The sequence below is a fragment of the cyanobacterium endosymbiont of Rhopalodia gibberula genome, assembly GCF_003574135.1.
In the GTDB taxonomy this organism is placed as follows: Bacteria; Cyanobacteriota; Cyanobacteriia; order Cyanobacteriales; family Microcystaceae; genus Rippkaea.
In genome coordinates, this window is the sequence record NZ_AP018341.1 from 2,883,572 (window position 1) to 2,941,242 (window position 57,671).

General features: G+C 34.4%; 38 protein-coding genes, 3 pseudogenes and 1 riboswitch (1 of these 42 cut by a window edge). Of the genes and pseudogenes, 21 read left to right on the forward strand and 20 right to left on the reverse strand.

Annotation, left to right across the window (positions count from 1 at the left end; all coding sequences use genetic code 11):
* Positions 1–148: 148 nt before the first annotated feature.
* Together RGRSB_RS09385 and RGRSB_RS09390 are read left to right on the forward strand one after the other, a co-directional pair.
* On the forward strand, positions 149–2,674 hold the full coding sequence (locus RGRSB_RS09385) for a mannose-1-phosphate guanyltransferase (protein WP_119261037.1): 2,526 nt from the start codon (positions 149–151) through the stop codon (positions 2,672–2,674).
* Between the two features lie 28 nt (positions 2,675–2,702).
* Positions 2,703–3,191, forward strand: a complete 489-nt coding sequence (locus tag RGRSB_RS09390; protein ID WP_420822995.1) for a single-stranded DNA-binding protein — start codon at positions 2,703–2,705, stop codon at positions 3,189–3,191.
* A gap of 408 nt (positions 3,192–3,599) precedes the next feature.
* On the opposite strand, the gene RGRSB_RS10255 is transcribed toward RGRSB_RS09390, so the two are convergent.
* Complete coding sequence (locus RGRSB_RS10255; RefSeq protein WP_172582094.1) at positions 3,600–3,761, reverse strand: hypothetical protein; 162 nt, start codon at positions 3,759–3,761, stop codon at positions 3,600–3,602.
* Between the two features lie 35 nt (positions 3,762–3,796).
* Positions 3,797–3,861: riboswitch (Glutamine riboswitch) on the reverse strand.
* Positions 3,862–4,162: 301 nt separating this feature from the next.
* A pseudogene (locus tag RGRSB_RS10660) lies at positions 4,163–4,579 on the reverse strand (DedA family protein); the annotation flags it as partial.
* Positions 4,580–4,966: 387 nt separating this feature from the next.
* On the opposite strand from RGRSB_RS10660, the gene RGRSB_RS09400 reads away from it, so the two are divergent.
* The 3 genes and pseudogenes from RGRSB_RS09400 (at position 4,967) to dnaB (ending at position 11,179) form a co-directional block, all read left to right on the forward strand.
* The gene (locus RGRSB_RS09400) at positions 4,967–5,329 is read left to right on the forward strand and encodes a hypothetical protein (protein ID WP_232014519.1); all 363 of its coding nucleotides are present in this window, start codon (positions 4,967–4,969) and stop codon (positions 5,327–5,329) included.
* A 368-nt stretch (positions 5,330–5,697) separates the two neighbouring features.
* Positions 5,698–6,786, forward strand: a pseudogene (locus RGRSB_RS09405) (transaldolase); the annotation flags it as partial.
* A 1,570-nt stretch (positions 6,787–8,356) separates the two neighbouring features.
* Positions 8,357–11,179 (forward strand): replicative DNA helicase, encoded by a 2,823-nt coding sequence (gene dnaB / locus RGRSB_RS09410; protein WP_119260823.1) that lies wholly within the window; start codon positions 8,357–8,359, stop codon positions 11,177–11,179.
* Positions 11,180–12,977: 1,798 nt separating this feature from the next.
* On the opposite strand, the gene RGRSB_RS09415 is transcribed toward dnaB, so the two are convergent.
* The 3 genes from RGRSB_RS09415 to RGRSB_RS10275 form a co-directional block, all read right to left on the reverse strand.
* On the reverse strand, positions 12,978–13,205 hold the full coding sequence (locus tag RGRSB_RS09415) for a hypothetical protein (RefSeq protein WP_119260824.1): 228 nt from the start codon (positions 13,203–13,205) through the stop codon (positions 12,978–12,980).
* 6 nt (positions 13,206–13,211) lie between these two features.
* Positions 13,212–13,361, reverse strand: a complete 150-nt coding sequence (locus RGRSB_RS10270) for a hypothetical protein (RefSeq protein ID WP_172582097.1) — start codon at positions 13,359–13,361, stop codon at positions 13,212–13,214.
* Between the two features lie 152 nt (positions 13,362–13,513).
* On the reverse strand, positions 13,514–13,666 hold the full coding sequence (locus tag RGRSB_RS10275) for a hypothetical protein (protein ID WP_172582098.1): 153 nt from the start codon (positions 13,664–13,666) through the stop codon (positions 13,514–13,516).
* Positions 13,667–13,730: 64 nt separating this feature from the next.
* Between RGRSB_RS10275 and RGRSB_RS10280 the strand changes: the two genes are divergently transcribed.
* On the forward strand, positions 13,731–13,892 hold the full coding sequence (locus tag RGRSB_RS10280) for a hypothetical protein (RefSeq protein ID WP_172582099.1): 162 nt from the start codon (positions 13,731–13,733) through the stop codon (positions 13,890–13,892).
* 948 nt (positions 13,893–14,840) lie between these two features.
* On the opposite strand, the gene RGRSB_RS09420 is transcribed toward RGRSB_RS10280, so the two are convergent.
* From RGRSB_RS09420 to groL, 3 genes are all read right to left on the reverse strand, one after another.
* Positions 14,841–16,058 (reverse strand): ABC transporter permease, encoded by a 1,218-nt coding sequence (locus tag RGRSB_RS09420; protein WP_119260825.1) that lies wholly within the window; start codon positions 16,056–16,058, stop codon positions 14,841–14,843.
* A 149-nt stretch (positions 16,059–16,207) separates the two neighbouring features.
* Positions 16,208–17,659, reverse strand: coding sequence for an efflux RND transporter periplasmic adaptor subunit (locus RGRSB_RS09425; protein WP_119261040.1), 1,452 nt, complete (start codon positions 17,657–17,659; stop codon positions 16,208–16,210).
* Between the two features lie 280 nt (positions 17,660–17,939).
* Positions 17,940–19,625: a chaperonin GroEL gene (gene groL / locus RGRSB_RS09430; RefSeq protein WP_119260826.1), complete on the reverse strand. Its 1,686-nt coding sequence runs from the start codon at positions 19,623–19,625 to the stop codon at positions 17,940–17,942.
* A gap of 2,315 nt (positions 19,626–21,940) precedes the next feature.
* On the opposite strand from groL, the gene RGRSB_RS09435 reads away from it, so the two are divergent.
* On the forward strand, positions 21,941–22,432 hold the full coding sequence (locus tag RGRSB_RS09435) for a crossover junction endodeoxyribonuclease RuvC (RefSeq protein WP_119260827.1): 492 nt from the start codon (positions 21,941–21,943) through the stop codon (positions 22,430–22,432).
* Here the strand turns inward: RGRSB_RS09435 and RGRSB_RS09440 are convergent.
* The 3 genes from RGRSB_RS09440 to recA form a co-directional block, all read right to left on the reverse strand.
* The gene (locus RGRSB_RS09440; protein ID WP_119260828.1) at positions 22,425–23,243 is read right to left on the reverse strand and encodes a carbon-nitrogen hydrolase family protein; all 819 of its coding nucleotides are present in this window, start codon (positions 23,241–23,243) and stop codon (positions 22,425–22,427) included. The two genes, RGRSB_RS09435 and RGRSB_RS09440, sit on opposite strands and share 8 nt — an antisense overlap.
* Positions 23,244–23,303: 60 nt before the next feature.
* On the reverse strand, positions 23,304–24,008 hold the full coding sequence (locus RGRSB_RS09445; RefSeq protein WP_119260829.1) for a LapA family protein: 705 nt from the start codon (positions 24,006–24,008) through the stop codon (positions 23,304–23,306).
* A gap of 93 nt (positions 24,009–24,101) precedes the next feature.
* Positions 24,102–25,145, reverse strand: coding sequence for a recombinase RecA (gene recA, locus RGRSB_RS09450; protein WP_119260830.1), 1,044 nt, complete (start codon positions 25,143–25,145; stop codon positions 24,102–24,104).
* Between the two features lie 3,198 nt (positions 25,146–28,343).
* Between recA and RGRSB_RS09455 the strand changes: the two genes are divergently transcribed.
* The 3 genes from RGRSB_RS09455 (at position 28,344) to RGRSB_RS09465 (ending at position 29,641) form a co-directional block, all read left to right on the forward strand.
* The gene (locus RGRSB_RS09455; protein WP_119260831.1) at positions 28,344–28,658 is read left to right on the forward strand and encodes a pentapeptide repeat-containing protein; all 315 of its coding nucleotides are present in this window, start codon (positions 28,344–28,346) and stop codon (positions 28,656–28,658) included.
* A gap of 71 nt (positions 28,659–28,729) precedes the next feature.
* Positions 28,730–28,915 carry a 30S ribosomal protein S21 gene (gene rpsU / locus RGRSB_RS09460; RefSeq protein WP_044106680.1) on the forward strand — a complete coding sequence of 62 codons (186 nt, stop codon included), beginning with the start codon at positions 28,730–28,732 and terminating at the stop codon, positions 28,913–28,915.
* Positions 28,916–29,080: 165 nt separating this feature from the next.
* Positions 29,081–29,641: a shikimate kinase gene (locus tag RGRSB_RS09465; RefSeq protein WP_119261041.1), complete on the forward strand. Its 561-nt coding sequence runs from the start codon at positions 29,081–29,083 to the stop codon at positions 29,639–29,641.
* A 520-nt stretch (positions 29,642–30,161) separates the two neighbouring features.
* On the opposite strand, the gene RGRSB_RS09470 is transcribed toward RGRSB_RS09465, so the two are convergent.
* Both RGRSB_RS09470 and RGRSB_RS09475 read right to left on the reverse strand, forming a co-directional pair.
* Positions 30,162–31,355, reverse strand: coding sequence for an SGNH/GDSL hydrolase family protein (locus RGRSB_RS09470; protein WP_119260832.1), 1,194 nt, complete (start codon positions 31,353–31,355; stop codon positions 30,162–30,164).
* A 23-nt stretch (positions 31,356–31,378) separates the two neighbouring features.
* Positions 31,379–32,656, reverse strand: a complete 1,278-nt coding sequence (locus RGRSB_RS09475) for an ABC transporter ATP-binding protein (RefSeq protein WP_119260833.1) — start codon at positions 32,654–32,656, stop codon at positions 31,379–31,381.
* A gap of 1,396 nt (positions 32,657–34,052) precedes the next feature.
* Here RGRSB_RS09475 and ndhL point away from each other — a divergent pair.
* The 5 genes from ndhL (at position 34,053) to RGRSB_RS09500 (ending at position 39,426) form a co-directional block, all read left to right on the forward strand.
* Positions 34,053–34,292 carry an NAD(P)H-quinone oxidoreductase subunit L gene (gene ndhL / locus RGRSB_RS09480; RefSeq protein WP_172582121.1) on the forward strand — a complete coding sequence of 80 codons (240 nt, stop codon included), beginning with the start codon at positions 34,053–34,055 and terminating at the stop codon, positions 34,290–34,292.
* Between the two features lie 38 nt (positions 34,293–34,330).
* Positions 34,331–34,645, forward strand: a complete 315-nt coding sequence (locus RGRSB_RS09485; protein WP_119260835.1) for a DUF3007 family protein — start codon at positions 34,331–34,333, stop codon at positions 34,643–34,645.
* Between the two features lie 80 nt (positions 34,646–34,725).
* Positions 34,726–35,520: a tryptophan synthase subunit alpha gene (trpA, locus tag RGRSB_RS09490; RefSeq protein ID WP_119260836.1), complete on the forward strand. Its 795-nt coding sequence runs from the start codon at positions 34,726–34,728 to the stop codon at positions 35,518–35,520.
* Positions 35,521–35,612: 92 nt separating this feature from the next.
* Complete coding sequence (locus tag RGRSB_RS09495) at positions 35,613–36,842, forward strand: lipid-A-disaccharide synthase-related protein (RefSeq protein WP_119260837.1); 1,230 nt, start codon at positions 35,613–35,615, stop codon at positions 36,840–36,842.
* Between the two features lie 841 nt (positions 36,843–37,683).
* Positions 37,684–39,426, forward strand: coding sequence for an ABC transporter ATP-binding protein (locus RGRSB_RS09500; RefSeq protein WP_119261042.1), 1,743 nt, complete (start codon positions 37,684–37,686; stop codon positions 39,424–39,426).
* A 2,596-nt stretch (positions 39,427–42,022) separates the two neighbouring features.
* Here the strand turns inward: RGRSB_RS09500 and RGRSB_RS09505 are convergent.
* The 4 genes from RGRSB_RS09505 to RGRSB_RS09520 form a co-directional block, all read right to left on the reverse strand.
* Positions 42,023–43,159 (reverse strand): DegT/DnrJ/EryC1/StrS family aminotransferase, encoded by a 1,137-nt coding sequence (locus RGRSB_RS09505; RefSeq protein ID WP_119260838.1) that lies wholly within the window; start codon positions 43,157–43,159, stop codon positions 42,023–42,025.
* A gap of 667 nt (positions 43,160–43,826) precedes the next feature.
* Positions 43,827–44,978 (reverse strand): 5-(carboxyamino)imidazole ribonucleotide synthase, encoded by a 1,152-nt coding sequence (locus tag RGRSB_RS09510; RefSeq protein ID WP_119261043.1) that lies wholly within the window; start codon positions 44,976–44,978, stop codon positions 43,827–43,829.
* A gap of 19 nt (positions 44,979–44,997) precedes the next feature.
* Positions 44,998–45,501 carry a pentapeptide repeat-containing protein gene (locus tag RGRSB_RS09515; RefSeq protein WP_119260839.1) on the reverse strand — a complete coding sequence of 168 codons (504 nt, stop codon included), beginning with the start codon at positions 45,499–45,501 and terminating at the stop codon, positions 44,998–45,000.
* Positions 45,502–45,645: 144 nt separating this feature from the next.
* Complete coding sequence (locus RGRSB_RS09520) at positions 45,646–47,049, reverse strand: DUF3370 domain-containing protein (protein WP_119260840.1); 1,404 nt, start codon at positions 47,047–47,049, stop codon at positions 45,646–45,648.
* A gap of 849 nt (positions 47,050–47,898) precedes the next feature.
* On the opposite strand from RGRSB_RS09520, the gene RGRSB_RS09525 reads away from it, so the two are divergent.
* Complete coding sequence (locus RGRSB_RS09525; RefSeq protein ID WP_119261044.1) at positions 47,899–49,065, forward strand: FtsW/RodA/SpoVE family cell cycle protein; 1,167 nt, start codon at positions 47,899–47,901, stop codon at positions 49,063–49,065.
* Between the two features lie 1,686 nt (positions 49,066–50,751).
* Positions 50,752–51,714: a ribonuclease Z gene (locus tag RGRSB_RS09530; protein ID WP_119260841.1), complete on the forward strand. Its 963-nt coding sequence runs from the start codon at positions 50,752–50,754 to the stop codon at positions 51,712–51,714.
* A gap of 115 nt (positions 51,715–51,829) precedes the next feature.
* Here RGRSB_RS09530 and RGRSB_RS09535 read toward each other — a convergent pair whose 3' ends face one another.
* Both RGRSB_RS09535 and RGRSB_RS09540 read right to left on the reverse strand, forming a co-directional pair.
* Entirely contained in the window at positions 51,830–52,126 is a 297-nt protein-coding gene (locus tag RGRSB_RS09535) for a type II toxin-antitoxin system RelE/ParE family toxin (protein WP_119260842.1), read from the reverse strand.
* Complete coding sequence (locus RGRSB_RS09540; RefSeq protein ID WP_119260843.1) at positions 52,111–52,299, reverse strand: hypothetical protein; 189 nt, start codon at positions 52,297–52,299, stop codon at positions 52,111–52,113. Before RGRSB_RS09540 ends, RGRSB_RS09535 begins: the two co-directional genes overlap by 16 nt.
* 229 nt (positions 52,300–52,528) lie before the next feature.
* Between RGRSB_RS09540 and trpC the strand changes: the two genes are divergently transcribed.
* The 4 genes and pseudogenes from trpC to RGRSB_RS11230 form a co-directional block, all read left to right on the forward strand.
* Positions 52,529–53,410: an indole-3-glycerol phosphate synthase TrpC gene (gene trpC, locus RGRSB_RS09545; protein WP_119260844.1), complete on the forward strand. Its 882-nt coding sequence runs from the start codon at positions 52,529–52,531 to the stop codon at positions 53,408–53,410.
* A gap of 187 nt (positions 53,411–53,597) precedes the next feature.
* The gene (locus tag RGRSB_RS09550; protein WP_232014620.1) at positions 53,598–53,750 is read left to right on the forward strand and encodes a DUF5340 family protein; all 153 of its coding nucleotides are present in this window, start codon (positions 53,598–53,600) and stop codon (positions 53,748–53,750) included.
* Positions 53,751–53,998: 248 nt separating this feature from the next.
* Positions 53,999–55,147, forward strand: coding sequence for a pyridoxal-phosphate-dependent aminotransferase family protein (locus RGRSB_RS09555; RefSeq protein ID WP_119260845.1), 1,149 nt, complete (start codon positions 53,999–54,001; stop codon positions 55,145–55,147).
* A 1,095-nt stretch (positions 55,148–56,242) separates the two neighbouring features.
* Positions 56,243–56,368 (forward strand): annotated as a pseudogene (locus RGRSB_RS11230) (IS630 family transposase); the annotation flags it as partial.
* Positions 56,369–56,678: 310 nt separating this feature from the next.
* Here RGRSB_RS11230 and RGRSB_RS09565 read toward each other — a convergent pair.
* On the reverse strand, positions 56,679–57,671 hold the 3' portion of the coding sequence (locus tag RGRSB_RS09565) for a quinone-dependent dihydroorotate dehydrogenase (RefSeq protein ID WP_119260847.1). 156 nt of this gene lie beyond the right edge of the window; the window shows 993 of its 1,149 coding nt (coding positions 157–1,149); its start codon lies off the right edge, out of view; its stop codon occupies positions 56,679–56,681.

A 57,671-nucleotide genomic window follows, 5' to 3' on the forward strand; every position in this document is an offset into this window, starting at 1 on the left:
TACATAGGCTTTCACAGGGTAATGAATTCGATGATTGAACAAAGAGTGAGACGATAACCAGATAAGATTGAAACAGACTCAACAGTTAAGATATTTGCGACCATTGAGTTGAGTGACTCTAAAAAAACAATACGGAGAAGGAGGACTTATGCGTGCAGTGCTAATGGCTGGGGGATCAGGAACTCGGTTACGACCCCTAACTTGCGATCTGCCTAAGCCAATGGTTCCCATCCTAAATCGACCCATTGCCGAACATATCATTAATTTATTAAAACGCAATAACATTCGAGAAGTCATTGCCACGCTCTACTATCTCCCGGATGTAATGCGGGACTACTTCCAAGATGGCAGTGATTTTGGGGTAGAAATGACCTACGCGGTAGAAGATGATCAACCACTAGGAACAGCGGGTTGTGTCAAAAATATTGAAGAACTCCTTGATGATACTTTTGTAGTGATTAGTGGAGATAGTATCACAGATTTTGATCTCCAAAAGGCGATAACTTTTCATAAACAAAAAAAATCTAAAGCCACCCTAGTCCTGACCCGCGTTCCTAACCCCGTTGAATTTGGAGTAGTCATTATCGATAAAGACCAACGAATTAACCGTTTTTTAGAAAAACCTTCCACTAGCGAAATTTTCTCGGATACCGTCAACACTGGAACCTATATCCTAGAACCTGAAGTTCTACAATACCTTCCTGATAATGAAGAATCGGACTTTTCTAAAGATCTCTTTCCGCTTCTCCTCGAAAAAAGTGAACCCATATACGGGTTTATCGCCGAGGGATACTGGTGTGATGTTGGAAATTTAGAAACTTATCGGCAAGCTCAATATGATGCTCTAGAAGGAAAAGTGATTTTAGATTTTGCCTATGAAGAGACATCCCCTGGATTTTGGTTAGGACAAAATACTCATATTGACCCCACGGCCAAAATTACTTCCCCCGTCCTTATCGGTCACAATTGTCGCATTGGTCCGGAGGTCGTTATAGAAAAAGGAAGTGTGATCGGCGATAATGTCACCGTTGGCGCAGGGGCAGACCTAAAACGTCCCATTTTGTGGAATGGAGTTACCATTGGAGACGAATCTTATCTAGCTGCCTGTGTCATTGCCAGAGGAACACGGGTTGATCGGCGTGCCCAAATCCTAGAAGGGGCGGTGGTGGGTGCCTTGTCCACGATTGGAGAAGAAGCCCAGATTAGCTCAAGTGTTCGTGTTTGGCCTAGCAAACGCATCGAATCGGGAGCTATCTTGAATATCAATTTGATTTGGGGCAATATAGCCCATCGCAATTTATTTGGTCAAAGAGGTGTAACAGGACTAGCCAACATCGATATTACCCCTGAATTTGCTGTTAAATTAGGGGCAGCCTACGGTTCAACCTTAAAACTTGGTTCTCAGGTCGTCGTCTCCCGTGACCAGCGTAGTGTCTCTCGTATGGTTAGCCGTTCTTTGATTGCTGGTTTGATGTCTGTGGGTATCGATATTCAAAACCTAGAAGCTACAGCCATTCCCATTACCCGTATTCTCACCCCGAAATTAGGGGTTACTGGCGGAGTTCATCTACGGGCTCATCCAGATCGCCCTGATCATATCCTCATTGAATTTTTTGATGAACAGGGGATTAATATCTCTAAATCTAAGGAAAAGAAAATTGAAGGAGCTTATCTTAAAGAAGACCTACGACGGGTAGGAATCTCGGAGATTGGTGATATGTCTTACCCCGCTCAAATTATTGAAAACTATCGCAACACTTTTGAAACCCAACTCAATGTAGAGGCACTTCGCCATAGTGGATCGAAAGTTGTTATTGACTATGTTTACGGGGTTTCAGGAGCTATTCTACCCCAACTATTGACGAAGTTTGGCTGTGATGCAGTGGTTTTGAATGCCAGTTTACGACAAACCTCGGTCTCTAACGAAGAACGAGAAGCCTTGTTACACCAACTAGGCCAAGTGGTGGAAGCAGTTACAGCTAATTTAGGAGTTCAGGTAACTGCCAATGGGGAGCAGTTTATCCTGGTGGATGAGTCAGGATTACCCATTCGCGGAGAACTGCTTACAGCATTGATGGTGAATACTATTTTTACTGCCTCTCCTCGTAGTACTGTGGTGGTCCCGGTAGAAGCATCTAGTGCCGTCGAACAAATTGCCCGCCGCCATGATGGTAAAGTGATTCGCACTAAAGCCAACCCCACCGCTTTGATGGAAGCGTCTCAAACTAACCCTAATGTGTCTTTGGGGGGAAGTGGGGATATGGGCTTTATTTTTCCTCAACTACACCCAGGATTTGATGCAATGTTCGGTATTGCTAAATTAATAGAAATGTTGACCATTCAAGAGCGATCACTAGTACAAATTCGAGCTGAATTACCACGAGTATGCCATAAATCCTATTCAGTTCGCTGTCCTTGGAAAGTTAAAGGATCTTTGATGCGTTATCTAGTGGAAAATCACTCTCCAGAACAGCTAGAATTGATTGACGGAGTAAAAGTTATTAATCCTCAAAACGATAATTGGGTTCTTATTCTACCGGATGCAGAAGAACCTGTAGTTCACATTTTTGCTAATAGTGATGATCGTGAATGGGTAGATACGTCTATCAAAGATTACCGTCAAAAAGTTCAAAATTTTGTTGAGCAAGAACAAGGAGAAACAGTCAGTATGTAACAAATAAAAATAAGTTCAATAAAAATTCATGCTGATGATTAACGATAGTTTAGGAGTTGATTCGATGAATAGTTGTGTTTTAATGATTAAAGTAATCCGTCCCCCAGAATTACGTTATACTCAAGACGATAAAACCCCGATTGCTCAAATGTTAGCAGAGTTTACAGGGCGACGCCCAGAAGCTTCAACTTCCACCATAAAAGTGATTGGATGGGGTAGTTTAGCGACCCAAATGCAAAATACCTACAAAGAAGGTGATTGCCTGATTATTGAAGGTCGTCTCTCGATGAGTACCCTTGACCGTCCTGAAGGATTTAAGGAAAAACGGGTCGAGTTGGTTGCTTCCCATATTTATCCCTTAGATAGTTATTCCACTTCTCCAAGCCCTTTTACTTCTGAGGATAATGTTGTTTCTAGGGATTCTTCTCAATCTTCTACCTATCCCGAATCGGATCAGCCTTTCCCTACTCCTACCTTAACCCCTCTTCATGGAGAAGAAGATCCAATTCCTTTTTAAGGATTGGCTAACTTCCTCAAGATCATTGAACTTAAGGTGGGCGTTGCCCACCAAGATTGCAACATTCTGATTCTTATAGCAACTCCATACTTTATGAGAACTTGGCGCAAGACTTTCCGATTTGCATGAGGCAGTATTGATGTCTGTCACTAAAGGGCAAAATCACCGTGATAACACTTTTCAGCTTAGAAGTTGCCAAACAACAATATATTACCTTGTTGTTTGGCAACTTCTAAGCTTTACTTAAAAATCCCTAACATATTTGTGCAGTTAATTTGTGTAATGTCTTGTTAATTGTTAATAGTCACAATCTATTTTTTTCTGTCGTGAGCATCTAGAGTAAATTAGTGGGGAGTCATTTGTGAGAATCAACAACTGTCGATTCTCACATTAGCTATGGGTTGACTGTTAAATATCCGTTCCTACTTCGGACGCTAGTCTGTATCGCATAGAAAGTTGGCGATTTTGTTGCTTTCGGCGGTCCTGGCTGATCAGAAAACGCAATTGTTCCGCAACAGACAGCAAGCTATCTTTGGACTTAAAACTAAGACAATTATTATGAGATTTCATGTCGCCTCCTTCAAATTCGTTGAGTTATCGAATGAGGCGCGTTCCTTCAGAAGCTCTCACAACTTCTTACTTCCGTCTACCAAGTAGGCAGATGAACGATTTATCCTATCACTTAATAGCTTACCAAGTTTTTCCGAAAAATGACTAACATAAAGTAGGTTCGAAAGAAACTCATGAAGAGATAGGACAGTAACTTCAAATGTTAAAAACAGAATTTATTAAGGTCTAGTGCTACAAATGTAAAAAGTTATCTCGATACTTACCAAATATTTTGGTAAGTATCGAGATAACTTTCATCAAAGATTTGGAAAAAATAACAGTGCTGTTCCATAATTGAAAGCATCTATTGTGGCAAAGTATTCCCTAATATAATAAGCAGCAGTCGTTTTCTGGAGGCTATAATAAGGCATTTTAGTAATCCCCGTCATGGGTCCATCAAAAATTCGTAACAACGCTATAAAATGTCCAAAAAATACAGCAACCACCGCATTATCACTAAATTGTGTTTCTGCTTCCTCTGATTTTTTTTGAGGAGTTCTAAACAAACGCCTAAATACTGATAAAACTGCCCAACCTCCTAACCGACCAATCCAATAGCCAAAATTATCGCCGAGAACCGCTCCTGCAGTTGCTATGCCTACCATTGTCTAATAATTTAAATTTCCACTTCCAGCTAGGACTCCTCCGATAATGATAATAGTCTCCCCAGGAATGGGAATTCCTGCATTCTCTGAGGTAATACCGATAAACACTGCCCAGTAACCATATTGACGCGCAATTTCTTGTATGTTATCCAGCGACAACAGTCCCACAATCATCTATCTTTAACATTACCAAAGTCAACTCCACATTTAAATATCTTGATGCACTTTCGAAAAAAGTGTCAATTATTTGTACTGAACATTCTTTACGATCCAACCTCAAAGATGGAGTAACAAAAGATTAATGATACAACGTCACATACACTTGAGAAGGCTCATAATCGAGTTGCCTAGTCTCATTCTGTAACTTACGATACGAATAAAAACTTTATAAGGCAATTGCTAGGGAACTTTTATACAAAACAAAGTAGAATACACTGCAATTCCTGACTTTTCACTAAAATTGTTGGATTTTTATAGAAAAGTTCTGTTAGAGAAAGAAAGTAGATGAAAGCTATCAAAAAACTCTATTGGTGTTGCTTTCTGATGGACTGGCTATGATTTTTGGAATGTACTCAGCAACCCATCTCTTCTGTTACTTTATCAGCTCAATTAGCTAACCCTGTAGAAACCTTCGAACTAATGATTCCCCAAAGTGAACTTCCAACAACAGTAATGAATGCAGTCCGTCAGAAAGCGTCGAACCTCATTGAAATAGAAACCTCGATCCTAGAAATCGAAGTGTATGAAGCCAAGACTTGGCCAGATAGTTGTTTAGGACTAGCCAGACCGGATGAATTTTGTACTCAAGCGTTGGTTGAAGGATGGAGGGTCGTCATGACAAATGGTTCCAAAACTTGGGTTTATCGTACTAATGGAGATGGCAGAGTAATTCGTTTAGAATCTCAACCGCGATATTCCTCCTAACGAATCGCGCAAGCGTACGGCGTAAGCTTTTCTACCCCGAAAGTTAAGACTTTATTGCTTCATCGCTCTTTTCTAGATAGACAATGTTGCTTTCATCTACCCTATCTAGATACCTCCACAATGCGGATATCTCCTCTAGTTTCGATGCATCCAACTAGTTTATAATAAAGGCCTCCCGCGCAGAAGCTCAATTATTTCAACAATCATTAGAACTTCCTGAAATTAACTCCTGTAGAAGGGTTGCCCCTGATAAGGTTATAGGAAGTAGAAGGGTTGCCCCTGATAGAGTTATGGCAAATAATACTGTTAACCTTTATTTAGCTTTCACTGGCTAACTTAAAAATCCATTAGGCGTCTCATAAGGAGCAATTATGACTAGTTTACTTGAACAATTACGTGAATTTACTATTGTTGTCGCTGATACAGGAGATATTCAAGCTATTGAAACCTTTACGCCCCGCGATGCTACCACTAACCCTTCATTGATTACGGCGGCAGCTCAAATGCCTCAATATCAGGGAATTGTGGATGATACCCTCAAACAGGCACGGACAGAATTAGGCAAAGATGTGTCAGCTTCTGATGTTGCTACGTTAGCTTTTGATCGCCTAGCAGTTTCCTTTGGTTTGAAAATTCTTAAAATTATTCCTGGACGGGTGTCCACTGAAGTAGATGCTCGTCTATCTTATGATACTGAAGCAACTCTAGAAAAAGCTCGCTATTTAATTTCTGAGTATGAAGCTAATGGAGTCTCACGTGATCGCATCTTGATTAAGATTGCGTCTACTTGGGAAGGAATTAAAGCCGCAGAAATCCTAGAAAAAGAAGGTATTCACTGTAACTTAACCCTGTTGTTTGGAATTCACCAGGCTATTGCTTGTGCAGAAGCAGGTATTACCCTAATTTCTCCCTTTGTGGGACGTATTCTTGACTGGTACAAAAAAGAAACGGGAAAAGAATATGCCCCCACTGAAGATCCCGGGGTACTTTCAGTGACCAAAATCTATAACTATTACAAGAAATTTGGCTACAAAACTGAAGTCATGGGAGCGAGTTTCCGTAATATGGGAGAAATTTCTGAGTTAGCAGGCTGTGATTTATTGACTATTTCTCCCAAACTTTTGGAACAATTACAGTCCACAGAAGCTGAATTGCCTCGAAAACTAAATCCAGAAGTTGCAGCTAAAATGAAGATGGAGAAAATCTCTGTTGATCGAGCTACCTTTGACAAAATGCATCAAGAAAACAAGATGGCTTTTGATAAGCTCGATGAAGGAATTAAGGGTTTTACAGAGGCATTAGAAGCCTTAGAAGAGTTGTTAAAAAAACGCTTAGCCTGTCTTGAAGGTGAATAAAAAGTCTGCCATGCTGCGGTTAATATTTTCTGTAATTTTGACTTAGATGGAGATAGTTTTATTACCCGTGAGAAATGGGCGATAGTCGGCTGTTTGTTTAATTTGAATCTAAGTCTATTTTTGGAGTTCACTCAGTTGGGGTGCGTTACAATCGAAGTAGCGCGCCTTTGTTATTATTAAAATTGCTTCCTAGTTGATTTTAATAAATTAAATTATAGATGATCCAGAATACTAGAAAGCAAAAATTATAATGTAATAATAAACCATATAAATTATTAGTTATAACAAACTTTTTCTTTTTTCAAAGAAAAATCTAAATACTTAAAATAAAATTAATTATGTTGATTAACAGAAAAAAAGGTGTGATTAATTTGATTAGAAAAATTTCAAACAAATCGATTTTATTGATAAAACTAGAGAAATATTTTAAAGTAAAAAACGAATAATATTGAGGAAACTCTATATCTAGAGTTTCCAATTAAAAAGACAGTTTAACAAAGTCATAAAATTTATATATTGTTAGTTACTGAATAGCATGGAATAATTTTTTTAAATAAATTTATAGAAATAATTAATACTGATATTGATATTAAGGATATTTAAAGTTACACTTTAAATAAGTAATAATTTAATTTTTTTTAGTATAAATAACTATTCCAAAGGTTAAATTTTATTAAAAATAATAAATATTATAAATTATGCAACATCTTGAAATTAACTTATCTATATATTAGGTACTAATAATTATTTTATTTTGATTAAAAATTAGGAATTAAGTTTTTTAAAAAGTAAATCAAGTTATACAAACAGCTGTAAATATCTTCCAAAAGAATTTTAAAAGTTGTGTTAAATTAGAAAATATCTAAAGAGATAAAATCAAAAAGATTGGAAGAATCTATTGCAAATTTAAATGCCACACAAAATGCGGCAGGTCTAGGAAAACCAATTTTTTTGGACCTGTTAGATAAAAATTCCAAGTATAATTAAATTTTAAATATAAAAAAATTACTATTACTCATTAGTGCAATATTTACTAGACAATTTATGATTTAATTCTGAAAATTGTATATTTTTGTGCCAAGTCTTTATTAAGAAAAAACGATTTATAGTAGTCAATAAAATATCATAATTATGATTGATTAAATTTTTAAAATTATGATATTATTTAAATAATTAACGGTAAGTAACTACAATTTCTGTATAGATATCTAGGAACTTAACTAACTTCTGATAGACTAGTTTTTTGAAACTTTATTATTTATGAAATTTTCAAAATCAATCTACAATTAATAAACAAAATAAAATATATACAAATATTTTATACAAAGAAATTCTGGCTGTATCGATAATATTTGATTATTATAAGTTTTCGCAAAAAATTACTTATTTTAAATTTATTCTCACTTTTTAAAAAAAAATAAATAATAAAGTAAAATCACCGTATTACTAACTATATATAGTCTATTTTTATCCAGTATTTTACAAAATTTATATAATACAGTTTTCCCGTTAAAAACGAAACCATTATACATAGCAATATCTATGTTAACTTATTTAAGTCTAGCTTAATTTTTTTATGAAAGGTTAATATCATTGGTTAGATGTAGAAAGTAATCGTTATAGTATAATGATTCAGTCTCTTAATACCCCAGATTTATAAAGCCGTAACTTTATGGTTACTAACAATGCCCTACCTCCCCAAAATATTGAAGCAGAAGAATCCATTTTAGGCGGTATTTTACTGGATCGAGATGCTATGGGGCGGATAATAGATTTAATTACCCCAGATGCTTTTTATGTCCCAGTTCATAAAGAAATTTATGAAGCAGCGTTGAAGCTTTACGTTCAAGGAAAACCAGTTGATTTGTTAACGATAAAAAGTTTTCTAGAAGATCATCAACTACTAGAAAAAGTAGGCGGCATTGATAAATTAATGCAATTGTTAGATCGTACAGTTTCGGCAGTCAATATCGACCGTTATGGTGTACTAGTAATGGAGAAATACCTACGCCGTCAATTAATTTCATCCGGACATGAAATAGTAGAATTAGGATTTGAAACCACTAAGGAATTAGACCAAATTTTAGATGAGTCAGAAAAGAAAATTTTTAGGTTAACTCAAAAGCGTCCTCAAGAAGGATTAATTCCTATTGCTGATACCTTAGTACAAACCTACAGCGAGTTAGAAAAACGTCATCAAAAAATATCTTTACCTGGAATTCAAACTGATTTTTATGATTTAGATGCTATGACAGGAGGTTTACAGCGTTCTGATTTAATTATTATTGCGGGACGGCCTTCTATGGGAAAATGTTTAGCAGCTAATTCAGAAATTGTTTTAGCTGACGGTAGTTTAGTAACAATAGAAGAAATTTATCATCGTCGTCAGGGTCAATTGTTAACGTTAAATAAAGATTGGAAGTTTAGGATAACTGATCCATCTAATTTTATAGATGATGGTATAAAACCAGTATTTAGAGTAACTACTAAACTAGGACGTTATATTGAAACAACCTTAACCCATCCTTATTTAACTATTCAAGGATGGCAGCAACTTTCGCAACTAAAACTAGGCGACAAAATTGCTATTCCTCGAAAAATTAATATTTTTGGAACTGGAACACTTCCCAATCACCAAGTTAAATTATTAGCCTATTTAATAGGTGGTGGGTGTTTAACTAAAAATTATCCTTTATTCACCAATAATAATCCTTTACTGCAAGAAGATTTTGTTCAATCTATAACTAATTTTAAAGGAGTAAAAGTAAAGCGCAAAACTTCACGAGAGACAAGAAATTCAACTTTTTATATAATAGAAGATTTAGAATCTACTAGAATTCATCGCACAATCTTTGCAGATTATCTTAAAAAAATAATTGAATCTAATAATTTGTCTGATCAAAAATTAGCCGATTTATTAAAAGTTCATTCTTCTTTGATCTATGATTGGAAGCAGGGAAATTGTGTTCCAGACAAAAAAAATTTTGATAACCTATGTCGAATTTTACAACTTGATTTCCAGAAATTCGCTTATTACAAAATAGCTAGTATTAGCAATGATGGGGAAAATTCGTTAAAGACTTGGTTGCAAAAATTAGGGTTATGGGGTAGAAATGCTTACAATAAAACTATCCCATCAATTATTTTTAAGTTACAGCCCCAACTATTAAGTTTGTTTCTTAATCGCTTGTTTGCTACTGATGGATGGATTTCTGTTTTTAGAAATGGACAAGTTCAACTGGGTTATTGTTCATTAAGTGAAAATTTAGCCCGTAAAATCCAACATTTATTACTAAGGTTTGGTATAGTCACTAGTCTAAAAAAACAATTTTTAAAAAATAAAAGTCACTATAGTATAACCTGGCAAATTAATATAACTGATGCTCAATCAATTAAAATATTTGTTGATAAGATAGGAATTTTTGGACAAGAAAAAGTAATTGACTTAGCTAAAAAAGCTTTATTTAAAAAAATATATCAAGCTAATTGCGACCTTATTTCAATGGAAATTTTGCAACAAATAGCCTTTTCCAAAGAGAACAAAGTCCGGACAGGTCTAGCAAAAATAGCAGGAATTAAAAGCTATGATAATCTTCATTTTCATAGACCAGCATTATCACGAAATGAACTATCGAAATTAGCTTTGACTTTAGATGATTTATCTTTGGAGCGACTAGTAACAAGTGAGGTTTATTGGGACGAAATTACCTCAATTGAATATACTGGTGAACAACAAGTCTATGATTTAACTATTCCTGAGACTCATAATTTTGTTGCTAATGACATTTGTGTACATAATACAGCTTTCGGCTTAGCGATGGCTACTAATATTGCCAAAAATAGTAGGCTACCTATAGCTATCTTTAGTTTAGAAATGTCAAAAGAACAACTTTCTCTAAGATTATTGGCTGCTGAGTCCAAAATTGAAGGGAATCGTTTGCGGACGGGAAGATTTGTCCAAAATGAATATGAACAGCTGAGTTTGGCCCTAGGAAATCTATCAGAAATGCCCATTTACATTGATGATGCTGCTAACATAACCGTAATGCAAATTCGTTCTCAGATAAGACGTTTAAAAACAGAACAAAAGGGAGACTTAGGGTTAGTTTTAATTGATTATTTACAATTAATGGAAGGGGGAGGAAGTGAAAATCGAACTCAAGAATTGTCTAAAATTACCCGTTCTTTAAAAGGGTTAGCCCGCGAGGTAAATGTTCCTGTTGTTGCTTTATCTCAGTTAAGTCGTGCTGTTGAAACAAGAAATAATAAACGTCCTATGATGTCAGATTTAAGAGAAAGCGGGGCAATTGAACAGGATGCTGATTTAATTATGATGTTATATCGTGATGAATATTATAATACTGACACTGTAGATAGGGGAATTGCAGAGATAATTATTACAAAACACCGAAATGGACCAACTGGTCCCATTAAACTTTTATTTCAGCCAGAGTTCACTCAATTTCTCAATATGCAAAATAACTCAAACTACTAATTTTATAGTAACAAATGTTAAGACAGTTTTATAATCAGTCAAGAAGTAATAAAATACTCAAGTGAGTACTGTCAATTATGCTGACACCTTATGGTTATCATTTACTTCAAAAAGTGGTTGAAACAGTAGAAAGAAAACACAACAAAATTGAGGTCTGTTGTCTATTTTAACTTAGTTACAATACTTCTAATTTATGGTTAAAAACGGCAAAACAGGAGCTTACGCAGCAACTACTCATAAATAAGTAGGACATACTTAAAAAAAACATAATTTTAAGTTCTTTGTTTAGCAAAGTGATTCTAAAACTAAAATAGAGATCGCTCGATTATGGGGCAAAGATATCACTTAATGGTGTATAGGTTACACGTACTAAAAATTAAGAATAATATAAAAAAAACTTATTTATTAAGAAATAAATAAACTTAAATGATAAGTGTAGAAAACAGAATAAATTGCTAAAGATAGAAGAATATCTGTATATAAAACTCTATTCTCAAATAGAGTTTTATATACAGAGTTATGGTCCTAAAGGAGAAAGATACTACGCTGTAAAATGTGGAAATACAAAAGAAAAAGCTGGTTAAATTAGTACTTTTTTAAAAAAAATTATTAAATAATAACTGCATAGAATAGATAAAGTGGTCCCCATATATTGGGGTAAGTAAAAATTGCTTTAAATTGCTAAATAGTAACCAGATTTTTTTTAAAAAAAGTAGATTAAATTTAAGTTTTTATGCTATTAAACAAAGTTAAGTTTGCTTAAAAAAATAATGATTCTTGATTTTAGTACCAATTATTCAGTTGACTTCTTAACTCTCATTAATTCTAACTTTGATAAAAGCTTGCAAAATACTAAAAAATTGAGTAGAAATTGCCTAAGACTTTTTTGACTATAAATTTGTTGAATATACCTAATCACTTTAGGACTCGGTAGTCAAATCTAATAATCTAATGAATTCTTTTTAACTTAAGAAATAGACTGATACTAATTTAATCTAAGTTTCTCTCCGTTTAATAAAAAATATAAAAACATCGTTTTTAACAGTGGTTTTCTATATCTAAACTTTTCCATACTTTAAAAAAATAGTCTTATTTTTTTTCTATCTACAGGGTTTTAACTGACTGTTACTCTCTTTTTCTTATTGAGACTTATCAAATTTCAGCTATTTATAGCATCAAACCTATATTCTTAGTCATGATATATATTTTCTAATATCTGAGATAAATATTTACAGCCTAAAATTAGGTTAAGTACTTAAATATTAATTATAGAAGATTAAATAATATCTAACTGTCGATTACCTGAAGATAGTTACGATAACTATTCTCCATTTTAACAATCTCCTCTATCTTATTAGTCTTTCTCCTTTTATTTTTAAGCAATCATTTTATCGTATGTCTAAAAACAAAATATATTTTAGTTCATCTGTTAGTGCGTAACTCCTAAGTTACTTTTTTCGACAAAATACATCCAAAATTTTTTTTATGTGTTTTTTTATAAGTTCATTCAAACCGTAATTTCTTAAAATTATGTTTCTTTAGTTAGACACAATATTTAAGTAAAAAATGGAAGCAATTAAGGCAGTTTTATCCAGTTGCTTAACCTTATTAAATCTGACCAAGAGGGACAAAAGACTTAAAGTCTGTTTGAGGGATTACAATCGAACAAATTAGCTAAATAACACAATACTGTTAGCGCTTTCTGGACTAAAGCAAAACGTTGCTGGAATAACTTATATAATATATTTTGAATAACTACTCTCAAATACTTAGGAATCTAAGCAGTAATAGTGACTAGTTAGTTAAGATAGGTTAGCATTAAACTCCGAGGAAGTTCGGAAGAGGATATTCCTCTTCCGATTATTTCATAAAGTAAAATCGCTACTAAAATGGAGGGGGCTCTATATAAATAGTTATCATAAGTGCTTTTAGCAGCTATATGAGCAAAAGAGCTGATGTACCTTTCTCCTTCACTGCAGTTTTCCGCCTCTCGAATCAGACGAGCAATACCAAAAATGCGAATCATTGCTGTCTATTTTTGAGCCGTCAAATTGAATAAAATATTTCCTAGTTTAATACCACAATAAATTATTTGACGTTGGTGGGCGTGTTCTGAACCTAATAAGACATCAATAATCCAGTTGAAGTGGTGTTGTAAGCCCAGTTTATCTTCTACATTCATTAAACCCTGTAAAGTTCTTCCTTCAAGGTAAACCGTCAGTATATGACGCCCTGTGCTATGGTATTTGACCGTCTAAACAGTACACGATATTAGTCTGGCGTAGACTGAACTAAACAGGAGAATTCTCACAAAAATGTATGGGTAGAAAACCATTAAGCATAGAGATTTTTAAGGGCAATGAATCTTCCTATTTGACGATTAATAGCACCATAAACATGAACAAATTGTCCTTTTCCTATCCGTTTTAAGATATGATCGAGAGAACAATGAAATAAAATAAGTGGCAACCATTCTATGGTTGACACTTGTAATTTTAATCAAGCATAGGCTCTTTCTATTTTTAAATTTTGACCTGTTTAACCCATAACCATGACATTTTTTCGCCAATATGTTGCTCCTTTTCTTATTGTCCTGATATTTTTAGTTGCCCTAGTGTTCGTGAGCATTCGTGCTTTTTTACCTTCGGATATGGCTGTCCCTGCTCCCATTGATGATCTAGTCCTTCTCATAGAAACGGTTGATCTAAAGTAAAGTTTTTTGACTGGGTTATCTACTGACTACCAATCAACAATGGGTTCTCTTAAGGAGAGGTGGTTGTTAGTTTATGTAGTTAACTTACCAGAAATTGTCTCCCCAACAGTCTAAATCTGAGTTATCTAAAAATTGCTGTTAGTCAGTATGTGTACTCCAAAACTACTTCTAGTAGGTCGTGGCGAATAGCTAAGACAATAAATTTTTTAGCCCTGTTGCTTGAATATAGATGAGGAATTGGGTTGATCAAATGAGTGGCAAGATGGACAAATACTCTTAAACTATATCATGTCTAACTATCGCCGTCGTGAACTGTTCAGAGTCTTAATTCAGCAAGTGCAATATTTAATCATTGTTTCTATTTCTTTTTAACTGACTTTATTGCTTTCGATAACATTCTTAATATTTCTATTTAAAAGCTCTTCGAAAACTTTTTTATTAAATTTTTCTGGATATGTTCTTTTTAAAAAAGCTGAACTCTTATTTGAACTTTTTTCATATTGATTAATTTTTATCTGACAAAGATTTATCTTGGGATAAACTGCCTTTTCTGCTCAAGGTAAATATCTGAATAGTTAATCCATTATTTTGATAAATTTCCCTGTTATTTGAATTACAGTAAATGCAAGTTACTGTTGAGTATTTTTTAAAAAATACTCAAACTATTCCTATCTCATTCAAAATCTAATAGAGTCAATAGTAAATTCTTCTATATTTATAATTTTATTGCTCGAACTAAATTGAAAATTTAGGTATAAATTAAGTAAAAATACTGAGCTTAATATAATTTGATTTAAATAAAAAAATACTATTATTTTTTCTATAAAAAAAGTATATTTATAAGCTTATTACTAACAATTAAACTTTGTCTTTATATTTTTTATTGTTACGTAACAGGCTTAGTAAAATCTTATATTTTTTTAGAAATTGCCTAAGTTTCTTGGTATGTCAAAAACTTCTTAAAGCAACAATAGGATCAAGTTTAGCTGCCCGTTGTGCTGGAATTACCCCAAAACCTAAACCAATTCCCCCAGAAATACCTAAAGATAGAAAAATAGTTTCAGAAGCAATGACAGGAGATAAAGGAAAAATCACGCCAACTAACATTAAAATACTAACGCCTAACATAATCCCAATAACTCCTCCAGAAATGGCAATAATGATCGCTTCAATCAAAAACTGAATTAAAATATCTCCATGGGTTGCGCCTAATGCCTTCCGAAGTCCAATTTCTGGGGTGCGTTCGGTCACAGAAACTAACATAATATTCATCACACCAATACCACCAACAATTAAAGAAATACTTGCAATACCCACTAACATAATCATTAATCCTGAAGTAATGACTTCCACAATAGACATCATTTGTTTAGAAGTTCGGACTCCAAAATCATCTTCTGTCGTAATTTTATGTCTCAGGCGTAGTAAATTCTCAATTTGGAATTTAGCGGCGCGAACAGTATCTGTACTCTTCGCCTCTATATGAATTACACTTAAAGCTACCCCATAAGGGGAAGTTTGCCCGACAATTTGGTTGGCCATAGTTGTTAGGGGAATTATAATACTTTCATCCTGGTTAATCCCAAAAAAAGACCCTTTAGGTTCCATCACTCCGACAATTTCAAAACTAATATTGTTAATCCGAATTTTCTCCCCAATGGGATAACGTAAAAGAGATAAATTCTGAGCAATTTCTGAACCAATTACAGCTACTCGTTGATTACGTTTAAGATCAATTTGGTTAATAAACCGTCCTGTTGCCACTGGAAAGTCTCGGACGGATGAATATTCAGGGTTCGTTCCAACAAGGGTGACATTAGTGTTTTGATTTCTATAAGAAATTAACTGACGTTGACTAATTTCTGGGGCGACTGCCTTGATGGTAGATACTTGGGAAGCAATAGCCTGTGCATCTTCCAAAACAAGTGTTTTGGGAACATTAAAGGTTGTTCGACGGCTTTTTTGATTACCTGGCATAACAAACAGAATATTAGGACCTAAAGACTTTAATTGTTCGTTAGCAAGTTTTTGTGATCCCTGTCCTAAACCAATAGTCGCAATTACGGAAGTATTGCCTATAATAATCCCTAGCATGGTTAAGCTAGTTTGTAATTTATTAGCAGCTAACATAGCTACTGACATTTTAAAACTTTCTATAAAATTCATATGAATAGTTAATAGTTAATACTTGAGCTCGACACAATACAATGTGTGGACAAATGATCAATATCAGAAGTCTCAAACTACTATTGTTGTGTTAACAAGTCATAACTCCATTGCTTAGCAGAACCTAGTCATACTTCAAACTCTGGTCATTAAGATTGAGATTTTCCGTCTTTCTTATCAGAAGGAATATCAATAAAAACTCGATCTCCTGCATTTAACCCAGAAAGAATTTCGGTTTTTTTATCTAAAACCATACCGATAGTAACAGGTTTAAATTGAGGGTTATTGTCTTGATTAGGAACCATGACTCCCATTTTCCCTTCTTGGGTAACGATAGCTATCGTGGGAACCACTAGAGCATTACTCAGTTGCTTTCCTAAAAAAGTAACATCTACATTCATTTTAGATTTAAGTTCATCTCTTCCTGTCACCAACCCGACAGTGACCTCAAAGGAAGTGACGTTGCGGTCAATAATTGCTTCTGGGGCAATACGAATCACTTTTCCTTGAAACATTTTATCAGGATAGGCATCAGCAATCACTTTTACCGGCTGTCCTAATTCTAACATCCCCAAATCCATCTCTGGAACTTTGGCTACTACTTCTAACCCTCGCGCCAAAGCCAAGATGGAAGTAGGTGCCGAGGTAGTTGGGGTGACAAATGCGCCAACATTAGCATATTTTCGGGTGATAATTCCGTCAAAAGGAGCGCGAATAGCTGTGTCTTGGAATTGAATCATCCTTCTTTCTAATTCTGCTTTAGCGGCAGTGACAGAAGCTTCTAGGCGACTGATTTCAGCCTGAGCTGTTTTTTTTCGTTCTTCAAAAGCAATTTTTGCTTCAGTGGCGGCAGCTTGAGATCGGATAATATCCTGTTGTAGTTGACTAATCTCTGGGTTAGCTGTGTTTTGGGCTTGTTCGAGCCGTTGAGTAATTTCGAGCAAATTTGCTTCGGCATTATGATAGTCGCTAATCACTTCATCAAAACTATCGTGGGTAATTGCCCCTTCTTTCATTAATTCTTCATTGCGCTTGACGCGCGAAGCTGCCAATTGAGTACGAGAACGAGCAGCCAATATTTGTGCCTTAATTTGTTCAATATATCTTGGGATTCTCTGTTGAGCTCGTGCTAGATTCGCTTGAGTTTCTTCAAGTTGAGCTTCAGCTTGAATAAGTCGGGTTTGAGCTTGGTTAATTTCACTAGGGATAGTAATTTTAGCTGCTTCGAGTTCAGCGACCGCTTTTTGAAAATTCGCTTGAGCTTGTTTTCCTTCGGCTTGAACCTCTGTGTTTTCCATGACTGCGAGAACTTGCCCTTGTTTAACAGACATTCCCTGTTGTACCAATAATTTCAGTAGTCTCCCTGGATTTTTCGGACTAAGATTAACACTCTCAATAGGTTCGAGTGTTCCACTTGCTTCAATTTCTACTGCCAAGGTTTCCCGTTTGACCAGAACGGTTAAGTCATTCAGTTCAATTTCGGCAGTTGGGGTTTCAACGATTTTGTAGGTCATACCACCAACCAAGATGATGCCCCCAGTCATCAGGGCTAAAATCAGAGGGAGTGGATTGTTTAACTTACCAATTACAGGAACTTCCATAGGGACTACTAGTACAAAAACAAATGAAAGATAAAGAGTTGTCCCCACTATACTAACGTTTCTCCTATTCTTCTCCTTGATAACACAACAAACCTTGCTCAAGAGACTTTTTAGCAATCAACTTTAAGGGACGGTTAATCACTAGTTAACATTTTTTAAGTTTTTTTTAAAAAAATTTAAAAATTAATTGTGTTTTTTTGGACAAAGAAAAAGAGACATTCAAAAGAACATCTCTCTTTAGAAAATTATGTAAGATGGGAAACCTTGAGGGCTCAGGGAATTACATCATACCCATGCCGCCCATGCCGCCCATGCCGCCCATGCCGCCCATGCCGCCCATGCCGCCCATGCCGCCCATATCAGGAGCTGCTGGGGGGTCTGGTTCTGGTTTCTCAACCACTAACGCTTCAGTAGTTAATACCATGCCAGCAATAGAAGCGGCATTTTGTAAAGCAGAGCGAACAACCTTGGCGGGGTCAAGGATACCAGCTTCAATCATATTCTCAAGCTTGCCTGTGATAGCGTTATAACCCACATTAAACTCTGTGTTGCGGACGCTTTCAACAATAACTGACCCTTCAACTCCAGCGTTATCTGCTAATTGACGCAGAGGGGCTTCCAAGGCATTGATGAAGATGTTGGCTGCCACTTGCTCTTCAGGGTTGGTTAAAGTCGCCTTGAATGCAGCAATCTTATTAGCTAAGTGAACTAAAGTGGTTCCTCCCCCTGGAACAATACCTTCTTCGACTGCCGCTTTAGTTGCGTTAAGGGCATCTTCAATACGAAGTTTGCGATCTTTTAGTTCCGTTTCAGTGGCGGCTCCCACCTTAATAACGGCTACACCTCCAGCTAATTTCGCAATTCGTTCTTGAAGTTTTTCTCTATCGTAGTCAGAGTCAGTTTCTTCTAGTTGTTTACGAAGTTGGGCGACCCGTTTCTCGACGGCAGCCTTTGCTTTATGTTCGCCACTAGCAACAATAGTGGTGTTATCTTTTTCAATAGTCACTCTAGCGGCTTGTCCCAACATATCGATAGAAACCGAATCAAGACTTAACCCTACATCTTCAGAAATGACGCTACCACCAGTGAGAATGGCAAGATCTTGAAGAACAGCTTTACGGCGTTCCCCAAAGGCAGGAGCTTTAACAGCTGCTACATTGAGAACTCCGCGAGCTTTATTAACAACCAAGGTAGCTAAGGCTTCCCCTTCTATGTCTTCTGCAATTATGAGTAGAGGACTTCCGGCGCGAGCAACATTTTCAAGGATGGGAACTAGATCGGCGATTGCACTGATTTTTTTGTCAGTAATCAGGATCAAAGGTTTTTCAAAGTCTACCAGTTGCCGTTCAGGATCACTGATGAAGTAAGGAGAAAGATAACCACGATCAATTTGCATCCCTTCCACCACTTCTAATTCGGTAGTTAGGGACTTGGATTCTTCCACAGTAATCACCCCATCAGTGGTGACTTTATCCATCGCTAAGGCGATCATCTTGCCGACTTCGACATCGTTACCAGCCGAGATAGTAGCCACTTGAGCGATAGCATCTCCCTTGACGGGTTTAGCCACTAATTCAATTTCTTTGACAAGATAAGCGGTAGTCTTTTCAATGCCACGCCGTAAGGCAACCGGGTTGGCTCCAGCAATAACATTTTTTAACCCTTCCCGAATTAAGGCTTGACCAATAACAGTAGCAGTTGTGGTTCCGTCTCCAGCCACTTCCTTAGTTTTGGAGGCTATCTCTTGAAGAAGTCTAGCTCCTGTATTTTCTAAGGGATCTTCGAGCTCAATTTCTTTGGCGACGGTAATTCCATCGTTAACGATCTGGGGTACTCCAAATTTTTTTTCGAGGAGGACATTACGGCCTTTTGGACCCAAGGTAATGCGAACTGCATTAGCTAGGGAATTAACCCCTTTTTCTAATGCCCGTCTCGATTCATCGCTGAATGAAACAATTTTTGCCATGATTTTTTCTTAGGTACTTTGGTGACTCTCGATACTGACAACTCACCTAATTCAGAAAGCTTCAGGTGAGCTATGCCGCTACGCCTACTTGTAAAATATCAAGGGTACAGAGTTAGCTGTTTATGCCAATACTTGTACCGATGTTTTAACTTTAATGCGCAGTGCTTTACACTCAGAACTAGTTTTAGAGTCATAAACCCAAATTCTTTAGTTTGAATTGAACAAGGTTGTCCTGAGTGAATATTTTTCGGGACGGTTTGACCCTACTTATGTCAATTTAGCACTCAATAGGAGTGAGTGCTAACAATTTCGTCATTGAAATAAAAATTGTCTGGATTTTCTGATAACTGGGGGAGGGATTTCCTCACCCTTACTGTAGAGATAACGGAACACGATGAGGGGATAGCAATAGAGGAGAAAGAGTTAATCTCTAAATATTTTTTTGCAAACCTGTAGCACATACCTTACTTTTGCAAAGAGAATACCTCAATCTTCATCAAATTTTTCAAAGTTTCGAGTAATAGTTTTTAACGCTTCAAGGAGTTTTCATATTTGTTTAGTTAGGGTTTTCTCCGATCTGAGATTTGAATAAGTCAATCACATTTCTTAAAATCTTTGGTAATCTCATCTTGTACAGATTTATCTTCGGAGTTGTTGAGAACAATCACTTGTGTATAAAAAACTTTAGACAGACTCAACTTAAGATTTAAACAATTTAGTTATGTTAAACAACCGACGATTCTCAGCGGTTCTCGTGGCATAAATTTTTCCTTCTTGTTCCCAACAATAAAAGGTTTTCGTATTCACCCTTAACAGTTTAGTAGTTTCCCTAATAAAAATAAGATTATTCATCACAATAATAAATTATGTTTAAAACAACAATGGGAAAACCTAAAACTAATATTCTTCTAGTCTTTATTGTTTTTATAGTATCTTTAGTTTGGTCAGAAATTAGTAAGGTATACTTAATTTAGGCTTATGTACCATTTATTGTGACCTAGACTTGGTTGTTCTTCAACAATTGATTTAATTATGTAAATATCTATAGATAATTAGAGAGTATGTAAGAGTATTAAAAATTGCTATTTTATAAAAAATATGTAAATTGAAATATAGTAATGTATGACTACATTAACTGTTAACTTTATTTGTTTAAAAAACAATTTATATATAAAAATATTTACTATATGTTAATTAAACAATTAGTTGCAATAACAATTTCTACATTTTTTCTTCAATACTTATAGAATATAAAATAATTTTTGTGCAATTAATTTTAGTTATTTAATTAAATTTTTAGCATTCTAAATTTAGAAATATCTACTTAATTTTTTTAATCCTTACTTCTCTAGGAGAGTTAGAAATAATGACTTCAGTTCCCAAAAACTTACATAAGGTAAACACTATCTATATTTACTCCAAGTTTGACTAACCAATTTTTATAGATTAAAATTATCTACTTACTTGAATTGTTGACTATCAATTGACTTTATGAGACGAATTAATCCTGGATTATAACTATTATTTTTCTATCTAAACCTTTTATAATTTAGTTATTTTAGGTATCTTCGAGGTAGTAGAACTTTATGATTAAAAACTCTATGATGGAATAAATAAAAGACTTTCAATCGTAGAAATATTAAATACTTCAATATAATTGATAAATTATTTTTACTAAATTCTTCTAAAACTATATATAATTTATATAAATTTATTAAAGTCTATACCAAGATCTTATTATTTTAATAATGTTAATCTACAATCTATCTAACTATTAATGACTTTATTAAGTTTTTATAAATTTATCGATAATAATTATTTCTTTTTTGAAAAAATTTTTTTTGAAAAAATAACAACTTTTTACTGTACTTATAATCACTAGTTTTCCTTTAGTTTATTTAAAACTATTTAAGGATATATAAATAGTCTATAAAACCTCTAATAAAGTAACATTCTATAATCTTTGATTATTTTCTAGATAAATATCTTCTCAATTATCTTTTTATAACTATCAAGTATTGGCGACAACCACCTTGATCTATCTTAACTTATTATCTATAGATACTGCTTTTTTAAAGACTTACTCTTGGGCAATATCCCTCAGAATAATTAGTATTTTTTCTTCTAAAAAATAAATTTAGTAAGCAATTTTATGTGAAAAATACACTTAATGGACTGATAACGCGAGCTTCACTCATCAAGTCATAAATTCTTGATTAAGAGCTGCTGCAATACTCTGTGATGGTATGTAATAAATACTAATTTATGATTACAATAAAACATGATTTTTTAAAAAAATTCACGTTAAATTAATTATGTCTGAACTAATTTGGTTAGGTATTGATCCAGGATTAGCTATTCTGGGATGGGCAATTTTACAACAAACAAAATCAAATCATCCTCTATTGATTGACTATGGAATTATTGAAACTTCAAAAACTTTATCAACTTCTCAACGATTAGTAGAAATTGAACAAGATTTAGTAGGATTAGTCCGAGAATTTACCCCCAATAGAATTGCTATTGAGATGCCCTATTTTAACCGTAAAATTAAAGCTGCAGGTGGTGTAATGCAAGCTCTAGGAGTGGTTAATTTAGTCAGTTATCGTGAAGTGAAAATCGAGCCGATCTTTCTTCATCAATCGAGTTGGAAATGCCATTTAGGAAACGGACGAGCTACCAAAAAAGAAGTGGCCCACATGGTAAGTCATTTATTTGGGTTAGAATTTCTTCCCATTGATGATAGTGTGGATGCAATTGCCATTGCCTATGCGGCTTTATGTGGACTAACCAATAATATTAAATAAAGACACGATGTTGCAGAGAAGGCATTTGTCTACGTACCTGTTGAATACGGAAAGGGTCAATTTCTGCAATCACCATTCCTTCTTCTTGTCCTGCATCAGCTAAAATTGTCCCCCAGGGATCGACAATACAAGCATGTCCATGAGTATACCGTCGTTCGTAATGATTTCCAGTTTGAGCAGGGGCGATCACGTAACAGGTATTTTCAATAGCTCTAGCTTGAAGTAATACCTTCCAGTGATCTTTGCCTGTAAAGGCGGTAAAAGCGGCGGGAATAAACAGAACATCAGCCCCCTGATGAGATAGATGACGGTAAATTTCAGGAAAGCGGACATCGTAGCAAATAGAAATACCTAAATTACCGAACTGCTCGGAAGGATAGATATTAGGCAAATTTTGTCCCGCCATTACCGTACTTGACTCGCGATATGTATTACCATCAGGAACATCTACATCAAACAGATGAACTTTTTGATAACGGGCGACTTCTGTTCCAGAAGAATCCACTAAGATGGCAGTGTTGTAAGCTTTTGTAGAATCCCCTTCCACAGGCACGGGAAAACCTCCCCCCAAAATTGTAATTTGAAAGCGTTGTGCCATAGTCTTGAGAAATTTTTGAGATTTTTCGTTAACGACTTTCGCTTCCTTTAATTTTTCTTCTTCTTTACCCAAAAATGCAAAATTTTCTGGTAGTCCAATTAACTCAGCTCCCCGACGCACAGCCAATTCGATTAGTTCTTCGGCCTCAGCTAAGTTCTTTTGAAGATTAGGCTGACTAGTCATTTGAATAGCTGCAGCAAGATAGGATTTCATCAGTTCCGTTAATAATATTGTGGATGCAACGCAGATTTCTATTTTAACTTTCAAAGTTCTTTATATCCAATCTTGATCTTCTTCTTGATCAGAATTGGAAGACTCTTGATCCTTACGATAAGGAGGAGTCAAAACGCGGTAACTAGCATCATAAACTTGATCGACTGTTTCATTTTTCGACTCAAGAGTCTCCTGCTTTTTTGGGGGAAGTTCAACCGATTTTTGAAACAGTGAATTGTCTTCAGAGTCGTGGAGTTCACGGTATGTGTAGGAATAAATTGAGCCTTGACGAGAGGCTTTTCTAGGGGACTGTTGAACCTCAAAACCTGTTGCCCGCTCCTCCTCTTGTAGTTTTCGTTCTAATTTTTCACGGATAAATGTGGGTTTTGTCGGTGGTTCTTCAATATCCCAACCATCTTCTTCCTCAAAGTCTTCTTCTATTTTTCCCCAATTCCTTTGAGATGTTTTTCCCCAGTCGATTTTTTTTGAAGAAGGGGAGGACTCTGGGAGTTGAGAGGATTGAGGAGGAAAGGTAGAGTTTCTAGAAGACAATGATGAAGAAAAATGATTGAGAAATTGTATGATCAAACTGGTTAAAATTCCGAAAACAATAAATAAAATTACCCAAATTCCCATAGGCAATGTTAGAGTGAATAAGGCAGTATTAGCACTTACTCCTAAAAAATAAAGAGTTACAGTCTGCTGATTTTGAATAAGAAAAACAACAGTTAAAACTAAAATTAATAACGGTAATAATAACTTCATCTGATATGATTATTGAATAATAAGGTTACCGACCAGAAAGGTGAGCAAGAGCTTTACCCACCCTATCTTTAATATTATTTAATTTTAGTTTTTTTATTCTTCTTCATCGGTTTTGGAACTAGCAAAACTGAGAGAACCTAATTCAAGTCTTTCTCGAACTTGCTGCTCGATAGTTTCCGCAATTTTGAGATTCTCTTCAAGATATTTAACCGCATTGTCTCGCCCCTGAGAGATGTTATCGCCATTGTAGCTATACCATGCCCCTTTACGACTGATGACATCGGTTTGTTCAGCTAAATCTAACATACAGCCCATGCTAGAAATTCCCTTACCAAAGATGATATCAAATTCAGCAATGCGAAAAGGGGGAGCGACTTTATTTTTAGCGACTTTAACCTTAGCTCGAATTCCGTACTCTCCTTCATTACCTTTTTTGAGAGTTTGAATACGGCGAATATCTAAACGGATTGAGGCATAAAATTTCAGAGCGTTTCCTCCTGTAGTAACTTCAGGACTACCATAGGTAATTCCTATCTTTTGACGTAGTTGGTTCAGAAAAATAACGACACAACCTGATTTTCCAATATTTCCGGCAATTTTCCGTAAAGCTTTACTCATAAGGCGAGCTTGTAACCCCACCTGGGTGTCCCCCATTTCTCCTTCAATTTCAGCACGGGGAACTAAAGCGGCCACAGAATCTATCACAACTATATCAACAGCAGCGGATCTAACCAATTGATCAACAATTTCTAAGGCTGATTCTCCGGTATCAGGTTGAGCAACGAGCAAATTCCCAATATCTACCCCTAACGCATTGGAATAGGTAGGATCGAGGGCGTGTTCTGCATCGACGAAAGCCGCTACTCCTCCGGCTTTTTGAACTTCAGCAATCGCATGGAGAGCGAGGGTAGTTTTCCCAGAGCTTTCAGGACCATAAATCTCAATTACTCGTCCTTGAGGGAATCCTCCTCCTAGGGCTAAATCTAACGTTAATGCTCCACTGGGGATGGTTTCCACCCGCATCTGAGTTGCATCCCCTAGGCGCATGATGGAGCCTTTCCCGAAACTTCGTTCAATTTGATTGAGAACTAAGCCTAGAGCTTTTTCTTTGTCAGGATTATTTGTTATAATAGTCATTAACGCCTCAAAAAGTTTTTAGACAAAAATTTATAGTACAAGAATATTCGTCCATTGTAGCTGTTTTTTGTGACAGCTGACATTAAGTATGACAATTTTATTATAGTTTTTGTTATTTAAAGTGATATTGAAAATAATTATAATTTTGAAATTATTGGGTAACAGATAGATCACAGATATCTTCAAAAGCCTCTAATAAATTAGAACTAAATAAAAGGCTAGTCATTTGCTGTTCTGTTATTAAAATAGACTATACTGAATTACCTTAGTTTTTTTTAAAAAAAAAGTATATGATTAATCATTTGGATAGTATTTTCATTTACTAATTCTTAAAATTTAAGTTTATATAATTCCCTTCTGTATACGCTCTTTTATTCAAAACATATTCAGTATGTTTAATTTAGTAAGGTATTTCTAATATTTGATACATTTGAGATAAATATTGTGCAAGGCAATGGAATAAAATCTCGCAAAAATATAAAAGTAGATAAAAATTATAAGCTCTAATAATAGATAAATTCTTAATAAATAAAAAGATATGTTAGCTAGCACTTTTTTGCCTAAGATATGTACAAGTAAGTAGTTTAAATAACGACTTTTATTGAAGAAACTAGATTTTATTTATGTAAATCTTAATATTTTACTTTGGTCACTTTCTAAGATAGATAAAAGTTAGCTTTAAGAAGCTAATATTCAGGTAAAAATATTTTACTTTGATTCTATCAGATAGTAGATACTGTAAACATATTAAAATATGAGGTAAATATTTATCATAAAGTCTATGATATTTAATTTTTTATATAGTAGTTATCAAGAGTGTCGCTATTTGCAATTCCAATTTTTTTTATAAATAAATCTAAAAGACAATATTTTGCAGAATTACTACGAATCTTCAGAGATAAAAAAAGAGTTCACTTATGTTCACTGTTTAACAGTGATAAATCAATAGATTGAGATATCTTTGGTCAAGATAGTGATTGTTACAAAATAAAGAGGACTTGATGATTGAAAGAATAAGGAAGGTTTTAATCTAAACAAATATATTTATCGTACTTGATATCTTTAGACTTAAATCTATGAACTTTAAGAAGAGTCACTTTCTGTAACAAATATTTTTCAATAGCTCCACAATGGTTGATATCTATAAACTTACTGGGAATTAGCTATCCTGCGATTTTTCCTTATTTTATCCCAAAATAACAAATACGAAGAAATTAACAGTATAATTCAGCTAAGCTACTCATCTGAGTGTAACAATTAACTTAATTAACTGTTACAACCATATTTTATTATCAGGTTTTATGTGGTGATGGCGCACATAAGGAGAGTTATGAATAATTAAATTGAAGCGATTAGATTGGTGTCTTGGTGAAGATAGTTTAGTAAAATTTACAATTTTAAATTTAAAGAAATATCTTCCCAAGATTACTTAGCACTCCATATTTTATATTTTAACTAAATTTAGAAGTACAGAAAAACAAGAACTTGTTTAATAAAAATTAAATATAAATATTTGGAAAATCTAATTTATAAATCAAATAACAATAGAAATTTAGCATATTTTTGTGTACTAATCGTATTAATTATTTATTAACATAAAATAATTATTTACTTTTAATTTTTTTTTGAGCTATTCACTCTCTAGTTTGTTTTTGTTCTCTTCTTATAAGATAGCTATTTAAACTTTACCAAAATATATTAAAATCTTTATTTTAAAAAAATAAAATCTTATAATGTAATTGATGGGCAAAATTGTTATTTCTTGATTGCTTAAAATAGGTAAATAAATAACTTTTACGACAAATAGTATTGATATCATTAGTATGGACAATAGAAAAATTGAGATAGTGAACTAAATTGCCTTTAAGACATAAATTAAGATTAATTTTTATTGAGTTTTTTAAATGTTTTATTTTTTATAGATTGGGGCACAATCTGATTAATTAATAGTATTATATACTGTTTTTTAAAGATAAAAATCTGTACTAATTTTACTTAACTACATTAATGATACTAAGTCAGATAAGCCTAATAAAAATTTTAGAAAAGTTCTAATAACATTAGCAAATCCAAATCCAATAAAATTAGGGATTTCAACCTTATTAGTACAATAAGGAATGACTAAGCACCAAGAAAGGATAAAAGTAAGCTAAAACTCAATATAATTTGAGGAAAATAATTATAAAAATTGAACATCATAATAACTAGTTAATTATTTTTTAATTTTAGACAAAAAAATAATTAACATTGAAAATATTTATTTTCTATTTTTGCAGTTATTTCTTTTAAAGAAACCTTATTTAATTGATTAGAGTTAACTATTTTAATATTTTCAACTTCAGATCAATACTTGATTATTGAATAATAAAAAAATATTTAATATCAAAAATATTATCTAATTTTTTTTATAAAAATTAATTATTGCAACTTAGAAAATAATGTGATTGAAAAAATAAATGTTCGGAAAATAAATATGATATGCTTAAATTGTCTTTTTAAAAAGAAAACTTATGAAGTATATAAATATTAGCAAATAAAGTAAACTGAGCTACAATAAATCTGTCCACAAGGGGTTTTCCTTAAAAAGATTAGATATTTTTTTTGTAAAAAACTTCTTATAGTCATCTATTATAACTTTTCTCAAAGTATTTAAATATCTTTTTGAAAGACAGAGAATAATTAGTACAGGTTTAGATTTTAACAACATTAAACTTACTTAAAATTAATACTTAACAGATATCGTTAAATCACCGTTAAAAACTAGATAAAAAAATCTAATAAAAAACATAAAATATAAAACATTAAGCTTTAATTTAAGCTACTAACTGTTAATTTTAAAAATTAATCATGTAAAAGTGTTCAGGAGATTTTTATTGTATTTTAGCTTTAGTTTTTTTTAAAAGCTTGCCTATTGAACTCATTTATCTATCAATAGAGAGAACTCTAAAATTTATGGAAATGTTAGAGACTATGCTAAGATGCACTTATGAGAATTACTCTCGTAAGTTATTGACAAGAACTTTTAGCGAATTTAACTTCTTAGACCCTTTCTGTTTCTTTAGGACCACATCTATGCCTCAATATGAATAAAGCTAAACCCTGCTTAAGACACAAAATCATTAGATTAAAAGTTTACATAACATTAATCAGAACTCAAAGTTAAAAATATTGCATTTTCTTGATAAACGAGGATATTGTATGAAGACACAAGAAATACTGAGCCGATATGCCGCTGGACAAAGAGATTTTAGAAACATTAATCTAATTGCTGCTAATTTGAGAAGTGTAAACTTAAGTGGGGCTAATTTAAGTGGTGCAGATCTTAGAGGGGCTAATTTAACCGGGGCTAATTTAAGTCATGTTAATCTTACTCAGGCAACCTTAACAGGAGCCAATTTAACCTTAACCAATTTGACTTCAGCTAATCTTAGTGCAATTGATTTAAGTAATGTAAATCTAAGCAATGCTTACCTCAATGATGCTATTATGCCTAATCAAATAAGTTCTACTTAAAATCCATCAATAATGTTAGTATTGACTCATATCGACCTAGTAATCGTACACAGTTAACTGAGGATATAATAATGACCCAAATAATTTTGGGAGAGCATGAGGGGATTGAATCAGCTCTACGTCGTTTTAAAAGACAGGTCAGTAAAGCTGGAATTTTTACCGATATGAAAAAACACCGTCATTTTGAAACACCAACTGAAAAACGTAAACGGAAAGCAATAGAGAAACAAAAACAACGTAAAAGAAACTATTCTTAGAAAAACACAATTAATCTTGTGTTTTTTGTGGGGTTATTATGTACTTTAACTAACAAATTAACGAAAAAAGTAAAGATTCAATCTAGTCATTTTAACTTCGCTAAAACGTCTAACTTTAGACTAAGCTGGACAGAGGTAGACTTTCAATTGTCAAATTACTGGGAAATGCAAGAGTTACTTCGAGGCATAAATATTTTTCTCATCGGAATGATGGGAACTGGGAAGACTACTGTGGGAAAACTTTTAGCACAAGAGTTAGGTTATCGTTTTTTTGATACGGACGTTTTAATTGAACGAGTGACACAAGAACCTATTGACAAGATTTTTGCTTCCATAGGAGAGGAAAACTTTCGACAAATTGAAAGCCAAATACTTATCGAGGTAGCCGCCTGTACCAAAAGTGTGATTGCGACGGGAGGGGGTGTTATCTTAAGTTCTCAGAATTGGAGTCATCTTCGTCACGGTTTAATTATTTGGTTAGATGCTTCTGTAGAATTATTAACAGCTCGTTTAGCTAACGATCAAACCCGTCCCCTTTTAAAAAAGACTGATTTAACAAGTAAGTTGAACTCTTTATTAGAGCAGCGACGTTCTTTATATACTCAAGGAGATTTGCGAATTTTTATTAATGAAAATGACACTCCTGAGATGCTTGTTTCTAGAATTTTAGAAAAAATTCCGAGTAAAATTGTATCTAGTCTCAAAATTTCTAAGAATCAAAACTAAATATCAACTTTAGCTTAACTATGTTATCTCTTCAAAAGAGAAGAACTAGTGGTTGTATTTGTTGTATAAAGTTCACGATAACTTTGTCATGAATTGACAATTATCTTGAAATAACTCACCATCATAATCTAACTCAGCAGTAGTAGGAAAATCAATGAAAAAAGTTTTTTTACAAAAACTTTTTTAGTTTCTTCAATATTGAAAACTATGACGTTGGCATCTAAATAACAAGCTCTTTTTCCAGATTACGGGATTTATAAACCATAGATAACGATAGATATGTTTCAGATTATATTTATTCCTCACAAAAATATTCTTTATTTGCTCATAAAAAACCAACAAACATACATAAAATAAATTAGAGTATAAAGTTTACTAGAATTAACCAATAAACTTACTTTATAGTATGAATAACAAGCAAAAAAATATTAAATATTTGCCTTGTAAGTTTTACATATAGCCGTGTTTTAGGAAAAATAACAAAGAATACAAAGATATTTACGATAAAATTAGATGACAGCTAAAGCATTTTACAAACTTTCTCAGTAATTAATTTTCCAGCCAGTTTATGTCCTAATTGATTCCAATGTCCACTTCCTAAAACAGTATTTTCAAATCCGTGTAAAAACTGATTATTTTTATCGGCATAGGACTGGAATTCTGGGGCTAGATTAAGCACATTAAATTCCTCTTTTGCTCCTAACGTCTTAATTCGTTTGTCAGGAGAGAATTGATCTACTACTCTTCCTTGTTTAAAATATTTATCTCGTAGAGATTTATCGGGATAAACTTGTGCCGGATTACTCAATGTTACAGCCAAAAACTTAGCTTTTATTGCTTCACTTTCGTGTCTAATCATTTTAACTAATTCTTCAGTAATATCCCAGGCTTTTTCCCAGTCTTTATCCTCATTATTTAAGTAAAGTTTTGGCACAAGATCAAGATATTTAATGATATTAAAATCCTTACTATTTGAGGTTTCTTGACTCAAGAAATTATGTTGATTTTTGAAAGTCATTCTTGCCTTATTGATCATTTGTAATAGGTAAAAATTATTAACAATAGAAAAAATTACTTTTCTCGTTAAACTACTACGCCACTGATAGGTTTTTGTTTTCTTAAAAGAAAAATCCATGAAAAACTTACCTTCTTGTTCAATTAAAAAAGGACTAAATCTATCATCAGGACTCAATAATTTTGAATTATTAACAATATCGTTTCCTGTGAAAATAGCTAGGATTACCATGTCAGGAGAATAGTATTTAACCCGGTGTTTCAAAGTCATTAATTCTTGGGCGGTTCCATAGTCTCCCACCCCAAAATTGATTGACTCGACCGTCTGATTATTAATACTAGGACAATTACGTAATTCCTGTTCGATAAATGACCAAAAAGTCTCCTCTAAATTTACTTGAATTGCTTCGGCAAAAGAATCTCCTAAAATAGCAATTCTAAAAGTGTTTTTGGGTTTATCTTTGGTATAGTGTTTATCTCGTAATCCATCTTTATTTACCTTAACCCACGCTTTTCCTTCTTGAATCCACCAACCGGAAACCCCTGGAATTAAAGCGTGTCCTCTGTGTTTATCGACTTGATAAAAACTAGGATAGGAAATCCGGGTAATTCTTAACCCAATTTCACTTATACCTAAGGCGAAAACGATACCACATAATCCTAACAGAATGTTCAATCCAAATTGTTTAAATCTAAACATAGAGCCTAAGTAATTAAATAAATTTAGTTTGTTATTATTTCAGAATTATTTCGAATAGATTTTTGAGTTTTATAGTCAAATATATGAATTTTAGTTGGATTTAAAGACAACCAAAAACTTTGTTTATTTTTATCAATTTTAGACCAATTATCAGAAGATAGGCAAACTTTTATAAGAGAACTTGCATCAGTAACTAGATGAAAAAAAATCGAAGTTTCATTGCCTAAATTTTCGATTAAATTTAATTTAACTTCTAAATTATTAGGTGAAGGAAAACTAATGGTCAAATGTTCTGGTCGAATCCCTAAATGTACTTTAGTTCGAATATATCTTTTAAGATAAGGTTCCCAAAATTGCGGTAATTCTAGAGAAAATTGAGGATGAGTAATAGTGACAGGAGTATCAACTGTAACCTCAAGAAAATTCATAGGAGATGACCCAATAAATTCTGCAACAAAACGATTAGCAGGATGATTATAAAGTTCTAAAGGAGGGGCGAGTTGTTGAATTTCTCCATTATTTATGACCGCAATACGGTCGCCCATAGTCATTGCTTCAGTTTGATCGTGAGTGACATAAATGGTGGTAATGTTCATCTTTCGTTGTAGTTGAACAATTTCTGAACGCATCATTGCCCGCAATGTGGTGTCTAAATTCGATAATGGTTCATCCATCAAAAATACTTGCGGTTTGCGGGCGAGCGCGCGTCCTAAAGCTACCCGTTGTTTTTGTCCCCCTGATAACTCTTTAGGAAAGCGATCTAAGAGATGATCCAGTTCTAAAAGTTGAGCAACTTGGGAGACTTTTTCGTTAATAATTTGTTCTGTCGTAGAAAAATAACGCCAAGACTTAGGTAATGATCGTGTCAAGTTAACTAAAGCTGATTCTAGCCACTTAGGTAAAGATGAGATAGATTTCATTGAGTCATCTCGGCTCATACGACGCAAACCAAAAGCAATGTTATCATAGACATTAAGATGAGGATAGAGAGCATAATTTTGGAAGACCATGGCAATATCTCGTTGTTTTGGAGGAAAGGCGTTTATGATACGATCACCAATTTTGATATTGCCCCCCGTTGCTGTTTCCAGTCCACAAATGAGACGTAATAGTGTACTTTTTCCACAACCTGAAGGTCCAACAAGAACCATAAATTCTCCGTCGTTAACTGTCAAGTTAATATCTCGTAGAACGTTGACTTGCTTACTCTTCGAAAGATTTAACTCAGTTTCTGAAGGAGTAGATTTTGTACCCCTAGGGGAGAAACTTTTATAAAGATGTTCTAAAATAACTTTAGCCACGTTAACCTGTTACAATAATTTTGATTCAAATTTTATCTTAATACCTGTTTAACCAATAATTTTTTTCTACTTTTATTTGTCAAAATGTTAATTAATTAGGTAGCCTTTAATCAAAGTTAAAAAGATAAACTATTTTATGTATTTATAATTTAGCAATTAGAGCTGAATTTATGAGATATTAACCTGTATTGTTTTAGTACTTTTTACATATAATTTACCTAACTATCTTAGCTAAATTATATTCTTATTCTTTCAAAAAAGTTTTTTAAATACTTAGTTAATTTCGATAATTTTTGATATTCCAATATCTAAATTATTAAGCAGACTGGCATCCAATAATTATTATTTTTTAACAACTTTTGAAGCTTTATACTAAATCTAATCTAACAATTAAAAAAAATAAAATTTACTTTAAATAAACCCATGAGTATACTAAGATGAGTATGATAATTTAAAAAAAATGAAATTATAAAATATACAAAACTGGTATTATGTTTGTGACAACAATCATTGTCAACAATAGTTAATTAAATCAAAAATATATTTATTTGAGTTCAAGTAAATATATTTTTAATGGTTTATTTAACGTCAGCAATAAGCTACAAATATATTTTTTAAAAAACAAAATTTTAAATACCTCTAATTTTTTTAGAAAACTAACTTTGAATAAAAGTTTACAGTTGCTTTCAGAAATTTTTAGTTATGTCATAAAAATATGATTATCATTTATCATGGTGCTCTGTACTTTTGACAAATATTTTAAACTCTCTGCTTTAATACTAGCCGATCAGATTCAATTAAATAATATAGAGTAGACAATAATGACAAAACTAAAGGTACATAAGTTATAAATGGAGTAGACTGACACATTTCTCCATTAATCTCTGCTGTAATAGAGAATTTTTGCAATAGGGAATTTTTTCTACCCCACTGATTATAAATTTCTTGCTCAACAAAACTGTTTATATTTATATTCTCAATGTCTCCATCAAAGATTCCAAAACCTGGCTCTTCGAAGGCTTTTAAGTCGGTTTCCGCATGCCCTGCAGCATCGTTGAGATGATTTTATAAAATTTTAAAAATCTTTATCTGAGCACGTTTACTGCTACATTTAACGATTCTCACACGTTCAATCTGTTATTCTGAATAGGTAAGCCAAGGTCTTTCAACCACAACAGTATACATCGGATTCTCTTGCTTCAAAACCATCAGTGGACGGCACCATTCTGCGTCTATCAATATTATGTCAATATGTTTAAGTCAGGTGTCTCCGAACTTTTAATGAGACACACTTGCTTGCGCTTTCGATGTGTCCCTGTTGACTGTAGTGGGGGTATTCTGCGAGAATTTTAGGTAAACTAAGCTAAGTGTAAATATTTAGTATTGAACAATGACCATAGTTGACTTTCTGACGAACGATACCCTTTCAGTTGCCTTGCTCTACTTAACTTTGAGCATTCTCTATCTGTTGATTATTCCTGGAATGGTCTATTTTTATCTAAACAGTCGTTGGTATGTGGCCAGTTCTTTTGAAAGAGTATTGATGTATTTTTTGATGTTTTTCTTTTTCCCAGGAATGTTAGTATTAAGTCCTTTTTTGAATTTTCGACCTAAACGGCGCAATATAACAACTTAATTCCAGGAGTAAACTTAAATTTAAAACCGTAACAGACCATGCGACGAATTGATGTTATTGTCATTGGGATTACTGTTTTTGCCGCAGGTGGGGTGACTTATCTATTTTTTCAGACTGTAGGATTTGATGAAATATCAGCTGGAATTTGGAGTCAGTTCTTATTGGTAGTAGGTTTGGTTGGCTGGACGCTTACCTACCTGTTTAGGGTGAGCGGTAAAAAAATGACCTACAATCAACAAGTTAAAGACTATGAAGATGCAGTCTTACAAAAACGACTTGAAGCAATGAGCTCAGAAGAACTTGGAAAATTACAACAGGAAATCGCAGAAGAACAATCAACGTCTGAATGCTAATCAATAAGAATTGTATTTGACCTCTGTAATGGTAAACATACGTTTATTCCTTCTAACTTTCGACTTGGTAATTTACAACTATGACCTCGGTTTCTGATTGTTTCCAATCTCTACGCGATCACGGTCGATGTGCCTTAATTCCCTTTATCACAGCTGGTGATCCTGATTTAGACACTACTGCCCGAGCTTTACATCTTCTTGATTGTTTAGGAGCAGATTTGATTGAGTTAGGGGTACCCTATGCTGACTCTTTGGCTGATGGACCTGTGATACAAGCGGCTGCTACCCGTGCCTTAAGCCATGGGGTTAAATTACAAGATATCTTAGGGATTGTTAAAGAAGTTTCCCCAAAAATTAAAGCTCCGATTGTTTTATTCACCTACTACAATCCTATTTTTTATCATGGAGTAGAAGCTTTTCTTAAACGAATTAAAGAAGCTGGTATCAAAGGTCTAGTTGTTCCTGATTTGCCCCTAGAAGAAGCTCAAAGCTTGTTAAACCCTGCATCCGCGGAGGGCATTGAAGTAACCCTATTGGTTGCCCCTACTAGTCCCAGAGAACGGATTCAGGCAATTGCCCGTCAATCTCAGGGGTTTATCTATCTGGTGAGTGTGACTGGAGTAACGGGAGTGAGATCACAAGTAGCCAGTAGGGTAGAAAAGTTGATCACTAATTTACATAGTGTTACTGACAAACCTATTGGGGTCGGGTTCGGTATTTCCGAAGTTCAACATGCAGTTCAAGTGAAAAATTGGGGAGCGGATGCAGTGATTGTAGGAAGTGCTATTGTCAAACGGTTATCTAAGGGAACTCCCGAAGAAGGATTAAGTTCAGTTGAAGAATTTTTTAAATCTTTAAAACGAGGGATCAATTAAACCAAACTTGTCTAACCGTTGAAACGCATTTAGTATCTTGTGAGATCTCTATGGTAGGGTGTCGCGTTGAAAATTAATTGTTGAAAATTCCTATGTCATCTTCCCAAAAAAGAATCTTATTCATTAGTAATGGACATGGAGAGGATAACCACTCCTCCTATGTGATTGAAACCTTACTCGAACTTTGTCCGGACCTAGAGATAGCAGCAATGCCTATTGTCGGGGAAGGAAATGCTTATCGTCGGTTGAATATCCCGATTATTGGACCTACTCAAAATATGCCCTCTGGAGGATTTTCCTATATTAACCGTTGGCGTTTCCTCACGGACCTCCAAGCAGGATTGATTGGATTAGCTTGGAGGCAATTAAAAGCAGTTTGGGAATATGCGCCCGCTTGCGACTTGATTATGGCGACAGGGGATACTGTATCCCAAGGATTTGCCTATTCTACGGGATATCCCTACGTTTCTTTTATTTCCTGTCTGTCAAGCCTTTATGAAGGGAAATTATATGTTGGTCCGTTTATTGGGCATTTCCTGCGATCACCAAAATGTTTAGCGGTGGTGACTAGAGATCCTTATACTGCTCAAGACCTTAAACGACAAGGAATCACTAAAGCTAAATTCGGCGGAATTCCCTCTCTAGATAAACTCGTCCCTACAGGAAAAGATCTACATCTTAACCCCAGTATTCCCACTATCGCTTTACTTCCAGGATCGAGACTTCCTGAAGCAGAACGTAATTTTAAATTACAACTGAACCTTGTTCTAGAAATTGTTAAAGTAATGCCCACTAATCACATTCAATTTAGGGCAGCGTTAGTACCCAAACTAATGGACCAATTAGCCGAAATAGCCAACAATGAAGGATGGGAACACAACGAAGGTCAATTAACTTATCAGTCTGATCACGGAATAGCCGAAGTTAGGTGTTATTCTGACGCTTTTAGCGATATTCTACACAATTGTACCCTAATATTAGGAATGGCCGGGTTAGCAGTAGATCAAGGGATAGCCTTAGGAAAACCCGTCATTCAAGTCCCAGGAGAGGGACCCCAGTTTACTTATAAATTCGCCGAGGCGCAAACCCGACTCATTGGCAGTTGCGCCCAAACTATCGGAACCGGCCCTGCTACTCTAGAAACCCTTCGTGAAGCAGCCAAACTAATAGCAGAAACAGTAGCGGATAAGGAGTATTTAGCCACTTGTGTTGAAAAAGGACAAAAACGCTTTGGTCCGCCTGGAGCATCTGTAAGAATTGCTAGACTTTTATTGAATCATATGGGAGATGAAAACCCAATAATGTTCAGTAAAAAAAGATAGAAAATTTAAAAAGATTATTTCCCTCTTAATGAAGAATAAAGCTAGTATTGTTGACTTGTTAAAGTTTCATATTAGCCAAAGGCTCAAACATGGGATGATATCCCATCTAATCAAGAATTATTTAGATTTTTCTCGAAAAGTCCAAGAGAGCAACCTACATATTAATCTCAAATCTAAAAATATATCGCGAAAAAAAATTTACTAATTAAATTAGGTTACGACAAAAAATTTGTAAATTGAAATGATTAATAAAATTATAAAAGAATAAAACAATCATATTTTGTTTGCCTTATCGATAAGTTTTTCAAAGCGTTTATATTAAAAATAATATATGATAGGTTTAGTAAAATAACTAATCTAAAGCTTTATAAATTATTAGCCAATAATATACTAAATTGATTCTAAAAGAGCCAAAAATATTAGGTTATTGTTAATGTATTCAGGTCTATTTTTAAGTGTTGAGTAGGTTCTTAATAAGGAAAACAGTCCTTATCTATAAAAAAATGTATCAAGGTAAACTGTCCAGGATCTAAATTACTAGTTAAAACTGCATAGGAGCATTGAATAATTTTTTCTTAAAAAAGATAAATTGAGCTAGATAAATTTATATACACCAGTAAAATTTGTCAAAGACATGTGTTACAATACTACATTAGTTTATCTAATTTCTCTCATTGAGAGAAATTAGATAAACTTTAAGGCAACAGATATTTCATTTACTAGAGATTAATGATTATTGAACTTGATAGTAAAAAAGATGTGCTGACTGTGCTGGTATGTTAAATACTCTAACTGTCTGAATACTGGCTAAATCTTAAAAAATTAATTATTAATAATGATTATAAAAAAAAGATCAAATTGGTGGCGAATACTTCCATATTTATGGCCACAGTGGCGATTAATTGTCAAAGGACTAGTCTGCATTTTAGGATTTGTCTTTATCACCCTTTGTTTGCCCTATCTTGCTGGCAAAGTAGCCCTATTTATTGGCAAAGGAGATGTAGAAAAAGTTGCCTATTGGCTAGGGCTAGGAACCTTGGCATTTTTAGTCCGGGGAATCTTTCAATATGGGCAAAATATTTTTATGATAAATGCTGCCCTTATTATGAGTTTAAACTTACGAAAAGGAGTATATACTCATCTCCATAAACTGGGATTAGACTTTTTTGAAACAGCAAAAACTGGAGACCTAACCTATCGTTTAACAGAAGATATTGATCGGGTTGGAGAAATTATTGATAAACTATCCCATCAATTTATTTCTAATTTTCTTCAATTGATTATTATTCCTGCTTATATGTTTTATTTGAACTGGCAGTTAACTATTGCCAGTTTTATTTTATCTCCCTTAATGGCTATCTTAGTCAGTCGTTTTGGGGAAAAATTATTGCTATTATCCCGTCGTAGTCAAAACCAAGTTTCCAATCTTTCAGCTTTGTTAACAGAAGTTTTTAGTGGTATTCGAATCGTTAAAGCGTTTACCGCCCAAGACTACGAAGTTAAACGATTTATGCAAGAAGCAGAACGTAACCGTCAGTCTAAATATCATGCAGAACAACTCAAGGCATTTCAATATCCAATCGTAGGATTTCTCGAAGCGATTAGTATTATGTTGCTTTTCCTGATTGGAGGCTGGCAGATTTCACAAGGAAATCTAAAATCTGAGGAATTTGTTAGTTATCTGGCGGCTGTTGCTTTGTTGCTGCATCCCATTGACTTAATGACCAGTAATTACAATGAATTTAAACAGGCTGAGGCATCAATAGATCGTATTTTCGAATTAGTCGACTGTAAACCCAGTGTCATTGAGAGTCCTGATGGGTTAATTTTACCCCAAGTGACAGGAAGAGTAGAATATTCCCAGGTCAGTTTTGCCTATCAGCCCGGTCAACCTGTTTTGCAGGAACTATCCTTGTTGGCCGAACCTGGTCAGATTCTTGCCTTAGTGGGGTCTTCTGGAGCTGGGAAGACGACTTTGATTAATTTATTAATCCGTTTTTATGACCCCCAAAAAGGTCAAATTTTTATCGATGGAGTAGACATTAGAAACGTTACTTTAACTAGTCTCCGTCGTCAAATTGGTATTGTTCCTCAAGAAACTACTTTATTTTCGGGAACAATTGCCCAGAATATTGCCTATGGACAAGAAGAGTTGGCTCAACAGAACATCGAAGAAGCAGCTAAAATCGCTAATGCTCACTCATTTATTAGTAAATTACCCCAAGGCTATCAAACTTGGGTAGGGGAACGGGGAGTTAATTTGTCAGGGGGACAACGGCAACGAATTGCGATCGCTCGTGCTGTTCTGCCCAATCCCCGTATTATGATACTAGACGAGGCTACCTCTGCCTTGGATTCTGAGTCTGAAGCGTTGGTACAAGAGGCCTTGGAACGGGTGATGGAAAACCGCACTGTTTTTGTGATTGCCCATCGTTTAAGTACCGTCCGTCGCGCTGATTGCATTTTAGTTTTAGAAAAAGGACAAGTCGTTGAGTTTGGGACCCATAGTGAATTGTTGGTTAAGGAAGGCCGTTATGCTAGATTCTATAAAAAACAATATGCAACAGGAAAAGAAGATTTTTAGTTGATGGGTTTAGGGAAGATAACAAGTGTTATGGAGCCTTCCAAGCTTTTACAAAATATTTGTATTACAGGTTTCAAGATTCCTAATACCGATTTTCTAAAATCTAGCCATACATTTCTGTAGGAGTTAACCTTTGTTAATCTTCACAAAGTTCACGTCTGTAGTTTGAGTTGATGAAAATGGTATGACATAAACACTATTGGAGGAAAAAGCTAATGTCTAAAAGTTTTAGACATTAGTGATCATAATCTATGAATTGAACAAACAATAAATTTTTTATAAAGAGTGACGATTTAAATTATATAGATTGGAATGATTTAATCGGTTCTACCTAGCCTGTTATTTAAAATCATTAATCTTAACGTTTTGAAAGCCTTATTTGAAAATTGTTTGTTTGAGTGTTTAAAAGTTTATTTCTTTTTGAGATTATTACCAAATCAGGGCACATTAGAGTTTAATATAATTTTTACCGGACTAAATAAAGTCGTTTAATCGAGAAAATGAGAAGATATGGGTACAATAATAGACGTGCTTCAATAAGTATTTTAACATGTCTGCCGGAACAACTTTGCAAGTTTTTTTATTAAAAATTAAAAAGAGAAACAACAGCAAATTATTGTACATCTTCGCGTTTAAATTTAAAATCTGTCAGAATAGAGTCACAAATTAAAACCAGAATCATAAAAAATATGTCCTAAGTTTATTGAATTGCTATTAAATCCGTCTCTAAACTGTGTTACCTGCCTGCATATACTTATATTTACTTAGAAAAAGTATTTAGATACTAATTAATTTTCACCTAAATAATCATAAATTTATATTCTTAAATTTATTGAGTAAGTTATTATTTTGACAGTGTTACTTACACTCATTAGGTATTTTTAAAATTTATTTTATGTTCGCCATTGACTGTTCCCTTTTCTTATAATCTTAAGCTCATAACTAAATTAGCTGTTGTTGATGACGATCAAACGGTAAAAAAATAAGTTGTAGGAGTTAGACATTGACAAACTAACTTAAATATAGTTTTTATGAAAACACAAAGTAATAGCTAAAAATAAAGAGCAGAAAACTAATAAAATAGAGAGGATTATCAATGCCGATGCTCAGGCTACAACCGTTTATTTAATATGTTTGACGATTTATTTCATGACGACATGAGTCTGTTCCGGCGAAGAGAAGGTTATGAACCTGTTGATTGATTAAATGAAGTTAAACAAGATGTTCACATTATAGGTATAATCTTAAATATAAATGACTTTTTTTTAAAAAAACTTCATAGTAATGCAAGCTTCAGTAAATTTACCGGATATTTTAGGTCATAGAATAAATATAAAATTATCAAATTCAGTCTTATAGTATTCGCTTTATTCTATTCTAGAAAAAATATATTTGGTGTAATCTTTTAATGTATAACTCCTAATTTTAATTAGGCTTTATCAAGTGTAAATATTTATAATTTTTTGCAACTCTTATAGTAGAAAAAAATTTATTAATTCAGTCACGTTTGATAAAGAAATTTATTTTTTAATAAGGGCTTTAGCTCCAACCACAGGATTTTATTTACGTTGAACGATACCTTCTTATTTATATAATATTTGGAGTTATTTTTTATTTAAATTAATAAAAGCTTTCATGGTTTTATCTATTCTTTTTTACTTAACTTTTTTATAGTAACTAAATGATGTTTACTGGAAAAATAAATTAGATGGTTATGACTGATTTTAACAGACTAATCTTAGTAAAGAAAATAAATCTACAAAAATCAAAAAAATAAAAGATAAAAAAACTCGATCTTATAATCATAGTTGCTTTTAAATGCTAATGTGATTTTTTCTTTCCAAGAAGACTTACCTCTGGAATTAATTTAAAACATAATTTTAATATATTTTTATTATTAATAATACGCAATATAGAACCACATAGACTCAATATATTGCCTTGTTAATACATTAGGATAGATAATCTTTGTACATATCAAAAACTATTAAATTCGGTAAAGAAGCTATTGTTAAATTTCTCTATTTTAAAATCATAAAAACTAATTTAAATTATTATTTAATTCCTTATTAATATAAAGTAATATCTATTTATATAGCTCGCAATTCTTTTGATCATCTAGTATTTAGATAACCCGACAAAAGGTCTTATTTAACATAATAATTTTGTGGAGATAACTTTTAATGATTTTTAACTGGTAAAATGATATTATTTAATAATAAAGACTAAATTATATATAAAAATTGCTGATTTTATTTAAAAAAATCTAGCAACACAATTGAATATCTATTGATTTTAAATTAAATTATTACTCAAGGTAATTTTAAAACTTATGAGTAAAAATCATCAGTATTGGTCAAGTAAACGACCACGAAATATATCTCCATATGGAAAAATATGAGATTTAAAAAGTATTTTTCCTCACAATAGATAAAGATCTTAAAATATAAATTCAAATAAAGAACTGCAGTAATAGTATTAGAAATACTCTGGAGATATATTTAATATATAACTTTAAAGTCTGACCAGATAAGATTAGCATTGCCTATCAAATAACTTAACTTTTTCTACAAAATAGAATTTTATAATTAACGTTTTAATTTTTACTTAAACAGTCTCTTAAAGCATAAGCAACTTGCTGTTGTTCCTTAAAAGAAATATCAGGGAACATCGGTAAGGATAAGACTTCACGGACAGTTTTTTCTGTTACCGGAAATGCACCAACTTCATAACCTAACCCTTGGTAAACTTTCTGTAAATGTAAAGGAATGGGGTAATAAATCATCGAAATAACTCCCTTTTTCTGTAATTCCTTCTGAAGATAATCACGGAAAACTTCGGTTTCTCCTCCTTGATTTTCAACTAGAATAGTGTATTGATTCCAAACATGATACCCTCCGAATAACTCTTGAGGCAGTTGAATCCCTAAGATAAATTTGAGCAACTCATCATATCGTTGTGCCACTGCTCGACGTTGTTGGTTCCAACGATCTAGATAACGTAATTTAACTTGTAAAATTGCGGCTTGAATAGCGTCAAGACGGCTATTTATTCCGACTAAATCATGATGGTAACGTTGACGGCTACCATGTTCCTTAATAGTGCGAATAGTATCGGCGAGCACATGATCATTCGTGGTGATAGCTCCCCCATCTCCACAGGTTCCTAAATTTTTCGTAGGAAAGAAACTAAAACAACCAATATGGCCAATATTTCCTACCCTTTTCTCGTCCCATCTCGCCCCTGTTGCTTGGGCGCAGTCTTCAATTACATACAGATTGTGACGTTGAGCAATGTTCATAAGTTGAGTCATGCCAACAGGTTGACCGAACAGATGAACCGGAATAATGGCTTTTGTTTTGGGGGTAATTGCTTTTTCTAAGAGCTCTATATTTAGATTAAAAGTCGTGCGATCAATATCTACAAAGACTGGAGTAGCCCCAGTCATAGAGATGGTTTCTGCAGTAGCAATAAAGGTAAACGGGGAGGTGACCACTTCATCCCCCAGCCCAATATTGAAGGCGCGTAGGGCCAAATAAAGAGCATCACTCCCCGAATTACAGCTTACACAATGAGAAGTTCCCACATATTGGCTAAATTGTTGCTCAAAATCACTAACAGCATCACCACCAATATAACAACCGGAGCGAACCACATCGAGGACAGCTAGGTCCACTTCTTCACTAATTAGCTTGTATTGACGGACTAAATCGACTGGGGGAATTGTATTCACTCGTACCTACCCGGAATTTATATCTTATGAAAACAAATTTTTTACTTAAAAGCAATCAATCTTATCTATTTTGAAGCTTGATTTAACTGCTGTCATAATCCTCAGAAAGCACCACTGGTGTTGGGTTAATAGTCATCTCCGAGCGTAGAGTGATTATATCCTGAAGGTTAATGTCTGGGAAATATTAATTTTTAGATTGAAGGTATTATTATACTAACTGCCATTGACAAATTAAAGGTCTATTTCTGCGAAATAGCCAGTGACATCAATTTCTAGCACCAAATTAGAAGGCGAATCTAAACGCCAATTTTATACATTCTTTAGCAAATACAGCGTGCCAACTTTTGGCATAAAAGCAATAATTTCAAGCTCACTTTTTTATGACAATTTCATGGTCACTGGAGTAAAAGCATCGTGTTCTTGTTAGGTATGTTTGAGAAGCATAGCAATCATGTTAGCGATTCAATGGACATTTCGTTTATGTTTAAGACAAGAGAGACATTAATATAACTTCTCACTTAAAGTGCTGTAAGTGAGAAATTTAATCCTCTTCCCTTTATCAGCATAAATCTCAATGTTTCTGCCAAGTTCTAGGTAATTTGAGCTATTGATCCTGGCGAAAATTGGATATTTCCCGATGAGACAAGAGCAAACATGAGTTAATCAATCACGAACCATACCAAATTGACTCTACCTGTTGTGCAATTTCTAATAACTGTTGCTGTTGAGTTTTTGGACTTAAAGTCATTTCAGTTTCCTCCAGCAAAACCGTAACATGACCTATTTTCCTTCCTGGGCGAACATTAATTTTTCCATACCAATGAACGTAAGAATTGGAAATTTTTGAGAGTTTCTGCCGTTTTTCTAAATAATCTTGCCTTGAATATTCATAGCCTAACAAATTCACCATAACAGCACCTACACAGTTTAACTCAGTTGAGCCCAATGGTAGTCCTGACAATGCCCGTAACTGCATTTCAAATTGAGATATTTCACAAGCATCGATGGTATAGTGTCCTGAATTGTGAGTACGGGGGGCAATTTCATTAACTAAAACTTGACTTTGAGGAGTTAAAAACAGTTCGATACCAAAAATTCCCACCACTTCCAATTGAGTCAATAAATTAATGGCTATCTGTTTTACTTCTGTTTGAATTTCTGTTGAAATATCTCCAGAGACGAGCACCCACCTACAGACTTGATCAGGTTGGTAAGTTTCCACTAGAGGATAAACCGCTACTTCTCCAGTGACACTACGGGCAGCCATAACGGCTAATTCCCGTTCAAAGGGAACAAACTCTTCTACCATGACTCCTGTTCCTTCCAAATTTTTAGCGGTAGTTTCTAGCTCCTCTGAAGTTTTAACAATAAAAGTACCCTGACCATCGTAACCGTGACGACGAACTTTAAGCACAATCGGAAAGGAAAAGTCAATAGAGGATAGGTTTTCTAGAGTAGTAAATTTAGGGACAGGTAAGCCAATGCGCTGTAAATAAGATTTTTGCTGATATTTATCCAATAATGGAGTAAGAACACCCAAACTAGGACAAAAATAGACTCCTTTTTCTTCTAAAGGTTTGAGGACCTCGAGATCAATAAACTCATTTTCAAACGTAATTACATCACAACGAGCGGCCAGTTCGATGGTAGCTGCTCTATCATTAATATGAGCAAAAATAACCTCCGTTGCAATAGACACGGCAGGATCGTCTTTTTGAGGCGTTTGAATAATCAAATCAAAACCTAACCGCTGAGCAGCCTTAGCCATCATCCAGGCTAACTGACCTCCTCCAATAACACCAACGCGCTTAACTGTCATTTGAGCCATGAATTAACTATCAACAACCTAGGGATTCGCGGGTACCTATTTCTGTTTTAGAATCGACTTCGTCAGCGCGGTCGCACAGTTTTGCTACCTGTTGACTGTCTAAAACTGCTAGGGTAAAGTCAGCCCCAGTAATATTGGCATTGTTAAAAATTGTCCTCAGCATAATCGCTTCAGTTAAGACAGCATCCCTTAATTCAGCTCTTTTAAAGTTAGACAGATAAGCCAAACCGTTAGTTAAATCAGCTCCATGAAGATCGGTTTCAATCAATTCTGTACCATTAAAAACTACTCTATGCAAGTCAGCATCCCTAAAATTCGCGTCAGTCAAATCTACATTAGTAAATTGTGCTCTATTTAGGTCCTGTCCCGAAAAATCTTTACCAATTAACTGTACATCTTCAAAACTAACTGCCGAGCCAGTCACTGCTGAAGAACTAGCTGCTAGGACAGACAAGGGACTCACGAGAAATATAAATGAAAAGGAAAATAGTACCAATAGCAGGAAATATTTCATTAACTAAATCGCTAATAACGTACCGAGATCGTCGTCTTTGATTGTAAAGGAAATTTGGATCCCCTTACTCTTGAAATTAATGGAAATCAACAGCTTGTTGCTCCTTACACTTAGTAGAGATTCCACTCATTTTCCTTAGAATCTCTAACGACTTTTGCCATAGAACAAATTTAGGGTTCTTACCGTCAACACTTGGGGAGGGGTCGCGTCGGGAGGATAGAGAAAATCAACTTCGACTTCTCGTCTTTCTCCTGGTTCGAGGTTAATTCTGACTAAAGCATCTCCTTGTTGTCCCCGCCTTTGAACCAGATGAAAATAACGTTCTTGGAGTTGACCATTTCGGGTGGCATAGGCAACCTTTACGGTTCCTCGGAAAAATACCTGACCTTGGGGACGATAGGCAAATACTAAACGATCAGCATGTTCATTTTGTTTAAAAGGTGTTTGGAGGGAAATTTCAACGGTTTGCCTCTCAGAACTCTTATTAGTTACTGGGAGAATTAAATTGTAATGTACTCCATAATTCCCATGAGCGCGGTAGGCAGTGTCGGGATATCGAACGACCATTGGCGCACTTTGAATTTGCTTGGTTCCATGAGTTCCCGTAGTGACTGTACTTAAGGGATAAGAGAAAGCTTTTCCTCGCTGAGGAATACTCAGATGGATTTTATTGGGTTGATCGGTCAGTCGTGCTACCCATTCAGACCCTACAGAAATACCAGCCACTCGTCCGTAAATTGTGTTTTCTCCTAAATCTTGATCCATTGGTGTCGGAGGAAGGTCTCTAGGAGTAACTAATTTTCCAGTGGTAATTAAATATCGCCATTCATTAAGAGTTGGTTTTCTGTAGACTGTTTTCTTTGGTTTATTTTTATCCCCATCCTGACTAATTTCGAAGCGAGGAACTTCGTATAGAGCTAAATTAGCCATGTAGACAGGTCCGTTACTATAGAGACGCATGAAAGTTGAACGACCATTGCTTGGACTAATGGGTAGAGTAAATAACATCCGGCTCTCGCTCGGTCTCAGTATTATACGGGTAGGAAATTTATTATGATTAACTCCTCGTAAAATATCGCTCATTAATCGAGAACCTGGCCCCGAAAAAACTTGTCCTGATGGATCTTCGACTAAAGAAGGTAGATTAATAAATGGGGCATCAGGAGAAGTACGATAACTCGCTCCCTGTAAAACTTTAATGATGATTGTTTGGGAAGTAGGGTTATGAACGAGCAGTCCCTGATAAAGGGTTCTTTGTGCGTAAGCAGGCCGAGAAATATGGTGGGTGAAAACGTCAAAACGTCCTTTTAGTGGTTTATTTAAGTGAGCGTTAGAAAATCTTTTTCCACTTGACGGGAACGTTGACAACAGAATACCTTCAGTTTCGATTACTTCAGGACTGTTGCTATTGAAAACTAACACATCGTTAAGTTTTCCTGGAAGAGTACGAACTTCCTGAGGTTGGGCAATAAAATCTGGGCTAGCCTCCCGAAATGTTAACGGGTAAATAGTTTGAGCCACTATGAGTGATGATAGAAAGGACAGCATAGGCTGAGAACAGCAGGTCTAAAATTTGATTCTAGCTTTCCTTAAGATTGCCGTCTTTAACTCAAAATTGTCAATCCCTGCTCAAAGTTATAATTTTCTAAAAATCCTAACCTATCACATTCGTCCTTTATTACTTTTATATCAGCACTCAGCAATGGAAAAAAGTCGATTAAGATATTATTTTAGGATAAGTAAGCCCCCCAACAATTAGCAAATAGTATTTTCAAATTTTCCATTAGTTCTCTTAGCCAAAAATTAGTCAAATCTATTATCTTTGATAGAATTAGTGAACAGGTAAAAGGAACTATGTCTAACCTCCTATTTATTTGTTAGAATAAACAATCCAAATTTGGGACAATACTTTTGATTTAGTCAAAAAAATAAAAAAGGATAAGAAAAATTTTATAGACAACTGAATTATAAAAAATTAATATAATACTCAATCTTCTATGTTATTCCAGACTAAACCTGATAACTAGTAACTTCTAAAACTCTTATTCTGAATATTTACTGTAACTTCAAGAACCTGATTTTTATCAAGATAAAGTTTTTTAAATCTCGAAAATATTATACAACAATACTCTCAGCTTCTGTTGATTATGATGTTATAATAACTTCTTATAGAAAAGTTATTTGCCATAACTTGTTATACATAAATAATATAATACAACTATGAACAATGATATCTCCCATCAGGAACTATTACGATCTTTTCAAAGTCTTCACAACTCTATTATTTTTAATCAACATAATCTTGACCTATAGTTCTTAAAACTATCAAACAATAAAAACTAGTTTTAACTGCCATTAGGTGTTATGGTATGGGTTAATCGAAACTCCAAACAGACTGTGTTACGTTATATCATTCCTATTTTCGATCCCGATGTTCGACACTGGTCAGGAGAAGCTCGCTTTTTACGCTGGCTAACCTTATTGTGGATATCCCTAGGCTTAATTACCCTGTTTTCCGCTTCCTATGCCGTCGCTGAAGCCGAAACTGGGAATGGATGGTACTATATGATCCGTCAGTTAATCTGGATTTGGATTGGATTGCAAGGGTTCAATATAATTGTGCGATCACCTCTACAATATTTATTTAAACTATCCCCTTGGTGTCTATTTCTAGTATTAGGATTGATTCTGTCAACCCATGTTCCTGGTTTGGGAGAAAATATCAACGGTGCCACTCGTTGGATAAAATTAGGTCCAGTTTTGATTCAACCATCAGAATTAATGAAACCTTTTTTAGTCTTACAAAGTTCCCTAATTTTTGGACAATGGGAACGGATACCCTGGCGAATTCGTTGGCAATGGTTAATCGCCTTTGCGGTCATTTTAGCTTCAATTTTATTACAACCTAATTTGAGTACTACTGCTTTATGTGGGATGAGTCTTTGGTTAATTGCTGTTGCATCAGGAATTCCGGCAATTTATTTAACCTCAACTGCTTTAGGGGGAGCTTTAACTGCCTTTATTAGTATTAGTTTACGAGAATACCAACGGGAACGGGTTACGGCATTTCTTAATCCTTGGGAAGATCCTATGGGGAATGGCTATCAATTAGTACAAAGTTTGATGGCAGTTGGTTCAGGGGGAATATTTGGCACAGGATATGGGATGTCTCAACAAAAACTTTTCTATTTACCTATTCAATATACTGATTTTATCTTTTCAGTTTTTGCAGAAGAATTTGGCTTTGTGGGAGGAATTATTTTGTTATTATTTCTATTTAGCTATGCAACTTTTGCCCTACGTATTGCGATGAAATGCCGTCATCGAGTTAATCGATTAGTAGCTATTGGGGTCATGGTCATAATGGTGGGACAAGCCTTACTTAACATTGGTGTAGCAACAGGTGCTTTGCCCACAACGGGTTTACCCTTTCCCTTGTTTAGCTATGGAGGGAGTTCGAGTTTAGCAAGTTTAACTTTAGCGGCTTTATTGATTAGGGTGGCTAGGGAAAATAATGAAGCTCCAGTTGTGACTTTATCCGTTCCTAGCAAACCTGTTATCTAAAAATAGAAAATCTAAAGATAAGATTTAATTGTCAATAACAAGCCACCTAAAATTCTAGTTATTTAGATATAGAATATCTATACTTGATTTATACTTATGACATAAAATTCTTAACTAATTTTAATCAATGAGATTACAAATTTAGAAGGACTCGCCATTATCAATTATCAAATTTTAAATTAGATAGTGATAGTTTAATTTTTTGAACAAATAAGTATGATGGTAACTTGTTTTTGTTGTATTTTAAGCGCAGGAAAACTTGATCAAAATAATAAATTAACTATTAGGTATTCGCTTTCGGTAGAGAAAGCCGTCTGTATCACAATTAATTCGTGTAATTCGAGTTAAATGAGATGTAATTAATGTGAAAACAGTCTATACTATATAAGAGTTAAGATCTCTTGAAAAGGGAGAATATATCCTAAAATATTTAAAGTGAAAATAATTGAAGAAGTATTTAAATAATTAAATTGAAGATAGAGTAAGTGAATAAGAAATAAAAGTAATATTTAAAGATTTAAATCAAGAATTACAGATAGAAAAATTAAAAGATTGAAATAGTTAACAATTGATAAAACTACTATAATTAAAACATAAAAAAATTATCGTAAAAAAATTATCGTATAGTCTTAGTAGATTCAGATAAAGGTGTAAACGTAGAAATTATGAAAAAAAGAAAATTTTAAAAAATAGTTCAATGGCTAAAAACCCTGGGAAATAAGTTACGATTAAGATTAAAAAAGTGAGTATATATTTCAGAAAATTTTATAAAAATAAAATAGATTAATTGATGCTACAAATCCAAGTATTCACAGAGATTTTTTATATGTTCAATTAAGTTGATTATCAATTATTTTATCAAATAAAAATCATAAATGAAAAGCCCCAAAAATATAAGTACTAGTTAAAAAGAAAAAATTCACTTTAATTAAAAGTAAAAAGATGAACAAATAACCAAAAGTAACCATATTTCTTATATGTGCGCCTATTTTTTCAAAACTAGGTCGGTTATAAAGATAGATTTTAGACCTGTTTTAAGAAAATTACAATTAGCTAATTAGCATAAAATAACTAATTTAGTATACAAAAAAGTGAGATGATCAGGCTATTTCACTTTTAAAAAGATCTTTTTTTTAAAAAAAATCAAGAAATAATATAAAGATATTGATAATCAAAGAATAGGATGAATTACAATAAATTTTTCTAAATGAAATAGTAAAGATTAAAATCTTTACATGTTTAAAATTTAGATAAGTAAATTTATAGTAAAATACTTGTTTTTGCTTTTTACAAAAGAAAAAAAATATTTGTCAGGGAATTGACTTCGGGTAATTTTCGTAATACCTTGTTTATGAGATATAGATTATCAGTATATTTATTCACAACAAAAACTGAAATATATACAAGTATTTTGGGTTACAATCTCTCGGACAGAATTCTCTTTATGAGCTCTCAAAATAAGCTCTCAAATATTGAGAAGATTAAACTCATGTCCTGTACTAATACAACAAAACCAAATAAGCTAAATGATTCGTTGTTAAATTTCAGATAAGTAAGAGGAAAAAATTATACATTTTTCCTCTTACTTATCTGATCTAGTTAATTTTTAAGGCGCTGTAAGATTTCAGTTAAACGGAAAAGATTAAAATGGATGAACAGTCCCAAAACAAGCAGAGTTAAATTATTGTGGAGATCACCTTTTTAGGAACCAGTTCTGGTGTACCGACGCGATCACGGAATGTATCAAGTGTTGCTTTACGTCTGCCCCAAAGGGCAGAAGTCTGGCTATTTGACTGTGGGGAAGGGACCCAACATCAACTTTTGCGCAGTGATCTTAAAATTTCCCAAATTACCAGAATTTTCGTCACCCATATGCACGGCGATCACATCTATGGGTTAATGGGACTGTTAGCTAGTTGTGGTTTAGCAGGAAATGCCCAAGACATCGAAATTTATGGACCACCGGACTTAGTAGTTTACTTGAAAGCTTGTGCTAAGTATTCCCAGATAAAACTCTCTCATCGAGTACGGGTTTATGAAGTATGCCCTGGTGTCATATACGAAGATGATCAATTTATCGTTCGTTGTGGGTTACTCAAACACCGTGTTCCAGCCTATGGTTATCGCATCGAAGAAAAAGATCGTCCCGGTCGCTTTGACATAGAAAAAGCAACTGCTTTAGGAATTCCTCCAGGACCGATTTACGGTCGGCTCAAACGAGGTGAACTTGTCACTCTACCAGATGGTCGTCATATTCGAGGACAAGACCTGTGTGGAGAAAAAGAAACTGGTCGTAAAGTTATTTATTGCACTGATACAGTCTTTTGTGATGGGGCTGTAGCCTTAGCGCAAGGGGGAGATGTCTTAATCCATGAAGCAACATTTGCCCACCAAGATGCTCAACTAGCCTTTGACCGTCTCCATTCTACCTCAACCATGGCAGCACAAGTCGCCTTAATGGCTGGGGTTAAACAGTTAATCATGACCCATTTTAGTCCCCGTTATGCCCCTGGAAATGTATTACAACTAGTTAATTTACTAACAGAAGCTAAGGCAATTTTTCCTAATACTCTTCTTGCCCGTGATTTCATGACCTATGAGGTCCCCAGAAGGAGACTATCTCAAGAAACGTTGGAAAAGATCCGGTAGTCAACAACAGCTAATGAGTACAGATGCTAAACAATATTAATTATTTGAAAACAAAAACAACTCCCTTGGCGGTGAAAGGAGTATTAATCTTTAACTTTATTTTGAGGATATCTCCTTAAGAATTAGCGAATCCTAATAAACACTTTGTATGGACGATCACCGCCACTGTTACCGTTTCGTCTCGAACTCGATAAATTACACGATAAGTATAAGCCAACTTATCACGAATCGTTGAATCGTCCCCTTCGGAAATAATTGCTCCGGCTAGAGGACAATCCTGAAGACGGTGGGTAATGTCTAAGATTTGACGGACGACGGCCGCCGCATAAGAGGGCGAGTCGCGGGCTATATATGTGGCAATTGCATCAACATCTTCAATTGCTTTGGAAGACCAAATTACTCGATAAGCCATTTGTTTAGAAGCCCCTCAACTTCTTCCTGTTGTAAGGTGGTTCCCTGATCGGCAACGTATAATCCTTGACGCACTTTTTCAAGTACGTATAAATGATACTGGATATCTTCAATTGAACAATCATCTGGTAATTGATTCAAGATCGATTGGATTCTCTCTTTAACAGTATTCATGGTCGAAGATAACTAAAATTGATAGATAGGATTAAGAACTTATGGAAAAACTATATATATCCTTCATTTTAGCTATAGAAAGGGAATTTGCGGTTTTGTAATTAAAACAATAAAAATACACAAAATAGGGCAAAAATATTTCATTTTAGCTATAGCGACAAACAGTTGTGATAGGATTGCAGGGCTAAGATGTTGCTTAGCCTAATTTGTATTTTTGTTGCTGACTCCCATGCAAATCCGAAGACGTTCTCCTAATCCTGCCATAGATGTTGATATTTTCCGTTATCAAGTTCGTGTTCCCGATGAGCAACCGCGACACATTCTTGAAAAGATTGTTTGGCATAAAGAAAAAGAAGTTGATCGTCTAAGACAACGTCTGCCCCTGTTAGAGTTGCGCGAACAAGTAAAAGACTTACCCCCCCCTAAGGATTTTTTAGCCGCTATCACCTCGGCAAAAACCAAACCAGCTTTAATTGCAGAACTCAAAAAAGCTTCCCCTAGTCAAGGAGTGCTCCGTGAAGATTTTGATCCGGTAGCGATCGCTCAATCTTATGCTAGAGGAGGAGCGAGTTGTTTATCAGTGCTAACCGACACTAAATTTTTTCAAGGAAGCTTTTATAACCTTTCTCTAGTGCGTCAAACAGTAAATTTGCCCTTGATGTGTAAAGAATTTATCCTCTATCCCTACCAAATTTACCTCGCTCGCACCAATGGGGCTGACAGCGTATTACTGATTGCTGCTATTTTGAACGATCATGATCTTACCTACTTTGTGAAAATTGCCCAATCCTTAGGTATGGCTTCTCTAATTGAAGTTCACTCCCTAGAGGAATTGGATCGAGCCCTAGGCATTGAAGGCGTATCTTTGATTGGGATTAACAACCGCAACTTAGAGACCTTTGAGGTAGACCTTAACACCACTAGGAAATTATTAGCTGCTCGACGGGATACAATTAAAAAACGAGGAATTAAAATTATTAGCGAGTCAGGATTGCATACTTGTGATGACCTCAAGTTTGTGCAGCAAGCCGGGGCTGATGGAGTATTAATTGGAGAATCTTTAGTAAAACAACCTGATATCATCGAGGCTATCAATCAATTATTTTTTTGAATCAGATGATTGTCGATATAGATAATATCGATAATTTTAACAACAAATCCAGAATAATTCCTCAGGATTAACTATCAATATTTATTTGCAAAACTTATCATGAGGCGCTTAAATTTTACAATATTACACTTTTTGACTAAATCAAGACCATCAATGACAACTGATGATTAATAACTTATAACTAAACATAAAGTCTCTTTCTCTTCCTTATTTAGTTCACTACGAACTTTTACTAAAATTACTAGAACGTAAAAGTCTAGCTATTGTTTATGAACAACTTGTGTTACAAAATCATGTTCGACAACTTATTCTTACTCTATGCAAAGTCCGCGCCCAATAAAAACAATTCGAAACAATCTGTGACCAAATTCGTATCCCTTTTAAACATTATTAGTCTCTATAATAGTTTCTAATAATTCTTTAAACTCCATTACCGATAAATTAAGTTAGCTAGAGAGTCAGTAAAAAATAAACCTAAATTAAACCTTAAAAATAACCAAAGCCATCAGCTTAATTTTTTAGGGTGAATAAGAATGGAGTAGACTGACTATTTGGAGGAGTTTCAATTCGAAACAGGAGCCAGAATTCATGGAAGATAAGCATATGTTAATGATCCCAGGACCAACCCCTGTACCAGAAAAGGTTTTGCTGGCTATAGCCAAACATCCTATCGGTCATCGCAGCAGTGGTTTCGGTGAAATTATTGCAGAAATTACTGAAAATCTCAAATGGTTACATCAAACCCAGAGTGATGTTTTGATGTTAACCGCTAGCGGAACTGGGGCGATGGAAGCAGGGATTATTAATTTTTTGAGTCCTGGCGATCATGTATTAGTTGGTAATAATGGAAAGTTTGGTGAACGGTGGGGGAAAATTAGTCGGGCGTTTGGGTTGAAAGTAGAAGAAATTACTGCTGAATGGGGTAAACCTCTAGATTCTGAAGCCTTTCGTAAAAAATTGGAAGCTGACAGTCAAAAACACATTAAAGCGGTTATCATAACCCATTCAGAAACCTCAACAGGGGTAATCAATCCCTTAGAAACTATTAATAAATATGTCAAAGATCATAAGAAAGCTTTAATCATCGTCGATGCTGTCACCAGTTTAGGAGCTATCAACGTTCCTGTTGACGACTGGGAGTTAGATGTGGTCGGTTCTGGTTCTCAAAAAGGTTATATGATACCTCCGGGATTGGGTTTCGTGTGTGTTAGTCAAAAAGCCTGGGAAGCTTATGAAACTGCAACTCTTCCTAAGTTTTATTTAGATTTAGGGGCGTATAGAAAAGCAACCTATAAAAATAGCTCCCCTTTTACCCCCCCGGTTAACTTAATGTATGGGTTGCAAGTGGCCTTAGAAATGATGAAGTCCGAAGGACTAGAAAAAATGTTTACCCGTCATCGTCGTTTAACTGAGGCGACTCGCGCAGGAATTAAGGCCTTAGGGCTGCCTTTGTTAGCCGATGATGAGGCGGCGAGCACCGCCGTAACGGCTGTCATGTCGACAGTGGCTACAGCTGAGGCTATTCGATCAACGATCAAAAAACAATTTAATATTTCTCTAGCGGGAGGACAGGATCACCTTAAAGGGAAAATTTTCCGTATTGGTCACTTAGGTTTTGTCAGTGAGCGAGATATTTTGACGGTGATCGCTGCTTTGGAATCTACCTTAATCACCCTAGGTAGTCAAAGAGCGACACCAGGAGTAGGAGTTGCTGCTGCTTCTAAGATTTTAGGGTAATTGGTCTTGAAGTTCTAGTCCCCCTTTTTTAGGGGGATTTAGTCTGTAAGCTTGTAACCAGAAAAAGCTCCTAGCTAGGAAATTTATCAGAGCATCATACTTTTGGGCACTAGGCTAAGCAAGATATTCTAAAGCCTCGAAATAGCTACTGTTATCACGTCTTTTAATACCATCAAATTGTATGAATAGGCTATCTCTGTGTTGATCCTAATACAGTAGACACTGCTCATAAAGTTTACTAATACGAGAATCTCAATCGGTTAGCTTCTATAAATCAATTGATTAAGCTGGGGTTTTCTTTGACTGTGTTAACTCCGCCTCAATGTTGACTTTTTTTATAAACTATAACCGTATCATTAATATTCGAGGTTCCACCTATAAGTCCAATATTCTATTTAACTTCATTGCATAAATCAATAAGTCTGTAATTTTCTTTTGGACATGAACGATTTATACCCTTATAAAGTGAGTCGTTAATTAGTAAATAAAAAGATTTTAAGTGCCCATTCTTACTTCTTAGAACTAAGAAGTAAGAATGGGCAGCATGGGTAGTATTTTAAGTTCCTGGAATGCTAGCAACCCATAGTCGTGAGAACTTATAGTAGTTTTCGTTTGGATGGATTAAAGTAAAAAAACTCAAACAATAAAGCTAGTCTCTACAGACATTCCTACTAAAATCATAGAGACTAACAATAAAATCAATCAGTCAACTCCACAACTAGCAGAGAGTTTTTAAGTCAGTTATAGTTTTGTAAATTGTCTCCCCAAACGCTAGAAAGCAACAAAAAGTATAGAATCATGCCGTCGTGGACGGGAAAAACTTTCTTGAATTGAAACAGAATAACTGAACATAATTGACGAAACTGAAGTTGAGCTAGCCATCACCCGCCAGTGTTCTAGAGCAACTAAGGGAAAATGAGCTTATAAAAAATGACCCAATATATTGAGTACAAAATATTACGTTAATTGGAGCGCTTGCTACATCGTATTTTGTGGCTGCTTTTACTTTTGAACGATGGATAAAATGGTATTTCTTATTTTTGTTACACAAATGCCGACATCATAACTGTAAATAACTAATCAGCTTATAAAGCCACAAGGGTTAGAAAACTGGTGAAGTATATAGGAGCACACGTTATACTTTTATCTCCCTATTCTCTTGATTTTAACCCCATTGAAAACTGTTGGTCAAAAATCAAAGAAGATTTACAAATTCAATAATTCCTAAATTCTAGCGGTCTCAATTAAGCGATCAATTCAGTAATCGATAAAGACATAATTCCTCGGTCTACGTATTACTGCTAGTATAAGCTACCCAATTTAAACCTGCTATAAAGCTATCAATAAAAAGTAACTCCCGTGACCAATCTGTAACCATGATGAAGTTAGTTCTGAGTAAGATTCTATCAGATATATATAAGGGAATTATGTCTCAAAATTTTTAGTTAATCCTCTCTTGTTCATAGACATTGAAATTGTTTACCCAAACCTGTTATGGTTTTCCCTAAAATCTTAGGATTGTTTACTTCAGTTATTTGCATACTCCTTTATTTGCTCTTATACCTACTGCTTGAGATATATGTAATAAGCCTTCTTGTTCTAATTTTTTACTTAAGCCAGTTAAAATTTGTGGAATAATCCAAGGTCCTTGATAAATCCATCCCGTGTATAGTTGTAACAAACTAGCTCCAGCTGTAATTTTGTCCCAGGCATCTTCTGGGGTAAAAATTCCCCCTACCCCAATAATGGGTAGTTTTCCTTGAGTTTTTTGGTAAATAAAACGGATAATTTCTGTTGAGAGATCACGGATAGGGAGTCCACTAATTCCCCCTGCTTCTTCTTGAATTTTATTTCCTGTTTCTGGGAGAATATTAGTAGTTAATCCTTCCCGTTTAATAGTAGTGTTCGTTGCGACAATTCCAGCTAATTTATGAGCCTGGGCCAACTCAATAATCGTTATAATCATTTCCCAATCTAAGTCGGGTGCAATTTTGACAAAGATGGGTTTCTGCTGTTCATTTGCGTTTTGTAACTCCTGTAAAATGGTCTTAAGTTGTGCCCTTTCTTGAAGTGCTCGCAATCCTGGGGTATTGGGAGAACTTACATTAACTACAAAATAATCAGCCTTATCTTCAAGGTAACGAAAACTTTCTACATAATCTCTAGCAGCTTTTTCTAGGGGAGTGATTTTAGAGTTACATAGGTTAATCCCAATGGGGATAGTACGGGGGTTACGCTGCCAAATTTTTTCCAAGGTTTGAGCGATCTTTTCGGCTCCTAGATTATTCGCTCCCAGGCGGTTTAAAACTGCTTTATCAAGGGGTAAACGGAATAAACGTGGACGCGGATTTCCTGATTGAGGATGGAGGGTTACAGCTCCTAATTCTGCTAAACCAAAGCCTAAATGACTCCATATTGCTGCTACTATTCCGTTTTTATCACATCCTGCAGCCAATCCTACGGGGTTATCAAAAGTTAGTCCCCATAATGTTTGTTTGAGGCGAGGATCATAGACACAAAAGGA

What these genes read in the sequence shown, in the direction of transcription:
- RGRSB_RS09385 (WP_119261037.1), top strand. Translation starts at nt 149, where the DNA reads ATGCGTGCAGTGCTAATGGCTGGGGGATCAGGAACTCGGTTACGACCC.
- RGRSB_RS09390 (WP_420822995.1), top strand. Translation starts at nt 2,703, where the DNA reads ATGCTGATGATTAACGATAGTTTAGGAGTTGATTCGATGAATAGTTGT.
- RGRSB_RS10255 (WP_172582094.1), bottom strand. Translation starts at nt 3,761, where the DNA reads ATGAAATCTCATAATAATTGTCTTAGTTTTAAGTCCAAAGATAGCTTG.
- dnaB (WP_119260823.1), top strand. Translation starts at nt 8,357, where the DNA reads ATGGTTACTAACAATGCCCTACCTCCCCAAAATATTGAAGCAGAAGAA.
- RGRSB_RS09415 (WP_119260824.1), bottom strand. Translation starts at nt 13,205, where the DNA reads ATGATTCGCATTTTTGGTATTGCTCGTCTGATTCGAGAGGCGGAAAAC.
- RGRSB_RS10270 (WP_172582097.1), bottom strand. Translation starts at nt 13,361, where the DNA reads ATGAATGTAGAAGATAAACTGGGCTTACAACACCACTTCAACTGGATT.
- RGRSB_RS10280 (WP_172582099.1), top strand. Translation starts at nt 13,731, where the DNA reads ATGACATTTTTTCGCCAATATGTTGCTCCTTTTCTTATTGTCCTGATA.
- RGRSB_RS09420 (WP_119260825.1), bottom strand. Translation starts at nt 16,058, where the DNA reads ATGAATTTTATAGAAAGTTTTAAAATGTCAGTAGCTATGTTAGCTGCT.
- RGRSB_RS09425 (WP_119261040.1), bottom strand. Translation starts at nt 17,659, where the DNA reads ATGGAAGTTCCTGTAATTGGTAAGTTAAACAATCCACTCCCTCTGATT.
- groL (WP_119260826.1), bottom strand. Translation starts at nt 19,625, where the DNA reads ATGGCAAAAATTGTTTCATTCAGCGATGAATCGAGACGGGCATTAGAA.
- RGRSB_RS09435 (WP_119260827.1), top strand. Translation starts at nt 21,941, where the DNA reads ATGTCTGAACTAATTTGGTTAGGTATTGATCCAGGATTAGCTATTCTG.
- RGRSB_RS09440 (WP_119260828.1), bottom strand. Translation starts at nt 23,243, where the DNA reads ATGAAATCCTATCTTGCTGCAGCTATTCAAATGACTAGTCAGCCTAAT.
- RGRSB_RS09445 (WP_119260829.1), bottom strand. Translation starts at nt 24,008, where the DNA reads ATGAAGTTATTATTACCGTTATTAATTTTAGTTTTAACTGTTGTTTTT.
- recA (WP_119260830.1), bottom strand. Translation starts at nt 25,145, where the DNA reads ATGACTATTATAACAAATAATCCTGACAAAGAAAAAGCTCTAGGCTTA.
- RGRSB_RS09455 (WP_119260831.1), top strand. Translation starts at nt 28,344, where the DNA reads ATGAAGACACAAGAAATACTGAGCCGATATGCCGCTGGACAAAGAGAT.
- rpsU (WP_044106680.1), top strand. Translation starts at nt 28,730, where the DNA reads ATGACCCAAATAATTTTGGGAGAGCATGAGGGGATTGAATCAGCTCTA.
- RGRSB_RS09465 (WP_119261041.1), top strand. Translation starts at nt 29,081, where the DNA reads ATGCAAGAGTTACTTCGAGGCATAAATATTTTTCTCATCGGAATGATG.
- RGRSB_RS09470 (WP_119260832.1), bottom strand. Translation starts at nt 31,355, where the DNA reads ATGTTTAGATTTAAACAATTTGGATTGAACATTCTGTTAGGATTATGT.
- RGRSB_RS09485 (WP_119260835.1), top strand. Translation starts at nt 34,331, where the DNA reads ATGCGACGAATTGATGTTATTGTCATTGGGATTACTGTTTTTGCCGCA.
- trpA (WP_119260836.1), top strand. Translation starts at nt 34,726, where the DNA reads ATGACCTCGGTTTCTGATTGTTTCCAATCTCTACGCGATCACGGTCGA.
- RGRSB_RS09495 (WP_119260837.1), top strand. Translation starts at nt 35,613, where the DNA reads ATGTCATCTTCCCAAAAAAGAATCTTATTCATTAGTAATGGACATGGA.
- RGRSB_RS09510 (WP_119261043.1), bottom strand. Translation starts at nt 44,978, where the DNA reads ATGACAGTTAAGCGCGTTGGTGTTATTGGAGGAGGTCAGTTAGCCTGG.
- RGRSB_RS09515 (WP_119260839.1), bottom strand. Translation starts at nt 45,501, where the DNA reads ATGAAATATTTCCTGCTATTGGTACTATTTTCCTTTTCATTTATATTT.
- RGRSB_RS09520 (WP_119260840.1), bottom strand. Translation starts at nt 47,049, where the DNA reads ATGCTGTCCTTTCTATCATCACTCATAGTGGCTCAAACTATTTACCCG.
- RGRSB_RS09535 (WP_119260842.1), bottom strand. Translation starts at nt 52,126, where the DNA reads ATGGCTTATCGAGTAATTTGGTCTTCCAAAGCAATTGAAGATGTTGAT.
- RGRSB_RS09540 (WP_119260843.1), bottom strand. Translation starts at nt 52,299, where the DNA reads ATGAATACTGTTAAAGAGAGAATCCAATCGATCTTGAATCAATTACCA.
- trpC (WP_119260844.1), top strand. Translation starts at nt 52,529, where the DNA reads ATGCAAATCCGAAGACGTTCTCCTAATCCTGCCATAGATGTTGATATT.
- RGRSB_RS09555 (WP_119260845.1), top strand. Translation starts at nt 53,999, where the DNA reads ATGGAAGATAAGCATATGTTAATGATCCCAGGACCAACCCCTGTACCA.